The 55,167-nt window shown below is 72.1% G+C and carries 51 protein-coding genes and 1 tRNA gene; 29 read left to right on the top strand and 23 right to left on the bottom strand.

Annotated elements, in window-relative coordinates:
- Positions 1-185 precede the first annotated feature (185 nt).
- A complete protein-coding gene (locus tag ACLF3M_RS15865; protein ID WP_430657920.1) occupies positions 186-587 on the top strand; it encodes a cytochrome c-type biogenesis protein in 402 nt (133 codons plus the stop codon).
- On the top strand, positions 587-1,381 hold the full coding sequence (gene ccmI / locus ACLF3M_RS15860) for a c-type cytochrome biogenesis protein CcmI (protein WP_430657919.1): 795 nt from the start codon (positions 587-589) through the stop codon (positions 1,379-1,381). The genes ACLF3M_RS15865 and ccmI overlap by 1 nt, the downstream gene beginning before the upstream one ends.
- A gap of 90 nt (positions 1,382-1,471) precedes the next feature.
- Here the strand turns inward: ccmI and ACLF3M_RS15855 are convergent, their stop codons facing one another.
- The 10 genes from ACLF3M_RS15855 to ACLF3M_RS15810 form a co-directional block, all read right to left on the bottom strand.
- On the bottom strand, positions 1,472-2,641 hold the full coding sequence (locus ACLF3M_RS15855) for a glycosyltransferase (RefSeq protein ID WP_430657918.1): 1,170 nt from the start codon (positions 2,639-2,641) through the stop codon (positions 1,472-1,474).
- The gene (locus ACLF3M_RS15850; RefSeq protein WP_430657917.1) at positions 2,638-3,927 is read right to left on the bottom strand and encodes a glycosyltransferase family 4 protein; all 1,290 of its coding nucleotides are present in this window, start codon (positions 3,925-3,927) and stop codon (positions 2,638-2,640) included. The genes ACLF3M_RS15855 and ACLF3M_RS15850 overlap by 4 nt, the downstream gene beginning before the upstream one ends.
- The gene (locus ACLF3M_RS15845; RefSeq protein WP_430657916.1) at positions 3,914-5,086 is read right to left on the bottom strand and encodes a DegT/DnrJ/EryC1/StrS family aminotransferase; all 1,173 of its coding nucleotides are present in this window, start codon (positions 5,084-5,086) and stop codon (positions 3,914-3,916) included. Before ACLF3M_RS15845 ends, ACLF3M_RS15850 begins: the two co-directional genes overlap by 14 nt.
- Positions 5,087-5,211: 125 nt before the next feature.
- Positions 5,212-5,808, bottom strand: a complete 597-nt coding sequence (locus ACLF3M_RS15840) for a sugar transferase (protein WP_430657915.1) — start codon at positions 5,806-5,808, stop codon at positions 5,212-5,214.
- Positions 5,789-7,000 carry an O-antigen ligase domain-containing protein gene (locus tag ACLF3M_RS15835; protein ID WP_430657914.1) on the bottom strand — a complete coding sequence of 404 codons (1,212 nt, stop codon included), beginning with the start codon at positions 6,998-7,000 and terminating at the stop codon, positions 5,789-5,791. Before ACLF3M_RS15835 ends, ACLF3M_RS15840 begins: the two co-directional genes overlap by 20 nt.
- Positions 6,997-7,860 carry a hypothetical protein gene (locus ACLF3M_RS15830; protein ID WP_430657913.1) on the bottom strand — a complete coding sequence of 288 codons (864 nt, stop codon included), beginning with the start codon at positions 7,858-7,860 and terminating at the stop codon, positions 6,997-6,999. Before ACLF3M_RS15830 ends, ACLF3M_RS15835 begins: the two co-directional genes overlap by 4 nt.
- Positions 7,842-9,644 carry a heparinase II/III domain-containing protein gene (locus ACLF3M_RS15825; RefSeq protein WP_430657912.1) on the bottom strand — a complete coding sequence of 601 codons (1,803 nt, stop codon included), beginning with the start codon at positions 9,642-9,644 and terminating at the stop codon, positions 7,842-7,844. The genes ACLF3M_RS15830 and ACLF3M_RS15825 overlap by 19 nt, the downstream gene beginning before the upstream one ends.
- An 87-nt stretch (positions 9,645-9,731) precedes the next feature.
- Positions 9,732-11,495 (bottom strand): glucans biosynthesis glucosyltransferase MdoH, encoded by a 1,764-nt coding sequence (gene mdoH / locus ACLF3M_RS15820; protein ID WP_430657911.1) that lies wholly within the window; start codon positions 11,493-11,495, stop codon positions 9,732-9,734.
- Positions 11,458-12,258: a hypothetical protein gene (locus tag ACLF3M_RS15815; RefSeq protein WP_430657910.1), complete on the bottom strand. Its 801-nt coding sequence runs from the start codon at positions 12,256-12,258 to the stop codon at positions 11,458-11,460. Before ACLF3M_RS15815 ends, mdoH begins: the two co-directional genes overlap by 38 nt.
- A complete protein-coding gene (locus ACLF3M_RS15810) occupies positions 12,255-12,665 on the bottom strand; it encodes an ABA4-like family protein (protein WP_430658059.1) in 411 nt (136 codons plus the stop codon). The genes ACLF3M_RS15815 and ACLF3M_RS15810 overlap by 4 nt, the downstream gene beginning before the upstream one ends.
- A 102-nt stretch (positions 12,666-12,767) precedes the next feature.
- Here ACLF3M_RS15810 and ACLF3M_RS15805 point away from each other — a divergent pair, with 102 nt between their 5' ends.
- Positions 12,768-13,382: a TetR/AcrR family transcriptional regulator gene (locus ACLF3M_RS15805; protein WP_430657909.1), complete on the top strand. Its 615-nt coding sequence runs from the start codon at positions 12,768-12,770 to the stop codon at positions 13,380-13,382.
- Positions 13,383-13,454: 72 nt separating this feature from the next.
- Here ACLF3M_RS15805 and ACLF3M_RS15800 read toward each other — a convergent pair whose 3' ends face one another.
- From ACLF3M_RS15800 to ACLF3M_RS15785, 4 genes are all read right to left on the bottom strand, one after another.
- Positions 13,455-14,072 carry a hypothetical protein gene (locus tag ACLF3M_RS15800; RefSeq protein ID WP_430657908.1) on the bottom strand — a complete coding sequence of 206 codons (618 nt, stop codon included), beginning with the start codon at positions 14,070-14,072 and terminating at the stop codon, positions 13,455-13,457.
- A gap of 150 nt (positions 14,073-14,222) precedes the next feature.
- The gene (locus tag ACLF3M_RS15795; protein ID WP_430657907.1) at positions 14,223-15,722 is read right to left on the bottom strand and encodes a tripartite tricarboxylate transporter permease; all 1,500 of its coding nucleotides are present in this window, start codon (positions 15,720-15,722) and stop codon (positions 14,223-14,225) included.
- A 157-nt stretch (positions 15,723-15,879) separates the two neighbouring features.
- Positions 15,880-16,380 carry a tripartite tricarboxylate transporter TctB family protein gene (locus tag ACLF3M_RS15790; RefSeq protein WP_430657906.1) on the bottom strand — a complete coding sequence of 167 codons (501 nt, stop codon included), beginning with the start codon at positions 16,378-16,380 and terminating at the stop codon, positions 15,880-15,882.
- Between the two features lie 33 nt (positions 16,381-16,413).
- Entirely contained in the window at positions 16,414-17,388 is a 975-nt protein-coding gene (locus tag ACLF3M_RS15785) for a tripartite tricarboxylate transporter substrate binding protein (protein WP_430657905.1), read from the bottom strand.
- Between the two features lie 182 nt (positions 17,389-17,570).
- On the opposite strand from ACLF3M_RS15785, the gene ACLF3M_RS15780 reads away from it, so the two are divergent.
- Both ACLF3M_RS15780 and ACLF3M_RS15775 read left to right on the top strand, forming a co-directional pair.
- Entirely contained in the window at positions 17,571-18,809 is a 1,239-nt protein-coding gene (locus tag ACLF3M_RS15780) for a hypothetical protein (RefSeq protein ID WP_430657904.1), read from the top strand.
- Entirely contained in the window at positions 18,806-19,633 is an 828-nt protein-coding gene (locus ACLF3M_RS15775) for a hypothetical protein (protein ID WP_430657903.1), read from the top strand. Before ACLF3M_RS15780 ends, ACLF3M_RS15775 begins: the two co-directional genes overlap by 4 nt.
- Before the next feature lie 6 nt (positions 19,634-19,639).
- Here the strand turns inward: ACLF3M_RS15775 and gtdA are convergent, their stop codons facing one another.
- Entirely contained in the window at positions 19,640-20,707 is a 1,068-nt protein-coding gene (gene gtdA / locus ACLF3M_RS15770; RefSeq protein WP_430657902.1) for a gentisate 1,2-dioxygenase, read from the bottom strand.
- A gap of 120 nt (positions 20,708-20,827) precedes the next feature.
- On the opposite strand from gtdA, the gene ACLF3M_RS15765 reads away from it, so the two are divergent.
- Positions 20,828-20,904: transfer RNA gene (locus ACLF3M_RS15765), tRNA-Arg, on the top strand.
- A 492-nt stretch (positions 20,905-21,396) separates the two neighbouring features.
- Here the strand turns inward: ACLF3M_RS15765 and ACLF3M_RS15760 are convergent.
- From ACLF3M_RS15760 to ACLF3M_RS15750, 3 genes are read right to left on the bottom strand one after another with little or no spacing between them, the layout of a single operon-like run.
- Positions 21,397-22,365, bottom strand: coding sequence for a Bug family tripartite tricarboxylate transporter substrate binding protein (locus ACLF3M_RS15760; protein ID WP_430657901.1), 969 nt, complete (start codon positions 22,363-22,365; stop codon positions 21,397-21,399).
- A 13-nt stretch (positions 22,366-22,378) separates the two neighbouring features.
- On the bottom strand, positions 22,379-23,188 hold the full coding sequence (locus ACLF3M_RS15755) for an alpha/beta fold hydrolase (RefSeq protein ID WP_430657900.1): 810 nt from the start codon (positions 23,186-23,188) through the stop codon (positions 22,379-22,381).
- Positions 23,185-24,156, bottom strand: a complete 972-nt coding sequence (locus ACLF3M_RS15750) for a Bug family tripartite tricarboxylate transporter substrate binding protein (protein ID WP_430657899.1) — start codon at positions 24,154-24,156, stop codon at positions 23,185-23,187. Before ACLF3M_RS15750 ends, ACLF3M_RS15755 begins: the two co-directional genes overlap by 4 nt.
- A gap of 219 nt (positions 24,157-24,375) precedes the next feature.
- On the opposite strand from ACLF3M_RS15750, the gene ACLF3M_RS15745 reads away from it, so the two are divergent.
- Positions 24,376-25,353, top strand: coding sequence for a Bug family tripartite tricarboxylate transporter substrate binding protein (locus ACLF3M_RS15745; RefSeq protein WP_430657898.1), 978 nt, complete (start codon positions 24,376-24,378; stop codon positions 25,351-25,353).
- A complete protein-coding gene (locus ACLF3M_RS15740) occupies positions 25,337-26,251 on the top strand; it encodes an NAD-dependent epimerase/dehydratase family protein (RefSeq protein WP_430657897.1) in 915 nt (304 codons plus the stop codon). Before ACLF3M_RS15745 ends, ACLF3M_RS15740 begins: the two co-directional genes overlap by 17 nt.
- A gap of 123 nt (positions 26,252-26,374) precedes the next feature.
- Here ACLF3M_RS15740 and ACLF3M_RS15735 read toward each other — a convergent pair whose 3' ends face one another.
- Positions 26,375-27,142 (bottom strand): phosphoadenylyl-sulfate reductase, encoded by a 768-nt coding sequence (locus ACLF3M_RS15735; RefSeq protein ID WP_430657896.1) that lies wholly within the window; start codon positions 27,140-27,142, stop codon positions 26,375-26,377.
- A 181-nt stretch (positions 27,143-27,323) separates the two neighbouring features.
- The gene (locus ACLF3M_RS15730) at positions 27,324-28,730 is read right to left on the bottom strand and encodes an FAD/NAD(P)-binding protein (protein ID WP_430657895.1); all 1,407 of its coding nucleotides are present in this window, start codon (positions 28,728-28,730) and stop codon (positions 27,324-27,326) included.
- A 312-nt stretch (positions 28,731-29,042) separates the two neighbouring features.
- Here ACLF3M_RS15730 and ACLF3M_RS15725 point away from each other — a divergent pair, with 312 nt between their 5' ends.
- Positions 29,043-30,008 (top strand): Bug family tripartite tricarboxylate transporter substrate binding protein, encoded by a 966-nt coding sequence (locus ACLF3M_RS15725; protein ID WP_430657894.1) that lies wholly within the window; start codon positions 29,043-29,045, stop codon positions 30,006-30,008.
- Between the two features lie 459 nt (positions 30,009-30,467).
- A complete protein-coding gene (locus ACLF3M_RS15720) occupies positions 30,468-30,653 on the top strand; it encodes a hypothetical protein (RefSeq protein ID WP_430657893.1) in 186 nt (61 codons plus the stop codon).
- A 96-nt stretch (positions 30,654-30,749) separates the two neighbouring features.
- Here ACLF3M_RS15720 and ACLF3M_RS15715 read toward each other — a convergent pair whose 3' ends face one another.
- On the bottom strand, positions 30,750-34,424 hold the full coding sequence (locus tag ACLF3M_RS15715; RefSeq protein ID WP_430657892.1) for a response regulator: 3,675 nt from the start codon (positions 34,422-34,424) through the stop codon (positions 30,750-30,752).
- 502 nt (positions 34,425-34,926) lie between these two features.
- On the opposite strand from ACLF3M_RS15715, the gene ACLF3M_RS15710 reads away from it, so the two are divergent.
- The 12 genes from ACLF3M_RS15710 (at position 34,927) to ACLF3M_RS15655 (ending at position 47,752) form a co-directional block, all read left to right on the top strand.
- Positions 34,927-36,102, top strand: a complete 1,176-nt coding sequence (locus ACLF3M_RS15710) for a zinc-dependent alcohol dehydrogenase (RefSeq protein WP_430657891.1) — start codon at positions 34,927-34,929, stop codon at positions 36,100-36,102.
- Positions 36,103-36,118: 16 nt separating this feature from the next.
- Positions 36,119-36,715, top strand: a complete 597-nt coding sequence (locus ACLF3M_RS15705; RefSeq protein WP_430657890.1) for a hypothetical protein — start codon at positions 36,119-36,121, stop codon at positions 36,713-36,715.
- Between the two features lie 292 nt (positions 36,716-37,007).
- Complete coding sequence (locus ACLF3M_RS15700; protein ID WP_430657889.1) at positions 37,008-37,559, top strand: type 1 glutamine amidotransferase domain-containing protein; 552 nt, start codon at positions 37,008-37,010, stop codon at positions 37,557-37,559.
- 85 nt (positions 37,560-37,644) lie between these two features.
- Complete coding sequence (locus tag ACLF3M_RS15695; RefSeq protein ID WP_430657888.1) at positions 37,645-38,736, top strand: hypothetical protein; 1,092 nt, start codon at positions 37,645-37,647, stop codon at positions 38,734-38,736.
- A gap of 457 nt (positions 38,737-39,193) precedes the next feature.
- Entirely contained in the window at positions 39,194-41,269 is a 2,076-nt protein-coding gene (locus ACLF3M_RS15690; RefSeq protein ID WP_430657887.1) for a type VI secretion system Vgr family protein, read from the top strand.
- Positions 41,232-41,684 (top strand): DUF6484 domain-containing protein, encoded by a 453-nt coding sequence (locus ACLF3M_RS15685; protein ID WP_430657886.1) that lies wholly within the window; start codon positions 41,232-41,234, stop codon positions 41,682-41,684. The genes ACLF3M_RS15690 and ACLF3M_RS15685 overlap by 38 nt, the downstream gene beginning before the upstream one ends.
- 6 nt (positions 41,685-41,690) lie before the next feature.
- The gene (locus ACLF3M_RS15680; RefSeq protein ID WP_430657885.1) at positions 41,691-42,797 is read left to right on the top strand and encodes a DUF2169 family type VI secretion system accessory protein; all 1,107 of its coding nucleotides are present in this window, start codon (positions 41,691-41,693) and stop codon (positions 42,795-42,797) included.
- Positions 42,794-43,894, top strand: a complete 1,101-nt coding sequence (locus tag ACLF3M_RS15675) for a hypothetical protein (RefSeq protein ID WP_430657884.1) — start codon at positions 42,794-42,796, stop codon at positions 43,892-43,894. The genes ACLF3M_RS15680 and ACLF3M_RS15675 overlap by 4 nt, the downstream gene beginning before the upstream one ends.
- On the top strand, positions 43,894-45,138 hold the full coding sequence (locus tag ACLF3M_RS15670; protein ID WP_430657883.1) for a PAAR-like domain-containing protein: 1,245 nt from the start codon (positions 43,894-43,896) through the stop codon (positions 45,136-45,138). The genes ACLF3M_RS15675 and ACLF3M_RS15670 overlap by 1 nt, the downstream gene beginning before the upstream one ends.
- A 9-nt stretch (positions 45,139-45,147) precedes the next feature.
- Entirely contained in the window at positions 45,148-46,056 is a 909-nt protein-coding gene (locus ACLF3M_RS15665; protein ID WP_430657882.1) for a hypothetical protein, read from the top strand.
- A 67-nt stretch (positions 46,057-46,123) separates the two neighbouring features.
- Entirely contained in the window at positions 46,124-47,368 is a 1,245-nt protein-coding gene (locus tag ACLF3M_RS15660; RefSeq protein WP_430657881.1) for a TIGR02270 family protein, read from the top strand.
- Between the two features lie 147 nt (positions 47,369-47,515).
- The gene (locus tag ACLF3M_RS15655; protein WP_430657880.1) at positions 47,516-47,752 is read left to right on the top strand and encodes a hypothetical protein; all 237 of its coding nucleotides are present in this window, start codon (positions 47,516-47,518) and stop codon (positions 47,750-47,752) included.
- A 6-nt stretch (positions 47,753-47,758) separates the two neighbouring features.
- Here the strand turns inward: ACLF3M_RS15655 and ACLF3M_RS15650 are convergent, their stop codons facing one another.
- Complete coding sequence (locus ACLF3M_RS15650) at positions 47,759-47,953, bottom strand: FCD domain-containing protein (RefSeq protein ID WP_430658058.1); 195 nt, start codon at positions 47,951-47,953, stop codon at positions 47,759-47,761.
- Between the two features lie 32 nt (positions 47,954-47,985).
- Here ACLF3M_RS15650 and ACLF3M_RS15645 point away from each other — a divergent pair, with 32 nt between their 5' ends.
- The 3 genes from ACLF3M_RS15645 to ACLF3M_RS15635 are packed head-to-tail and all read left to right on the top strand — an operon-like array spanning position 47,986 to position 50,367.
- Positions 47,986-48,408, top strand: coding sequence for a carbohydrate ABC transporter permease (locus ACLF3M_RS15645; protein ID WP_430657879.1), 423 nt, complete (start codon positions 47,986-47,988; stop codon positions 48,406-48,408).
- A complete protein-coding gene (locus tag ACLF3M_RS15640) occupies positions 48,405-49,265 on the top strand; it encodes a carbohydrate ABC transporter permease (RefSeq protein ID WP_430657878.1) in 861 nt (286 codons plus the stop codon). Before ACLF3M_RS15645 ends, ACLF3M_RS15640 begins: the two co-directional genes overlap by 4 nt.
- A 19-nt stretch (positions 49,266-49,284) precedes the next feature.
- The gene (locus ACLF3M_RS15635) at positions 49,285-50,367 is read left to right on the top strand and encodes an ABC transporter ATP-binding protein (RefSeq protein ID WP_430658057.1); all 1,083 of its coding nucleotides are present in this window, start codon (positions 49,285-49,287) and stop codon (positions 50,365-50,367) included.
- Between the two features lie 162 nt (positions 50,368-50,529).
- Here the strand turns inward: ACLF3M_RS15635 and ACLF3M_RS15630 are convergent, their stop codons facing one another.
- On the bottom strand, positions 50,530-50,991 hold the full coding sequence (locus tag ACLF3M_RS15630; RefSeq protein ID WP_430657877.1) for a MarR family winged helix-turn-helix transcriptional regulator: 462 nt from the start codon (positions 50,989-50,991) through the stop codon (positions 50,530-50,532).
- A 285-nt stretch (positions 50,992-51,276) separates the two neighbouring features.
- On the opposite strand from ACLF3M_RS15630, the gene ACLF3M_RS15625 reads away from it, so the two are divergent.
- The 4 genes from ACLF3M_RS15625 to ACLF3M_RS15610 are packed head-to-tail and all read left to right on the top strand — an operon-like array spanning position 51,277 to position 55,067.
- A complete protein-coding gene (locus ACLF3M_RS15625; protein ID WP_430657876.1) occupies positions 51,277-51,795 on the top strand; it encodes an aldehyde dehydrogenase family protein in 519 nt (172 codons plus the stop codon).
- Between the two features lie 31 nt (positions 51,796-51,826).
- Entirely contained in the window at positions 51,827-52,795 is a 969-nt protein-coding gene (locus ACLF3M_RS15620; protein WP_430657875.1) for a Bug family tripartite tricarboxylate transporter substrate binding protein, read from the top strand.
- A gap of 5 nt (positions 52,796-52,800) precedes the next feature.
- Positions 52,801-54,015, top strand: coding sequence for a 3-hydroxybenzoate 6-monooxygenase (locus ACLF3M_RS15615; protein ID WP_430657874.1), 1,215 nt, complete (start codon positions 52,801-52,803; stop codon positions 54,013-54,015).
- Positions 54,012-55,067, top strand: a complete 1,056-nt coding sequence (locus ACLF3M_RS15610; protein ID WP_430657873.1) for a cupin domain-containing protein — start codon at positions 54,012-54,014, stop codon at positions 55,065-55,067. Before ACLF3M_RS15615 ends, ACLF3M_RS15610 begins: the two co-directional genes overlap by 4 nt.
- The last annotated feature ends 100 nt before the right edge of the window (positions 55,068-55,167 follow it).

Genomic DNA, 55,167 nt, shown 5'->3' with positions numbered 1-55,167 from the left:
GGGTGGTTGCCCCCTCCCAACCCTCCCCCGCAACAGCGGGGGAGGGCTTAGCGGGCCGCTGCTCTTCCCCCTCCCCCGCTGTCGCGGGGGAGGGATGGGAAGGGGGCCGGTCGCTGCGTCGTCTCGCCCTCGCGCTCCCCCTGCTCCTCCCCTTCCACGCCCTCGCCGTCTCCAACCCCGCCGACATGCTGCCCGACCCCGCGCAGGAGGAACGCGCCCGCGCGCTGGGGCGCGAGATCCGCTGTATGGTCTGCCAGAACCAGTCCATCGAGGACAGCGAGGCCTCCCTCGCCCGCGACCTCCGCCTCATCGTTCGGGAGCGCATCGCGGCCGGCGACAGCGACGCCGGCGTCATCGAGTTCCTGCACGCGCGCTACGGCGACTTCGTGCTGCTCAAGCCGCCCTTCGCCTGGTCGACCGCGGCGCTCTGGGCGACGCCGCTGATCGCGGTCCTCGGCGGGCTCGGCCTGATCGTCGGGCTGCGCCGCCGCGCCGCCGCGACGCCGCCGCCGGCACCGCTGACGGAAGATGAACGCAAGCGACTCGCCGCGCTCGGCCTGCCGCCGCAGGACGGATCGCGCGCGTGATGCTGTGGCTGCTCGTGGGCGCGGTGGCGCTCGTCGCGATGCTGCCGCTCGCCGTCGCGGTGCTGAGGCCCGCACGCGCGCGCGGCCGCGCGGAGGCCGACCTGGCGCTGTACCGCGCCCAGCTCGCCGAGCTCGACCGCGAACGCGAGGCCGGGCGGCTCGATGCGGCCGCGCATGCTGCCGCGACGCTCGAGGTGCAGCGCCGCATCCTCGCCGCGCCGAAGGACGACGCGGCGGGCGCCGGCAAGGGCAGCGCCGCGCTGGTCGCGGCCGCGCTCTTCGTCGTCCCCGCCGCGGCGATCGGGCTCTATCTCATGCGCGGCGTGCCCGACATGCCGAGCGCGCCCTACGATCTGCGCCGCCAGCAGGCCGAGGCCGAGGAACAGCTCCTGACGCAGCTTCGCGCACGTCTCGCCACCGTGCCGCCGGGCACCGAGGCGGCGCGGCAGGGCTATGTCCTGCTCGGCAATGCCGAGCGCAACCGTGGCCGGCCGGACGCCGCGGTCGAGGCCTGGAACCGTGCGCTGGCGATCCGCTTCGAGCCGCAGGTCGCCGCCGATGTCGCGGAGGCGCTGATGGAGCAGGACAAGGACGCCGAGGCGATCCCGCTGCTGTCGCGTGCGCTGGCCATGCAGCCGCAGGACATCCGCCTGCGCTTCGTGACCGGCGTCGCGGAGGAGCGCGCGGGACGGCCGGCCAATGCGAGGCGCCTCTGGCAATCCATCGTGGACGACGCCCCGCCCGACGCGCCCTGGCGCGCGATGATGGAACGCCGCATCCAAAGGCTCCCCTGATTCGGAACCCTCTCTACCCGCAGGTGGGAGAGGGCAGAGTGAGGAAGGCGAGCAAGGTGAAGAGCGCGCTTGGCACCCTGCGCGTCCCCCTCACCCAACCCTCTCCCCCGTGGCGGGGGAGAGGGCTCGTTCCCTTGGCGGCCATGCGCGCGCCCCCGGCACCAGCCGTTCATACAGCGCGACAAGCCGCGCCGCCTCGCCCGCCCAGCCGAACCGCGTCAGCGCTGCGTCCCGTCCGCGCGCGCCTATCGCCGCGCGCAGCGCGGAATCCTGCAGGGCCAGCGCCGCCGCCGCGACGCGCGACGCATCCGCCGTCGGCACCGCGATCCCGCAGCCGGCTTCCGCGACCACCGCCGCCACTTCCACGGCAAAATCCGGCGAGATCACCGGCAGCCCGCAGAGCATCGCGTCGAACAGCTTGTGCGGCAGCGCGAGCCGATGGTTCTCCACGCCGGGTTGGAACAGCACCAGCGCGACGTCGCAGCCCGCGACGAGGCGCAGCGCCTCTTCCCGCTGAAGCCAGCCATGCTTCTCCACGCGCGTCGCGACGCCGAGATCGGCGGCGAGTGCGTCGAAGGCGGCCTCGCTGCCATCGGTGAAGCGGCCGACCAGCACGAGCCGCGTCTCCTCCGGCAGCAGCGCCAGCGCGCGCAGCATCGTTGCGGCACCGCGCGCCTCGCCCAGCGCGCCGAGATGCACCAGGCGCAGCGGGCCCGGCGTGTGACGGCGCGGCGCGATACCGGGATCGGCCGCGTAGTTCCGCACCTTGATGCAGCGCGCCGGCCCGCCGAAGGGCGCGTCGAGCCCGTCCTTCGCGACCACCACGGCCTGGGTGCCGAGGGACAGCAGCCGGCAGGCCAGCGACAGCGCGCCCCGCGCGACGGGGCGCAACCCGCGCGGCAGGCGCGGATCGAGCCGCGAGGGGTAATGCTCGTGCACGTCGAGCACGACGCGCGCGCCGCAACGCAGTGCGGCGATCCGCGCGGCGAGCCAGCTGTCGGGCTCATGCGCATGGATCACCGCGGGCCGCAGCGCCGCCGCTTTGCGCGCCAGGCGCGGGATGGCCGCGATGCGCGCGCGCCAGCCGCGCGGCGCCGCGCCGGTCCCGCGCAGCTCGACGCCATGCAGGAGCCGCGGCGCGGCCGGCCCCGGCGACAGATGCACGACGCCATGTCCCGCCGCCGCCAGTGCCGCGCCCTCCTTCGCGACGATGCGGACGTCGTCGGCGGGATGCGCGGCGGAGAGCATCAGGATCGTCATGCCGCCGCGACTCCTTCGGTCGCGGCCGCCGCCGCCACCACGACCGCAGCGAAGTCGCACGCGATGCGGCGCGCATCCAGCCGCTCCTCCGCCACCCAGCGCGCGGCGTGCGACATGGCGGTGCGCGTCCAGGGATCATGCGCCAGCCGCCGCAGCGCGCCGGCGAGTGCGGCCGCATCGCCCGGCGGCACGGCGATGCCGCAGCGCCCGTCCTCCAGCAGGCGCGCGGCGCGGCCCGGCACGTTGGTGACCATGGGCAACCCTGCCGCCAGCCCCTCCGCGAGCTTGTTCGGTGCCGACATCTCGGCGAAGGCGGCGACCGGCGCGAGGCAGAGCAGCCCGGCATCGGCGCCGGCCAGCAGCCCTGCGAGCCGCGGCTTCGGCAGGGGATCGAGGAAGGAGACCGGCAGCCGCTCGGCCGCCGCGCGCGCGACCAGGGCGGGCTTGCACGCGCCCTCCCCCACCAGCAGCAGCCGCACGCCCGCGCCGCGCAGCATCGCGGCGGCGTCGAGCAGCTGGTCCAGGCCGTTGGCCTCGCCATGCGCGCCGGCATAGACGACGAGCAGCTCGCCGGGCGCGGCGCAGGGCGGGCGCCAGGCCTCGACATGCGGGCCGAACAGCGCGAGGTCGGCGCCCTGCGGCAGCACATGGACGCCGGCTGGATCGGCGCCACGCCGCAGCGCGGTGACAGCCATGCCCTCGGTCAGCGCGACGACGGAGGCGGCCTCTCGGCAGGCGGCGTTCGCCAGGTGCTCCATCGCGGCGAGGATGGGGCGCGGCAGGCGATCGCCGGCGAGCGCCCGCGGCAGCTCGGGCCAGGGGTCGCGGATCTCGAAGAGGAACGGCGTGCCGCGCAGCCGCTTCGCCGCCAGCGCCGGGATGGCCACGGTCAGCGGCGTGGAGGAAGCGACGACCAGGTCCCAGCGATGTCCGAGCGCGAGCCGCGCCGCGCGCGCGGCGTAGCGCAGGAAGGTCAGGCTGCGTCGCGCCAGGCGCTGCGCGTTGCCGCAGGGGATGTCGAACTCGACGACCTCGAAGCCGTCCATCGCGCCGCGCCGTGCGCCGCGGCGGAAGGGTCCCGTCAGCCCGGTCGCCGCGCCCTGGTAGCGTCCGCAGGCCAGCAGCACGTCGTGCCCGGCCTCGGCCAGCGCGCGGGCGTTCAGGAAGGACCGCGTGGCGGTGCTGCCCTCGGGGCGGGAGAAGTGCTGGTGGAGGTAGAGGATCCGGAGCGGCCGCCGGCTGAGCAGCGGGGCGAGGGGTTCCGGCTCGCGCTCAGCGCCGGGCACAGCCCCGCACCACCTCGATGACGCGGGCCTGGTCGGACGGCGTCATGCTGCTACCCGAGGGCAGGCAGAGGCCGCGCTCGAAGAGCTCCGCCGCGCGGGCGCCGCCGGCGCGGGGCGCGTCGCGGAAGGCCGGCTGCAGGTGCAGCGGCTTCCAGGCCGGGCGGCTTTCCATGCCCGCATCGTCCAGCGCGCGGCGGACCTGTTCGCGGTCGGCGCCGAAGACGGCGGGCTCGATCTGCGCGACGGTGAGCCAGCGGTTGGATCGGCTCCAATCGGGCTCGGCCAGGAAGGACAAACCCGGCAGGTCGCCCAGCGCCGCGGCATAGGTGGCGAAGATTTCGCGCCGCCGCTCGACCCGGGCTTCCAGGGCCGGCAGCTGCGCGAGGCCGACGGCGGCGAGGACGGAGGAGAGGCCATAGGCGTAGCCCGTGGTCTCGTGCTCGTAATGCGCGGCGGGTTCGCGTGCCTGGGCGGCCAGCGCACGGGCGCGGCCGAGCAGGCCGGGGTCGTCGGAAGCGAGCGCGCCGCCGCCGCCGGTGGTGACGATCTTGTTCCCGTTGAAGGAGAACGCGGCGAGCCGCGCGCCGCGTCCCGCATGCACCCCGCCGCGCATGGTGGAGCCCATGGCGGCGGCGCTGTCGGACAGCACGGCGACGCCCCAGCGCTCGCAGGCCGCGACGATCGCGTCCATCTCCGCGGGCTGGCCATACAGATCCACCGGCACCACGACGCGCGGCAGGCGGCCGCGGCGGGCGGCGCGGGCGAGGGTTTCGGACAAAAGCCCGGGGTCGAGGGTGAAGCCCGGCCCGGTCGCGTCGAGCAGCCGCGGGACCGCGCCCATCTGCACCGCCGGCGCGATGGTCGCGACGAAGGTCGCGGTCGGTGCCCAGACCTCGTCGCCGGGCTGCACGTCCAGTACCCGGTAGCCCAGATGCAGCGCGGCCGTGCCGGACGCGGTGGCGAGCGCGGTCAGGAAGCCCGTGGAGTCCGCGACGGCGGCTTCGAACGCCGCCGGAGCGGGGCCGGCTGGCGCAAGCCAGCCGGCCTCCAGCGTGAGGCGAAGACTCTCGATCTCCCGTCCGGTGAGAGCGGGGGGCGAGAGGTGCAGCCATTCGGTTGGGCGACCCGGAAAGGGCAGCACGGCGCCGCGGCGGGTCATCTCCGGGGGATAGAGACGGACTGACACGTCGCAGCGACTTTCCCTCAAGCCCGCACAGCATGGTTGAGAAGCGTTGCCGAATGCCCGTGAAAGCAGCGTCAAACAGCGTGAAAACGGAAATCTTCCTACGTATCCGGTCCACCACGGAACGGCGGCATCGTCGCATGCCCGGCCGCCGCCGCCCCGCTTCCCCTGGCCCAGACGCCGAGCGTCCCCATCACCAGAAGCGCATCGCCCGCCAGCGTCGGCGGCGCGCCGGCATAGCGCGCATCAAGCTCCAGCCGCGCGGCCCAGGAGATCGCGTTGCGCCCCGCCGCCACGCCCGGCCCCGCGATGCCCGGCCGCACCGCCAGCCGCAGCGCCTGGCGCGGCGAGTAGAGCGGCACGTAGTGAAGCGGGAGCGGCCGCGGCCCGACCAGCGACATCTCGCCGCGCAGCACGTTCAGCAGTTGCGGCAACTCGTCCAGCCCCGAACGACGCAGCGCGCGGCCGAAGCTATCGAGACGTTCCTCGTCGCTGCCGGGCCCCTCGCGCATCGAGCGGAACTTCAGCAGCCGGAAGGGCACGCCGCCCTGCCCCGCGCGGTCCTGGCGGAAGATCACGGGCAGGCCGAGCCGGGCCGCGACGGCGAGCGCAATCACCGCCATCACCGGCGCCAGCAGCGCCAGCAGCACCGCCCCCGCGACGAGGTCGAGCGCCCGCTTACCCCCGCGCGCGTACATCGCGCGCCCCGACGCCGAGGCTGAGCGCCAGGCCCAGCGCGAACCAGGCCATGCGGTTGCCGAGGTCGCTCGACACCATCGCCGTCACCGCGACCGGCAGCACCATCGCCGCGATGCGCGCCGCGCGCCCGGCCTCCGTCCGCCGCAGCAGCGCCATGGCCGCGACGAGCCCGCCGCCGAAGGCGAGCAGCCAGAGCAGCAGGCCCGGCAGCCCGGCCTCGGCCAGCACCTCCAGCGCATGGTTGTGGGGATAGAGGCCGCGCCGCTCGCCATGCCCGGCGGCGATGGTGAAGCCGCCGGTACCCAGGCCCAGCGGCAGCGCCTCCCCGCCCCAATGCAGCGCGGCCGACCAGAGCGAGAGCCGCGCATCGAGCCCCTCCACGCCGCCGGTCAGGCGCTCCAGCGTGCGCAGCCCCGCCGCGCGGCCGGGATCGAGCATCAGCAGCGCCACCGATGCGATCCCCGCCAGCGCCGCGGCGCCGAGCCAGGCCAGCGCCGCGCCGGGCCGCCCGCCCCGCCACAGCCGGAGCGCCGGCGCCACCGCGACGCCGAGGCCGAGCGTCGCCAGCGCCGTGCGCCCGCCCGGCAGCAGCGCCGCCGCGGCCAGCGCCGCGACCAGCCCGAGCCAGCACAGAGCGAGGAGGAGATGCCGGCTCTCGCTCGCGCGGACCGCGGCGAGCGCGGCGGCGATGGCGATGGCGAGGCCGGCGACCTGGTAGTTCGTCTTCGCGGAGTCCTGGACAACGATCTCCCGCAGCAGCCCGCCCGATCGCGCGGCCAGCACGATGCCCGCGGCGAGCAGCATCCCCGCGAGCAGCGACCCGCCGGTCAGCCCGCGCCGCGCCGCGGGATCCGCGCCCAGCAGCATGCCCGCGGCCAGCATCGCCGGCCCGGCCAGCACGACGTCCACCAGCTTCTCCGGTGCCACCTCGCGCGAGGGCGACCAGGCCGTCGCGACGACGAGCCAGAGCGGCAGCAGCAGCGCGCCGGCGAGCGGCCAGGCGATCGCGGGATCGACGTTCCAGCGCCGCGTCGCGAGCAGCAGCCCCAGCAGCGGCGGCAGCGCGGCGACGGTCGCGACGGTCAGGTCCAGCGGCAGCGCGCCGAGCCCCGGCGCGGTCTTCAGCCCCCCCGCGACCTGCATCGCTGCGGCGAGGACCCCGGCCAGCAGCGCGAGCGGCGCGACGATCACTCCGCGGGCTCCGGCACCAGCCGGCGGGCGGGGCGCCGCGCCTCGCCCAGCAGGACGGCGGCCGTGCCGATGCCGAGCGCGGCCATCGGCGCGGCGATGGCCAGCAGCAGGATCAGCAGCGGCCGGTTCGGCAATGACGGGCGCAGGCCGACCGAGGGGCCGGAGACCAGCCGCGCCGCCACCACGTCGTCCGCCGCCGCGATCACCCCCGCGCGCTGGCTCTGCGCCAGAAGATCGTAAAGCGCCTGACGGATCGCGGCGTCGGTCTGGCGGTTCAGCCGCGCCTCCAGCGCGCGGACGCGCCTTCGCGCCAGCTCCTCGAGGTCGCCGCGCACCTTGCCCTCGGCGAAGGCGTGCAGGCGCCGCAGATAGGCCAGCGCCGCGTCGCGGTCGCGATGCGCCAGCGCGATGGTCCAGGTCACCTGGTTCGGGGTCTGCGTGATGGAGAGGCTCCGCTCGAGCCAGGCGCGGAGGTCGTCGAGATCGGCCTCGATGCGCAGGCCGAGCGCCTGGCGGATCTCGCCCATCGGCCAGGCCGTGCGCCAGGCCGTGAGCTCTGCGAGGATCGGCGTCTCCGCGGCCAGCAACTCCGCCGCCTGGCTCGATCGCATCGCGCCGATGTAGATCGCGAAATTGCCGGTCGCGCGGAAATCGAGCAGCCCGCCGAGCGGCATGGCGTGTGACAGCAGCGAGGAGGTCGCGATGCCCGTCGTCTCGGCCGGCGCGACCACGGCGTCGGCGACGTAGCTCGTCGGCCAGGCCATCACCGTCGTGACGCCGGCGGCGAAGAGCGCCATGGCGGCGAGCGACACGCCGCGCCAGCGTGCGAGAATCCCCGCGATCAGCTCGCCGAGCGGCATGCGACCCCCTTGCCCAATCGGATCCACGTCGTCAGCCGCGTCACGGGCGCCGCGGCCTCCACCCGCAGCACCGGGGCGGGGCGGATCGTGCCGTAGAGATCGCTCTCATGGCCCGCGACGAGCGCGATCGAGAGCGGCGCATCGGATTCGAAGGCGATGGTAGCGGGCCCCTCCGCGCCGTCCGCGGTCAAGCGCCAGGTCGCGGGGCAGAGGCGCCAGTGCCAGGCGACGCGGCGGAACGGGCCGGCCAGGCGATCCTCCACCGTCCAGTCGCGGCCGGCGACGCGGATCTCGCGCGCGGTCTCGCGGCTGGCGGCGTCGCGCATCGCCGCGCCGTCCGGCAGGGCGCGCATCGCGGGCCACCGCGCGAGCAGGAAGCGGCCGGCGCGAGGCATCGGATCCTCGGTGTCGAAGACGGGCGCGTTGTGCGCGGCGGCGCCGCCCAGCGCATCCCACCACCACGACGCGGGCGGCGCATAGCTGCCGGTGCCGCCGTCGCGCAGGATCCAGGTTGCGCCGTCGCGCAGCGAGACGTGCAGGAGGTCGGACTGTCCGGGGCGGAAGCGCAGCCCGCCGGCGCGCATCACCGCGGCGGCGTCCGCCTCGTGCCAGCCCATCGTTCCTTCGGACCGCCAGCGCGGCGGCCGCGGCATGCCGAGGCGTGGCTGCGCCAGGCCGAGCCAGGTGCAGCCGGGATCGTCGGGCGCATCCGCGCGGCAGCCCGCGAAGAGCCGCGCCGCGCGTTCGACACTGCCGCGCGCGTCGCGCGGACCGCACAGCGAGAGGTCGGCGAAGGCGCTGTCGTCCTCGAGCCCGAGGCGCGGCGCGCCGCCCGCGGGATCGCAGACGCGGTGCAGCCAGCCCGCGAGCAGCGCCGCGCGCCGGCCGAGCGGCGCGGGGAAGGGCGGCGCCCCGGCGCGGCGGCGCAGCCACTCCGCGATCGCCAGCACGTCGAGCGCGAGGCGCGCATAGCCCGGCGAGACCTGCGCGAAGCCGCCATCCGCGGCGACCAGCCGCGCGACGCAGGCGGCGAGCGACGCGGCATGCGGCGTGGCATCGCGGCCGAGCAGCAGCGCGCAGGCGAAGGCGCCGGCGGCTTCCGAGATCGGGTGGTTGTTGTCCTGCGCCATCGCATAGAGCGGCGTCGCGGCGATGCGCCTCGCGCAGCGGTCGAGCAGCGCGCGCGCGCCCGGGGGCGGGTCGCGATCGGCGTCGAGCAGGGCGAGCGCGAGGGCGACGTGCAGCGCGCGCAGCGCCGCTTCCTGCCCGCAGGCCCAGGCGACGCCGCGATAGGGCGGGTTCTGCACGCACCAGAGCGTGGCCAGCGCATCGGCGCGGGCGAGATGCGGCCCGTCGGGATCGAGCCGCGCGGCCTGGGCGAGCAGCGGCAGGGCGGCGAGGCGGCTGGCTTCCCAGGCCGGGCGCGCGCCGGCGCCGCGATGCAGGTCGAGGGACAGCGCCGGCGCGGCGGGGTCGAAGCCGCGATGCCAGTCGGGATGCTGCGGCAGGGACGCGGCGGCGCCGAGGATCCGGTCGGCCTCGGCCGCGGTCAGCGTCGGGGCGGGCGGGGCGGTGGCGGGCAGGAAGCGCCCGGCCGGGACCGGCCGGTCGGCAAGCCGCAGCGCCGCGACGCCGAGGCGGCGCAGGGCGGCGTCGCCGAGGCGCAGCGCGACCGGGCGCGGGCCGAGGCGCCGCGCCGCATCGGCGGCCAGGGCGATCCCGCGCAGCCCGGCCGCGCCGGCCGGCCGGCCCGGCCATGGCCGGCTTCGGACCTGATCGGACATGATGGGAAGGAGGATGAGGCAAGCCCTGGCGTTGCCGGCATTAATATTCGCGCATTGGTTGGGCGGCGTGCGGTTTTCACACTGCTTTCACGCTGATTCACGCTGGGCGGCCCGCTCCTCCAATTCCTCGGGCGTCGCGGCGATGCGCCGATCGCGCAGCCAGGCCGAGAGGGCGGGGTCGGCGCTGAGCACGCAGAGCGGGATCGCCAGCACCATGCCGGCCGTGAAGGGCAGGGCGACCAGCAGCGCGGCCGGCGAGACCGTGGCGAAGATCAGCGTCAGCGCGACGCCGATCAGCGTGTGCGGCCAGAGCAGCCGCGCCGCGTCCTGCCAGGCGATGCCGCGCGCGGCGCGGTTCTGGGGCGCCCATCCCGCGCGCCGCCCGAAGGGCAGCGTGACCAGGAACATCGCCTTGTTCAGCGTCGACAGCGGCTCGAAGAGTTGCATGAATGCGAACTCCGCCGCCGCGCCCTTCGCGAAGGCGGCGCGGCCGCCGTAGCGCGCGGCGACCGGAGCCTGGATCAGCGCCTGCGCATAGCCCGACAGCTTGGGCGCGAAGTAGCAGAGCCAATGCGCGAAGACCGCGATCGCCAGCGCCCCCATCGGCGTCGCCGCGCCGCCGCCCGTGGCCGCGTTGACCGCAGCGAGGACCAGCACCGCCGCATGGAGCGGCGCGCCGAGGAACAGCAGGATCGCCTGCAGCAGCTGCAGCCGGCCCATCGGGGTGAAGTTGGGCAGCTTCAGCAGCTGCCAGTACTGCATGTTGCCCGCCCCCCAGCGCTCGTCGCGGATGAGGAATTCCGGCATGGCGGGGGGGTTGGATTCGAGGCTGCCGTCCTCCTCCGGCAGGCAGCGCACGCGCCAGCCCGCGGCCTGCAGGCGCACGCTCTCCACCATGTCGTGGGAGAGGATGCGGCTCCCGTCGGCAAGAGGCTCGAGCCGCGCGTGGTCGCGGAAGGGCGCGCAGCGGATGATCGCGTTGTGCCCCCAATAGGGCCCGGCATCGAGCTGCCACCAGGCCTGGCCGGTCGCCCAGCTCCGCATGCCCGCGCGCATGCCGAACTGGAACAGGCGCGGGAAGGCCGCGGCGGCGGGGCGCCCGACGATGAGCTGCTGCACGATCGCGAGCCGCGGTTCGGCTTCCATGATCGCGACCAGCCGCAGCACGGCGCTCGGCGTCATCACGCTGTCGGCGTCGAGCGTGATGAAGAAGGCGGCCTCGCCGGCGTGGCGGTCGAGGAAGTCCATCAAGTTGCCGGCCTTGAAGCCCTCGTTCCGTTCGCGGCGGCGGTAATGGACATGCGGATGCCGCGCCGCGAAGGCGGCGATGGCGGCTGCCTCGGCGGCGGCATGGGCGGGGTCCTGCGTGTCCGACAGCAGCCAGAGGCGGAAGCGGTCGGCCGCGCCGGCTTCCGCCAGCCCGTCCAGCAGGCGGCCGAGCGGGGGCAGCACGGAAGCCATGTCCTCGTTGCGGATGCAGACGGCGAGCGCGGTGACGGATTGCGGCGGGCCAGGCCGCGCCCGGCGCAGCGCGGGCAGCACGAAGCCCGGCGGGTCGTCGCTGTCGAGGAGGATCGCCAGGCCGGTGATGGAATTCGCCGCCGAAAGCGCGGCCCAGGGCACGGTCGGCAGGACGCAGAGCAGGATCAGCCACTCCGCGGTGTTGACGCCGCCAGGCGCGAGCGCGCGCCAAGTCAGCCAGACCAGCAGCGCGGCGATGGCGAGGACGAGCGCGGCGAAGAGGCTGCGGCGGCGAACGACGTTCTCGGTCACGTCAGATGGATGGCGGGGGATCGTGGCGGGCGTGCGGCGGTCAGGGCGACACCGGCACCCCGGCGAGGGCGAGCGCATAGGCGCCGAGGCTCAGCGCCGTCCATCCCGCCGCGCCGAGCCAGACCATCCCCGTACCGGCGCCGAGCAACGCGATCGCCGGCAGGGCCTGCATGGCATGGATGCCGAGGAAATGCGCGACCCGAAGGTCGCCGCCGTCGCGCGACCAGAAGAAGGGCGGGAAATTCGCGGCATCGCTCAGCACGCCGCCTACATGCGGCGTCTGGTGTGCCGAGATGCTCGCGCCGGTGAAGCCGCCGATCGCGCCGCCCACGATCAGGCCGAGCCCGACCGCATGCCGCCAAGCTCGCGGCCTTGCCAAATCGCCATGCCGCAGGACCAGCGCGCCGAGCAGCGCGGCCAACGCCACCAGCAGCACCGCCGCCAGCCCCATCAGCCCGTACATCACGCCGCCGAGCGGATCGGTGGCGAAGTGGCTGGGCTGGCCGAGCAGGGCGCGCAGCGTGATCCAGCCCTGTTCGAACAAGCCCGCGCCGAGCGTGCCCCACAGCACCGCGCGCGCGGCCCAGCCGTCGCGCACCGCCGGCGCCAGCACGCCCCAGGCCCAGGCCAGCGTCCAGAACCACGCGACGAAGGACGCCGCGAACTTCGCCGGCTTCACCCACACGGAGACGCCGTTGACGCTGCGCGGGTCGAAGGCCATCGCGACCAGGCAAGCCAGCAGCAGCCACAGCATCGCCCAGCCCGCGCGGGCCAGAAGGGGTTGGCGCGCGGCGAGCTCTGCCAGGATGGGGGTGGCGGGCCGCAGGACATGCGCGCTCATGCGCGGGCCTCCTTCGCCATGGCGGCCCGCAGGCCGAGGAAGGTCAACAGCCCGATCGGGCCGGCGAGGAAGGTCAGCGGCAGGCAGAGCCGCACGAGCCAGGGATGGAGGCCGTCGGCCGCGCCGCGCCGGCAGATCCAGGCGCCGATGAACAGGTCGAAGGCGAGGTAGTGGACCCAGCCCGCGAGCAGCACGCCCTCCGAGCGGAACAGGGCGGCGACGCCGGCAAGGGAGGAGAAGCCGCCCTCCGCCCCCGGCGCGTGGGCCGCGAGCAGCACGGCATAGAGCGCGGCGAGGAGACCCGGGATGGCGATGCCGGCCAGGCGCCAGGTCACCAACGGCGCGCGGGGCGCGACCAGCAGCGCGAGCCAGCCAGCCATGGCGAGCATGTTGGCGGCGGAGAAGATGGTTTCGGCGGGCAGGGGAGCCTCCTGAACTTGCCAGTGGTCAGTTTATGCCGCTTCGAACTGACCGTTGTCAAGTTCAGTCCTCGGCGTCAGGATGCGATCATGTCCGTGACCCCGAAGGCGGAGGGCCGCCACCATCACGGCGCGCTCCGACAGGCACTGCTGGACGCGGTGGCCGAGATCGTGCGCGAACGCGGCCCGGACGCGGTGACGCTGCGTGAATGCGCGCGGCGCGCCGGCGTGTCGCATTCCGCCGCCACGCCGCATTTCGGCGACAAGCGCGGCCTGCTCACCGCGTGCGCGGTCGAGGGCGAGGCACGACTTCAGGCGGCGATGCGGGCGGAGTTGTCGGCGCTGCCGCCGGGCGCGGATGCCGCCGCGCGGCTGGGCGCGACGGGGCGCGGCTACATCGCCTTCGCGCGCGGCAATCCCGCGCATTTCCGGCTGATGTTCCGCGCCGAGCTGATCGACCGCGGCGACGCCGCCTGGCGCGCCGCGACGGCCGCATCCTTCGCGGTGCTGTCCGACGCGATGGAGGCGCTGGTGCCCGGGCTGGATGCGCGCGCGCGCCGGGCGCGGCTCGCGCTTGCCTGGGCGGCCGTGCACGGCTTCTGCGCCTTGCGCGTCGAAGGCGGGGGGGGCGCGATCTTCACGCCGGCGGTTGCCGACGACCTGATCGCGCTGGTCGTCGCGGCCTGCGCCGTGCCGGCGCGCTGAACGCGACGCCGCCGGTGCAAGGCCTGGCGAGGCGGGCGGCGGGTCGCCCCACCGCCCGCTTCAGGCGTCGCCTCAGTTGCTCTGCGGCGTCGGCGTGACGGAGAGCGCCAGCGCCTCCTCGAAGGCGATGTCGATGTTGTCGCCGACGCGCACGTTGCGCAGCAGCGCCTGCATCTCCGGCCGCTTCACCACGACCGTGCGCGGGCGGTTGTTCGGGCCGACGAAGCTGACGGTGTTGGTCGCCTGGTCCACCGCCGTGACGCGCACGCGCACGCGGGTGAGCTCGCCCACCGCGCCGGCCGGGCGCTCGCCCGGGGCGGCGCGGACGCCGGCGATCTCCCGGGTGGGCGCGCTGCCGCGGCCCGTGGCCGGCGCGATGGCCGCGGCGACGGCGACGAGGTAGCGGACCGTCACCCGGTCGCCGGAGCGGATCTGGTTGAAGTTCTGCACCTCGCGGCCGACGCGCATCGTGACCAGCGCGCCGGACTGGGCGCCGTCCTGGCCGCGCAGCAGGATCTCGCGCTTGGTGCGGTCCACCGTCTCCACGATGGCTCGCAGCGTGATCTCCTCGGACACGGCGGCGGCCTGCGGCGGCGGCGGCGCGGGCGGGGCCGGCGGGGGGGTGGTCTCGCAGGCCGCGAGCGGCAGCAGGCCGAGCGGCAGGATCAGGGTGGCGCGGCGGGTGAGCATAGCTTTTTCCTTCCTCGCGGGCGCCGCCACGGCCGGGCTGGCCGCGGGCAACGACCCTTACGCGGGCGTCATTTCGCCCATTCGGTGCCCCGCTGCCAACCCGTTTCGCAGCGTCCGTTTTCGACGGCCGACCTGCGGAATGAACCGGGATCAGCCCGCCATCCGCCGCACCCAGGCGCCATAGAGCCGCGGCCCCGCCAGCGCCAGCAGCGCGACGGCCATGATGCAGGCCGAGATCGGCCGCGTGACGAAGGTCGTCCAGTCGCCCTGGCTGATGGTCAGCGCCTGGCGCAGCGCCTGTTCGGCCATCGGGCCCAGGATCATGCCGATGACCACCGGTGCGACGGGGAAGTCGAAGCGGCGCATGAACATCGCGATGATCCCGATGCCGTAGAGCAGCACGAGGTCGATGACGGAGTTGCTGATGCCGTAGGTCCCGATCGTCGCGAAGACCAGGATCCCGGCATAGAGCTGCGGCTGCGGGATCTTCAGGATCCGCGCCCAGAGCCCGACCAGCGGCAGGTTCAGCACCACCAGCATGACGTTGGCGATGAAGAGGCTCGCGATCAGCGTCCAGACGAGCTCGGCCTGGCTCGTGAACAGCAGCGGCCCGGGCTGGATGCCGTAGGACTGGAAGGCGCTCAGCATGATCGCCGCCGTCGCGCTGGTCGGCAGGCCGAGCGTCAGCATCGGGACCAGGATGCCCGCGGCGGCCGCGTTGTTCGCGGCTTCCGGGCCGGCCACGCCCTCGATCGCGCCGGTGGTGCCGAATTCCTTCTGCGCCTCCGGTGAGGCGAGCTTCCTCTCGGCGTAGTAGCTCAGCATGGTCGGCATCTCGGTGCCGCCCGCCGGCATCACGCCGAAGGGGAAGCCGAGCCCCGCGCCGCGGATCCAGGGCCAGAAGCTGCGCTTCCAGTCCGACTTCGACATCATGATCGAGCCGACCGGCAGCACCTCCTGCTTGCCCTCGGCGTAGCGCCAGGCGAGGTAGAGCGTCTCGCCGACCGCGAAGAGCGCGACGGCGACGAGCACGACGTTGACGCCGTCCAGCAATTCGGGGACGCCGAAGGTCAGCCGCGGCTGGCCGGTCTGCAGGTCGATGCCGACCAGGCCGAGCAGCAGGCCGAAGAACAGGCTCGTCAGGCCGCGCAGCGCGCTGCCGCCGAGCACGGCGGAGACCGTGACGAAGCACAGGATCATCAGCGAGAAATACTCGGCCGGCCCCAGCGTCAGCGCGAGGTCCACCACCACCGGCCCGAGGAAGGCGATGCCGAGCGTGCCGACGGTGCCGGCGACGAAGCTGCCGATCGCCGATGTCGCGAGCGCCGGCCCCGCGCGCCCGCTGCGCGCCATCTTCGCCCCTTCCAGCGCGGTGATGATGGAGCCGCTCTCACCCGGCGTGTTCAGCAGGATCGAGGTGGTCGAGCCGCCATACATCGCGCCGTAAAAGACACCGCAGAACAGGATGAAGGCGCCGGTGGCCGGGACGGTGAAGGTGATCGGCAGCAGCAGGGCGATGGTCAGCGCCGGCCCGATCCCCGGCAGCACGCCGATTGCGGTGCCGAGGAAGCAGCCCAGCAGCGCCCAGCCCAGATTGGCAAGGCTCAGCGCGTTGCCGAACCCCATCGCGAGCCCCGAGATCGCGTCCATTATGGGGCCCTCAGGCGGCGGGCGTCGTGCCGAAGGCACGCATTCCGCGTGACGCCTCCGGCGGCTTGCCTTTCGCGCCTACGCGCTGTCGCGCGCTTGTCTTGGGTCGCCCTGCGCGCGGGGCCGCCTTCGCGGCCCTGGTCTTCGTGTCGGCGGGTCATTCCGGGCTCCCGAAGACCAGCGCCTCGATCACGCCCGCGCCGATGTTCACCCCCAGCAGCTTCACGAACAGCGCATAGGCGCCGAGCGAGACGACGAAGGCGATCGCGAGGTTGCGAAGGTGCGAGCGCGAGCCGAAGGCCGCGCAGACGAGCGCGAACTGCACCGTCGCGGCCACGGTGAACCCGAAGGGCACGATCAGGGCGATGTTGGCCAGCAGGCTCGCCAGCAGCAGGCCGATGGCGCGCCAGTTCACCGGCGGCGCGCCCTGCAATTCCTCGATGTCGTGCGACCAGCCGCCGCGCAGCGCGACCACGGTCAGCGCGACGCCCAGCACCACCAGGCCCGCGGCCACCAGGAAGGGGATCGCCTTCGGACCGACCTGCGCATAGAGCGGCGAGGCCGGGATGACCGCGGCCTGCCAGGCCGTCAGCAATCCCGTCAGCAGCACGAAGATCGCCACGGCGATGTCCGCGCCGCGATGCGGGTTCTCACGCATGCCCTGCGCCCCCTTCCCCGGTGGGCTGCCGGCCTAGCTGGCCAGTCCGATGTCCTTCAGCACCTGCTCCGTCTCCGCCTGGTCGCGGCGCAGGAATTCCTCGAAGGCCGTGCCGGTCAGGAAGGCGTCGTCCCAGCCCTGCCGCTCCAGGATCTCGCGCCATTGGGACGAGGCGTGCAGCGCCGTCATCCAATCCGTCAGCGCCTGGCGCTGGTTGGCGTTGATGCCCGGCGCGCCGAAGACGCCGCGCCAGTTGCCGATGACGATGTCCATGCCGCTCTGCTTCAGCGTCGGCACGCCCTCCAGGCTGCGCGTCTCGCCGGTCGTGGCCAGCGCGCGCATGCGGCCGGCCTTGATCTGCTCGGAGAATTCCGACACGCCGGAGATGCCCGCGCGGACCTGCGCGCCGAGGATCGCGGCCTGGGCCGGACCGCCACCGGCGAAGGCGACATAGGATGCCTCCCGCGCGTTCTTGCCCAGCGCCTTCAGGATCAGGCCGAGGGTGATGTGGTCGATGCCGCCCGCGCTGCCGCCGCCGACCGAGACCGCGCCGGGATTCGCGCGCAGCGCGTTCAGGAAGTCCTGCAGGTTCTGGAACGGCGAGCTGGCGGGGACGACGATGACCCCGGGCTCCGTCGTCATGCGCGCGACCGGCGTGACGTCCTTCAGCCCGACGGGCGTGCGGTTGGTGATCAGCGATCCCACCATCACCGCGCCCGCGACCATGATCGCGTCGCCGCGGCCGCGCCGCTGGCCGACGAAACGCGGCAGCCCGACCGCGCCGCCGGCGCCGCCCACATTCTCGAACTGGAAGCTGCCGACCAGGCCCGCCGCGCGGGACGCCTGCTCGATGGCGCGGCCGAGCCCGTCCCAGCCGCCGCCCGGGCCGGCGGGGACGAAGACGAACATGCTGGGGAAGCGCTGCTGCGCGACGGCGGGGCGGAACAGGGCGGCGGAGGCCGCGAGCCCGGCGGAGGCCGCGATCGTGGTGCGGCGGCGGATGGTCATGGTTGTCCTCCCTCGAGGCCGGCAACGCGCAACGCCGCAAGGCTAGGACAGCCTCGCCGGTGGCGCAAACCAGCGGCGCAACGACGCCGCGTCCGGCCGCGAAACGGATGCGGCGCCGGTCGGCTTGCCGAGGCGCGCCGCGCGGCCGCATGGTGGCGCGCCGGAACCTGGGACTGTGCGACATGACCAGCCTCCGGGCCATGGTGGCCCGCTGCGCGATGCTTGGCCTTCTGACGGGCGTCGGCCTCGGCGCGCCCGCGCTCGCCCAGCCGCAGCCGCCGCCGAACCGGGAGGTGACGGTCCAGAACGAGACGGACCTGTTCCTGCAGGAGCTCTACCTCGCGCCGCCCAATGCTGCCGATCGCGGACCCGACCGCCTGGGCAACGACACCGTCGCGCCGGGCGCCACCTATCGAGCGCGGCTCGGCCGGACGCGGGACTGCGTCTTCAACGTCACCGCCGTCTTCCAGGGCGGCACCGAGGAACAGCGGCCGCGGGTGGATGTCTGCCGCGCGCCGCGCCTGGTCTTCGGCGATCCCGCCCTGCCGACGCTCGACGCCGCGGTCGCCAATGCCAGCCAGGTCGCGCTGCGCGAACTCTATGCCCGCCCGGCCGGGGAGGCCGCGGACCGCCAACCCGAGCGCCAGGCTGAGCGCCCGTGGGGGCCCGACCGCCTCGGCGCCGGGACGATCCAGCCGAACGGGCGCTTCGCGCTGCGGCTGCGCGCGCGCGAGTGCCGCTTCGACCTGCGCGCCGTCTACGACGACGATCGCGAGGAGGTGAAGCGCGGCCTCGACCTCTGCCAGGCGCGCGCCGTCGCTTTCGACCGCAGCGGCATCCCCCGGCCGCCGACGCGGCGCCTGGTGCTGGCGAACCGGCACCTCGCCGCCGTGCAGCAGGCCTACCTCTCCGCCAGCACCGATGCCGACTGGGGTCCCGACCGCCTGGGCGCGGCGATCCTGGAACAGGGCGGGGAGGCGACGGTCGAGATGCAGGGCGAGTGCGAGGCGGACCTGCGCATCGTCTTCCCCTCCGGCGCGGCGGAGGAACGGCGCGCAGTGAACATCTGCGACGAGCCGCGCATCGTGCTGCGTCCGGGCTGGGTGGTGGCCGCGCGGCTGGACCCGGGCGACGATCCCGGCCCCGACCTGCCCGCGCCGTCCGGCGTCTCGCCGAACAGCCTGCGGCTGCGCAATGCCGGCCAGTTGCCGGTGGTGGAGATCTACACGGGCCGGCGCGGCGGCGATCGCGGCGAGGACCGGCTGGGCGCCGACACGCTGCCGATCGGCGCGACGATCGACATCGAGCCCACCGAACCCGAGGCCTGCGCCGCCGACCTGGTCGCGGTCTTCCGCGACGGGCGCGAGGTTCTGCGAGAAGGCGTGGACCTCTGCACGGGGGCGGAGATCGAGGTGCGATGAGAAGCCTGGGCTTCGCGCTGGCGCTGCTGCTCGCCGGTCCTGCCGCCGCGCAGGGCGTGCCGGAGGCGCTGCGTGGCGCCTGGTTCGCCGGCGACTGTGCCGATCCCGCCGCGATGCTGGTGCTGACCGGCCGCGCCGCGGCGCGGGTGGATGCCGAGGCGCCGGCGCGGCTGTACCGCTTCGCGACGCTGGGGTCCGCGGCGGGCTATGCGCTCGGCACCGGCACGGGGCCGGAGGCGCCGCGGCTGATGTTCCGCGCCGCGGCCGAGGGGCTCGAGACCATCGAGCCCGAGGCCAAGACCCGCGATGACCGGCTGCCGGGCGACGCCGCGCCCCAGGCCTGGCGCCGCTGCGACTCGCCGCCCGCGGCGCTCGCCGCGTTGCACGGGGAGGGCATCGCCTTCCTTGCCGCGCTCGAGAACCTCGAGGCTGCCTGCGGGACCGGGACGCCCGGCGCCTGCGCCGAGGCGATCCTGCGCCAGGGCGATGTCAGCGGCGATGCGCGGCTGTCGCCGGCGGAGCTGGCGCGCCTGGCGCGCGGCGCGGCCTGGCTGCTCGCGGTGCAGGAAGGCGCGACGCAGGAGGTGCTGGCGACGGCCGTCGGCGCCGGCGCGCTGGGCGGCATCCTGGCCGCGCGCACGCTGGTGGAGAGCCTGGACTATGACGGCGACGGGCGCCTGTCCGCGGCGGAGTTGCTGCAGGACCGCGGCCCCGGCTTCGCCCGCGCCGCCGGCACGCCGGAAGGCCGGCCGCTGCGGATGGAAGGCCTCAGCGAAGGCGCGGGGATGCTGCGGAGCTTGATGGACGGGCTGCTGAACCGGTAGGCGCAGCTATTCGCGCGTCTCCCGCCAGAGCCCGAGCTTGCGCTGCGCCGCCGCGTCGGAATAGCCGAAGAGCACGAGTTCCGTCGCGGCTTCCAGTTCCAGCGCCGCCCAGGACGGCACGACGAAGATGTCGCGCGGCGCGAGCGCGAGCTGGCGGCCGCCGATGCGCGCCGTGCCGCTGCCTTCCACCACGACGAAGACGGTGGCGTCGGTCGACCGCCGCGCGCGGGTCGCGAAGCCGCGCGGCAGCAGCCGCACATGCGCCGCGATGGTCGGCATGACGTCGCCGCCATCGGCGGGGTTGATGAACTCCAGCGCGTGGCCGAGATGCGCGTCCGGGTCGCCGGCGCGCGCCATCACCGCCAGGCTCTCCCGCCACTCCGCGTAGGGATAGTGGAACAGTGGCAGCCGGCCCGGACGTCTTGCCGCGGCGGTGCCGCCGAAGGGGCGAAGGTTGCGCCCGTAGCGCGCGGCGGTGTCGCCGGGCGGCGCGGTCTCGGGGTGCGCCATGGCGCCGTCGGGCAGGCGTTCCGCGAAGGACGCGGCGTAGAACCGCACCGTCGGGATATCGAGCCCGTCCAGCCAGATCATCGGCCGGCCGGAATCGTTTCCGTGGTCATGCCACTGCCAGTTCGGCGTCAGGATGAGGTCGAAGGGCCGCATCACCGCCTTCTCCCCATCGACCGCGGTGAAAGCGCCGTCGCCTTCCATCACGAAACGCAGCGCGCATTGTGTGTGGCGGTGGCAGGGCGCGACCTCGCCCGGCAGGATCAGTTGCAGCCCCGCATAGAGGCTGCTGGTAACAGAGGAGGTGCCGGGCAGGCCCGGATTCTCCAGGATCAGCACGCGGCGCTCCGCCTGCTCGGCCGAGATCAGGTCGCCGGCCCGCAGCAGATGGGCGCGGGCGTCCTCGTAATGCCAGAGATGCGGCTGGACGGCGGAGGTCGGGGTCGGCGTGACAAGGGCGGCGAGCACCTCCCACAGGGGAAAGAGGTGCTGCGGCTCCATTTCCTTGTAGAGGGCCTGGAGCAGGGTCCTGGCTTCGTTCGAGCCGGGGGCGGGGCCATCGGTCATCGGGCGTTTCCGGGTGCGCGTGGGCGGCGGAGCTTAGCCCGGGCCGCGGCGGGGCGTGAATGCCCAGGGCTGCCTCGGGGCTTCCGTCGGGCTGGGGGTTCCGGTAGAGAGGGCGGGCACGGACCCGTAGCTCAGCTGGATAGAGCGTTGCCCTCCGAAGGCAAAGGTCGCACGTTCGAATCGTGTCGGGTCCGCCAATCTATTCAGACGCTTGTGGATTGGACGGGGTGCGTCGGGACCGCCACATCCGCGAACATCCCGCTACGGCGTCCTGGCATCGCGCTCTACCCGATACCGGCGGGCCCGAGCGGTGGCCGCCAAGGCGAGGCACTCTGTAGATCCGGCAGGCACTCCACGCCTTCTGGACACTGCTTGGCACCGCGCACGGACATTCTCTCCGCGGCGCCGCGTGCGAACGGCGCTGTCTTCCAGATGCAGCACCAGTCGCGGAACGGGTTGCTGCAGGTGCTGTCCGGCTACGTGCGGCCGGCGCAGGGATGCGGCGGCAACGAACGCCCTGCGTATGAGGCACGGCTCTCCCTCGGGTCCCGACAACGACGTGCCCGGGCGCGCGCGCCGACGAGCGGTAGCGCATTCGGCACCGCGGCTACGTGAAAGTCCGACCCGAAGCGGTCATTGGGTGGCCGACTCTTAGCCCATTCGCAAGCGTCGCCTCGCCGCCGCGTCAATCATTCCATGCGGATGCCCGCTTCTCGCACCACGGTCGCCCATTTCGTGAGTTCCGCGTCGATGAAGGCCGCATAGCCCGCGGGATCGAGCGTGCCGGGCTCCACCTCCAGCGCGCGCAGCCGCTCTGCCACTGCCGGCTCGGCCAGGACGGCGCGGATCTCGGCGTTCAGCATCGCGACCACCCCGGCCGGCGTGCTCGCCGGCGCCGAGACGCCCTGCCAGGAAGATGCCGAGAAGCCCGGCAAGCCCTGCTCGTCGAAGGTTGGGATGTCCGGGAAGCCCGGCGCGCGGGCCAGGCTCGTGACGCCGAGCGGGCGCAGCGTGCCGCCGCGGATGTGGCCGGTCGCGGTCGGCAAATTGTCCACGAAGGCGTGCACCGTGCCGGCCAGCAGGTCGTTCAGCGCCGGGCCGGTGCCGCGGTAGGGCACGTGCAGCACCTCGACCCCCGCGCTGCGCTTCAGCAACTCCATCGTCAGGTGGGAGGAACTGCCCGCGCCCGGCGAGGCGTAGCTGAGGCCGCCTGGGCGTGTCTTCGCCAGCGCGATGAACTCCGGCAGCGTGCGCGCCGGCAGCGCTGGGTTGACCAGCAGCACGTTCGGGATGGTGCCGATCAGCGCGACATGCGCGAAGTCGCGCCGCGGGTCGTAGCCGATGTCCGGCACCAGCGCCGGCGCGATGCCGTGCGAGGCGATGTTGGACATCAGGATGGTGTGACCGTCGGGCTCCGCCCGCGCCACCGCGCGCGAGCCGACCGTCGCCGTCCCGCCCGGCCGGTTCTCCACCACCACGGGCTGGCTCAGTCGCACCGCGAGCCGTTCCGCAACGAGGCGCGCCAGCAGGTCCGTTGTGCCGCCGGGCGGGAAGGGCACGACATAGGTCACCTGCCGCCGCGGCCAGGAAGGCGCCTGCGCACGGGCAACGACCGGGGCCAGCGCGAGGGCAGCGGCGAGGCGGCGTCGGGCGAGCATGGCAGCGTTCTCCTCAGGCCGGGAACAGGGCGCGGTGCCAGTCGATCACAGGCGCCACGCCCGACTCGGCCCAGGGGCCGGTCATCAGGCAATGCGGCGCGTCCGGCAGCACGACGTGCGCGCCGCCGAGGAAGCGCGCGATCGCCTGGTCCTGCCCGGGCGGATGGCGTTCCGGATCGTCGCGACCGGCCTCGACGACGAGGGCGCGCACCCCGGCGAGGCGCGACGCATCGATCGGGATCGACAGCGCGTAACGCTCGTTCAGCGCGCGAGGTGCTTCCGGCGACAGCGCGGCGACGTAGTCGGCCAGCCCCTCCGGTCGCTCGCCGCCGAGATAGCGCGCCGCGACCACCGCGGCCGGGGGCGGCCTGAGCATCGCGCCTTCTGCCACGAGCGGCACGCGCTGCGCGCCTGGCAGGTTGCCCGGCGGAGAGGGCGCGACCAGCATCAGCCCCGCCGCATCGCCCAGCCGCTCCGCGGCCCGCATTGCGATCAGCGCGCCGAGGCTGTGGCCGAGCAGCACGGCCCGGCCGCCGAGCGCGGCGACGGCCTCCACCGCATCGGCGGCGTAGTCGTCCACGCCGGTCGCGGGATCGGCGCCGTGCTCCAGCGTGCCCTTGCCGCGCGGCTCAAGCGCGGCGGCTGCGATGCCCGCCGCGCCGAGGATCGAGAGCCACGGCGCGAAGCACCAGGCGCCGTGATAGCCGCCGGGAATGCAGAGGATCGGCACCCCCGCGCCCGGCCCGACGAAGACCGCGCCGCGCGACAGCGCGACGCGGAGCGTGCCGGGCGGAATGCGGCCCGGCGGCGGCGCCAGGCTCACTCCGGGTGGATCCCGGCGATGCGCACCCAATCCTGCCAGCGCGCGCGGTCGGCGACGAGGAAGCGGTCCATCTCGGCGGCCGGCATGAAGCCCGGCGTCAGGCCCTGCCGTACCAGCGCCGCGGCCACCGCCTGGTCCGCGACGGCGTCGCGCAGCAGCGTGCCCAGGCGATCGACGATCGGCGCGGGCGTGCCGGCTGGCGCGGTCAGGCCGAACCAGCCCTCCACGACGAAATCGGGGATGCTCTCCGCGACTGTCGGCAGGTCCGGATTCTGCACGGTGCGCCGCGCCGAGGAGACGGCGATCGGCGCCACGCGGCCGGATTGCAGCGCCGGCGCGGCCGACAGCGCATCGAGGAAGGCGAACTGGATCTGCCCGCTGATGAGGTCCGGCACGATCTGCGTGATGTTGCGATAGGAGGCGCCGGTGACGTCGATCTCCGCCCGCGCCTTCAGCAGCGCCGAGGGCACCTGCGAGGAGGAGGAGTAATAGCCGTAGAAGACCCGCCCCGGGTTGGCCTTGGCGTGCGCAACGAGCGCCGGGATCGACTTGAATGGCGCGTCGGCGGAGACGACCGCGATGGTGGGGTAGGTGCCGATCAGCCCGACATGCGCGAAGTCGCGCACGGGGTCGTAGGGCAGGCGGCGGAACAGGAACTCGTTCGCCGCATGGGTGGAGTTGGTGGAGACGAGGAAGGTGTAGCCGTCGGGCGCGGCCTGCTTCGCGGCCTCGGTGCCGAGCACGCCGCCCGCGCCGGCGCGGTTGTCGATGACGACGGGCTGGTGCAGCGACGGCTCGAAGGCGCGGCCGAGGGTGCGGCCGATGAAGTCGGCGGCGCCGCCGGCCGCCGAGGGGATGATGATCCGCACGGGACGCGCCGGCCAGTCGGGTTGCGCCTGGACCGCCACGGGTAGCGATGCTGCCGCCGCGCCGATCAGGGCGCGCCGCGTCGTGGCGGTGAATCTCATCCTCGTTTCCTCCTTGCCCCGGACAGCTTCGCCGATGGCGCGGCGCTTTGCACCTGGCGCGTCGCGATCGCGCGTTCCTTGCTGCCGCGGCGCGCGGAACGAGAGTTTCGTTCCGCGTCCGGTGCCGCACGGGGAAAGCCATTCCAGCGTCACGCCTGCCTTGCGCGCAACGCAGGCGTGACGCAGCCTGATCGCGTGCATCCGGGAGGACAACGGGACATGCTTCGCCGCCGCCAGGCGCTCGCGCTCGCCCTCGCCATGCCCGCGGCTGCCGGCGCGCAGCAGGCCGGTCCCTGGGTGCCGCCGCGCCCCGTGACCATCGTCGTGCCCTATCCCGCGGGCGGCCCGACCGACCTGCTCGCGCGGCTCGTCGCGCAGGACATCGCGCGCGACCTCGGCCAGCCCGTGGTCGTGGAGAACGTCTCGGGCGGCGCCGGCGCGATCGGCACCAGGCGGGTCGCCCAGGGCCCCGCCGACGGCACGGTGCTGGTGCTCGGCAACAACCAGACGCATGCGACCAACGTCTCGCTCATCGCGCAGGGCGGCGGGTACGATCCGATCCGGGACTTCACGCCGATCGCGGGGCTGGCCGACCTCCAGCACATCCTGGTCGTGCGCAACGAGCTGCCGGCGCGCGACGTGCCGGAATTCCTGGCCTTGCTGCGCGCGCAGCCCGGCAGGCTGTCCTGCGCCTCGACCGGGCAGGGCTCGGCGGCGCATCTGACGCTCGAGCTCTTCCGCGCGCGCACCGGGCTCGACATGACGCATGTCGCCTATCGCGGCTCGGCGCCGCTGCTGCAGGACATGCTAGGCGGCCATGTCGACGTGTCCTTCGCCACCACGCCGACGGTGCTGGACCAGGTGCGGGCCGGCCGGCTGCGCGCGCTCGCGGTCGCCTCGCCCAACCGCTCGCCGCACCTGCCGCAACTGCCGACGCTGGCGGAGGCCGGCGTGCCGGGCGTGGAGGCCGATGCCTGGCTTGCGCTCTTTGCACCAGCCGCCGTGCCGGCGCCGGCGCTCGCTCGCTATCGCACGCTGGTCGCGCAGACCATGGACAAGCCGGAGGCGATCGCGGAGACGACGCGGCTCGGCATGGCGCCGAACCTGCGCGCGGCGGAGCCCTTCGCCGTCTTCCTGGCCGAGGACGTGCGGCGCTGGGCGGAGGTGATCCGGACCGCGAATGTCCGCGCGGAGTAGCGGCGCGCGCATCCTCGTCACCGGCGGCGCGGGCTTCCTCGGCGGCCGCATCGCCGCGGCGCTCGCGGAGATGCCGGACGTGGCGGAGGTGACGGTGCTGGACCGCGTGCCGGCCGATGGCCCGTTCCGCTGCTTCGTTGGCGACCTCGCGGCGATCGCGGATGTCCTGCCGCAGGGCTTCGTGCCCGATACGGTGGTGCACGGCGCGGCGATCACGAGCCTGGCCAGCGATGCCGACCCGAAAGCGGCCTGGGCGATCAATGTCGAGGGCACGCGCGCCGTGATCGCGTGGTGCCGCGGCCTGCCGCGTCCGCCGCGTCTGGTGCTGCTCTCCTCGGTCGCGGTGCTCGCCGGCGGCGTCGCGGAGCCGGACGAGACGGCCGCGCTGGCCCCGGCGGGCACCTATGGCACGACGAAGGCTGTCGCGGAGTTGCTGGTTGCGGAGGCGACGCGACGCGGCGAGGTGGACGGTGTTGCGCTTCGCCTGCCGATCTCGATCGTCCGCACGATCCGGAGCGGCGCGCCGGGGGCAGGCTATCTCTCCGACCTCGTGCGGCATGCACGGGCGGGCCGGCGCTTCGTGGCGCCACTCGCGGCGGAGCGTCAGTTGCCGGTCGCCTCCGTGCGCGCCTCGGTGGCGCTGGCCTGCCGCGCGGCGCTGGCGGGATCGCTGCCCGCCCGGCTGATCCACCTTCCGTCGCTGGCGGTGTCGGGCGAGGCGACGCTTGCGGCGCTCGAGGCGGAGGGCGTCGCGGCGCGGCGGATCGTGGCCTTCGCGCCGGACCCGGCCGTCGAGCGCCTCGTCGCGGGCTGGCCGCGGCGGCTCGTCAGCGCTCACGCAAGCTTCGCGGCCGGCCTGGCGGATTACGACCTGGGATCGCTGCTGGCGACGACCTAGACCCGCATTGCCCTGACTGTGGTCAGGGCAATGCGGGTCCAGCTTTCCCCGGCCCGGCGATTCACGCTCTTCGGATGCCCGCCTGCGGCGTGCACACTCGGAGCAATCGCGGGCCAGGCGGGATCAGCGTCGCACGACGTGACGGACGACGGACGTGCCCGTGACCTCGCCGAGGCTGCGGGGATGCATGCCGCACTCCGTCTTCGCCTGGCCGCGCCAGCGGCCGGCGCGCTGGTCCTCGCCGGGTGCGACGCGGTCGGTGCAATGGCGGCAGCCGACCGAGGGATAGCCCTGCTCGGCCAGCGGATGCGCCGGCAACTCATTCACGACGCGGTAGGCCTCGATGGTGGAGGCATCCCAGTCCGCGATCGGGTTGAGCCGCAGCCTCCCGTCCGAGGCGGACTCCACCCAGGGCAGGCGCCGGCGTTCGGCGGTCTGGTAGCGCTTCCGGCCGGTGACGATCATCGCGAAGCCCTCCAGCGCGCGCGCCTGCGGCGCCGCCTTCCGCAAGGCGCAGCAGGCCTCGGCGTCGCGGGCCCACAAGATGCCGTCGGGATCGCGGTCGGCGAGTTCGGATGCGTCGGGGCGGACGCTGCGGACATCCAGCAGTCCGAGATCGCGGACCAGCGCGTCGCGGTGGCGCAGCGTCTCCACGAACAGCTTGCCCGTGTCGAGGAAGATCACGGGGATGCGCGGGTCCACGCCGGCGACGAGATGCAGCAGCACGGCGGATTGCGTGCCGAAGGACGACACGGCGGCGATGCGGCCAGGGAAGAGCGCAGCGGCCTCCCGCAGCCTGGACGCGGCATCCAGGCTGCCGAAGCGGGCATTCATCTCCTGCGCTACCTGCCGCAAGGAAGGCGAGGCCGCGACCGGCAACTCCCAGGGCATGCACTGGCCTCCGGCTCGCCCGCCCGTGGAGCGGCGGTGCGAAACGACCTATGCGCCGGCGTCACCAGAATGGCGAGAGGGCATGACAAAATTTCCTATATTGTTCGCCGAATAGAGTGTCTGATAGAATTCGTTTCCATTGAAGGGGCAGCTGGGAAATCGGATCCCGAGTGTGACCCGGTCAGGCGGCGTCGCGCGCGGGCAGCGCGGCGAGGACGCCGGCGATGTGGTCGGCCAGCGTCTCGCACTGGCGGCGGATGTCGGGCGCTGCCGTCATCTCCCAGAACGCCGCCTTGGTGACCGGCCCGATCGCGAACAGCCGCCTCGAGATCGCGCCGTTTCGGTCGCGCAGCGCGCAGGTCGCCGTGACGTCCAGCCCGAGCCGCAGCGGATCGGCGCGGCCGAGCCCGCTGTCGAGCAGCCCGCGCACCAGTGGGTCGGCGATGCGGTCGTAGTCGCAGCCCGGCCCGGCGCAGTTCACCAGCCGTGCCGCGCGCAGCGTCCGGATCGCGCCGTCGCGCCGCGCGCGGAAGGTCAGTTCCACCGTATCCCCGCGATCGGCGACGTCGCGGATGCGCCCGGCCTGCACGACGAACTGGCCCGCGGCACGCGCAGCCTCGATCCGCACCGCGACGGGACCCGCCATGCGATGGCGATGCACGTCCCACCAGGGGCGGAGATGGCGCAGAAAGCGCGCCTTCTCCGCCGGCGCCATCGCCTGCCAAAGGTCCTGGGTGAAGGGCCGGAGCGAGTCGATCAGCGGCTGCCAGGGAAGCCCCTGGGCGACGCGCCGCCGCGCTTCCTTCCGCACCAGGCGCGTCAGCGCCGATAGGCTCGTCGGGAGCGCGCCGGCCGGCGGCGGCACCGGCACGCCCGGCGCATGGGCGTGCGGCAGCAGGCCGCGGCGCGACAGCGCGTGAATCGGCCCGCGATGCCCGGCATCCAGCAGCGAGACCACCGCATCCACCGTCGTCAGCCCGGTGCCCAGCAGCAGCACGGTCGCGTCGGGGTCGAGGCCACCGAGCGCCTCCGGCGCCCAAGGGTCTGGGCGATACCAAAGACTGCCCAGCGCGGCGGGATCGATGCCGGGCGGCAATTCCGGCGGGAAGTTGCCAATGGCAAGCACGACGAGGTCTGCGACGACCGCGCGCCCTCGATCGAGCGACAGGCGCAGCCCCTCCGGCGTCTCCGCAAGGCCGACCACGTCGCCGCGCACGAGGTCGAGGCGATGGCGCTCGTGCGGCCGTGCGATCTCCGCATTCAGGAGATGGCGGACGTAGTCACCATAGAGCCCGCGCGACACGAAGGCTCCTGCGGCGGGCTCCGCGATCGTGGCGTCGGACGCCGCGCGCAGGCGCAGCCAGTCCAGGAAGTCGTCGGGCCGGTCGCGGAAGGCGCTCATCCGGCCAGCCGGCACGTTGAGGAGATGGCCGGCATTGCCGGTGGCATAGGCCTGGCCGCGGCCGAAGCTGCGGTTTCGCTCGAGCAGCGTCACGCGCGTCCCCGGCGGACATTTTCGCAGCAGGTGCAGCGCCAGCAGCGTGCCGCTGAAGCCGGCGCCGATCACGGCGATGCTCTGAGGATGCAACGCGGGCCTCCGTGGCGACGACGGTCGCGGCCGGACCATAGCACGATGATGAGGCGTCCTTTCCACCAAATCCCGGACGGACGCGTCACCGGGTGCGGCGCCACGGACGGCATGCGGCCCGCGCATGGCGCCGGGAAAGCCTTCCCGCGAGCGATCCAAGGAGCAGCAAACCCTTGCAGTAGCTGCGTCTTGAGGAGCAAGCGGCGCGGTGACGATGCGAACAACGCAATGCAATCGCAAAATACAAACAATGGACTCGTCATGGATCGTGGAATTGGCTACGCCTGATGACGCCACGATACCGGAGACCGCATGACACGCCGCCGCAGCCTTCTCGCCGCCGCCGCGTTGCCGTTCGCCCGTCCCGCCTTCGCGCAGGGCTTCCCGGGGCGCACCATCCGCGCCGTCGTCCCCTTTCCGCCCGGCGGTGGCGTCGATGCCTTCGCCCGCGCCTTCGTCCCCGCGCTGCAGGCGACGCTGGGCCAGTCCGTGGTGATCGAGAACATCGGCGGCGCTTCGTCGCGGCTGGGCACCCAGGCCGTGCTGCGCGCGCCGGCCGATGGCCACACCATCCTCATCACCAACGACACCCTGGCCGCCGTGGAGGCGCTGCCCGTGACGGGTAGCGGGCCCTTACTGCCGGGGCTGGCGCCCATTCTGCTGGGCGCCAGCGCGCCGCAGGTGCTGGTGACGCATCCAAGGTCCGGCATCGCGACGGCCGCCGACTATGCGGCGCGTCTGCGCGCCCAACGGCCGACCAATATCGGCGTGCCGGGCCTCGGCTCCTCGCAGCATTTCGCGAGCGAGTTGCTGGCGCAGGCGCTGGGCGGCCGGCCGGAGCATGTCGGCTATCGGGGCGGCGGACCGCTGCTGATCGACCTTGTCGCCGGTACGCTGGATGGCGGCGTGGTCACGCTCGGCGCGGCGATCGAGCAGATCCGCGAAGGGCGCCTGGTCGCGCTCGGCGTCACGGGCCTCGCGCGCAGCGCCGCGTTGCCTGCCGTGCCGGCCTTTGCCGAGGCCGTCGCGCCGGGCTTCGAGGCTGAGACCTGGGTCGGCGTGCTGGCGCCAGCAGCGACGCCGGCGCCGGCGCGCGCGGTCCTTGTCGAGGCTTCCACCGTGGCGCTGCGCGATGCCGGCGTGCAGCAGCGCCTCGCGGCGCTCGGCTTCGACATGCCGGGCCTGGGGCCCGAGGGCTTCGGCCCGAAACTTGCCGACACCGCGGCGCGGTTCGCCGCCGTGGCGCGCGCCGTCGGCCTGCGCGCGGAGGAGGCGTGATGCGCGACGGGTTCTTCCAACTGCTCGCCCGGAGCGGGCTGCTCCTGCTCGGCACTGGCGTGCTGCTGGTGGTCATGGGCCTCGGCCGCGTCGGTGGCGTGCCATGATCCTCGCCTCTCTGTTGTCCGTCTTCGTGGCGCTGGCCGAATGGCCGGCAGACGAGCAGCTCCTGCTCGACAGCATGGTGGTGCTGTGACGGACGGCGATCTCCGCCCCGCCGCTGGCGGAGGGCCGGCTTCCCGGCCACTCGATGCGGCACTGGCGTATCCCTACCCTGTTGCACTCGGCCGGGGCTGCGCGCCCCGGCCATTCTTCCCCGCGGAACCGTGTCGCCGCGCCTGACCGTCGCAATGCAAGTCAGGAGAACCGCGTCATGCTCCAGTCCCGTCCTATCGACCCTACCATCCGCTCCGCGGCCTCGGCGCGCTGTCGTTTGGCATCGACCTCTTCTCCAAGGTAATGATGGCCTTCTCCACCGTGCTCTTTGTCTTCATGCTGAACGTGCATGAGGGCCTGAAGAGGGTGATGCGGGACCTGGTGGACCTGTTCCGCACCATGCGCGCGCGGCGCGGCTTCATGTTGCCGGGCATAGACACAACCAGCGTCGGCCGCCGGCAAGGCGTGGTCTCGAACTGCACAACCTGACTACCGCCGGAGAGGGCGGAATCCGGAGCTTTCATGCCGCGAGAAGGGCGGAAGGTCCCTCCATGGACCGGGTAGGCTGCACCGTGCCGGCCCAGGCTATATGCTCGGCCGAAGCCCGGCTGCCGCGGCCAGCAGCACGAGGTCGGCGAGGGTGCGAGCGCCGAGGCTCTCCATGACGTGGGCGCGGTGGATCTCCACCGTGCGCGGGCTGAGCCCGATCTCCCGCGCAATCGTCTTGTTCGTCCCGCCGGCCAGCAGCCCTTGGAGGACCTCGCGCTCGCGGCCCGACAGCGCCGCGATGCGCGTCCGCGCATGCTCCGCCGCGTGGTCCCCCGCGGCGGCTTCGACCGAGCCGGCCAGCGCCGATGCGACCGCCGCCAGCATCGCGTCGTCGGCGTAGGGCACCTCGAGCCAGTCGACAGCGCCGGCCTTCATCGCCCGCACCGCGGTGCCGACGTCGCCCCGGCTCTCGCCCAGGGCGACCACCGGCAGGCCGATCCGGCGCGCCTTCAGCTCACCGACGACCAGCGGCGCCCAGCCGGCGGTGAAGTCGAGCACGACGCATCCCGGCAGGAGGGCCGGCGCCGCGTCCAGGAAGGCGCGTGCGGCATCGAAGGGCTGCACCTCATAGCCCGCGCGGCCCAGAAGCAGCGAGAGGCGCTGGCGCGAAGCCCTTTCCGCACCGACGAGGCAGACGCGGGTGCCGCCATGCGCAGTGACGTCCTGTGCTATCCCGCCGAGCTTCCTGATCCGGCCCTGCTCGTCGCGCATCGGGAAGAGCGTGTCCCGGATCCGGCGCACGTCGCCGCAAGGACGCAGGATGCGGTATCGCGCGACGGCGGCTTCGCCTCGGCGCACCCGATCCATCGCCGCGAGCACCTGGGCGCGGTCATCCCCGTGGATGCTCTCGGTCCAGAGCTCCAGGCCCTGCGGCATCGTGCCACGCAGCCGGCCCCACACCGCCTCGAAGGCGCGGCTCAGATACTCGATGCGCGCCCCCTCGAGGTCGGCAACCCAGAGCACGCTGGCCGAATGCTCGGCGAACTCCCGGAACCGCGCCTCGCTCTCCCGCAGCGCCGCCTCGGCCCGTTTGCGTTCGGTCACCTCGAGCGCGGCGCCGACGAAGGAGACGGGACGGCCTTCCTCGAAGAAGGTTCGGCCATGCGTGGACACCCACCGTTCCACGCCGTCGCCGATCCCGACGACGCGGTAGTCGAGGTGGTAGACGCCGTTACCGGCGGGGTCCGTGCAGGCCGCGATGGCGGCCTCGACCATGGTGCGGTCGTCGGGGTGGATGCCGGCCAGGAAGACGTCCACGTTCACCGGGGCGTCCGGTGGCAGGCCCCAGATCGCCCGGAGGCGGTCGTCCCATTCGAGGGCGCCGGTCACGGGATCCCAGGAGTACGGCGATAGACCCACCAGGTCGACGGCGGCCTGCAGTCGCGCCTCGCTCCGCTGCACCTGCGCCGCGGCCCCCCGCCGCAGCCGCGCGAGCTCCAGGTGCGAAGCCACGCGTGCCAGCAGCTCGCGGGCGGCGAATGGCTTCACGAGGTAATCGTCCGCCCCGGTCCCCAGGCCTTCGATGCGTGCTTCCTCGCCGGCGCGCGCGGAGAGCAGGATGACCGGCACCTCCGCGAAGCCTGGCTCCCGCCGCAGTGCCGCGGCCAGCTCGAGCCCGCCGAGTTCCGGCATCATCACGTCAGCCAACACGAGGCCGGGCCTGCGGCGCCGCGCGGCCGCGAGCGCCGCCCCGCCGTTGGCCACCGCCTCCACGGCCCAACCCTTCGCGGACAGGAGGCGGGAGAGGTAGTCGCGCATGTCGGCATTGTCTTCGGCCAACAGGATCGTCTCCTGCTCCGTCGCCGGCGCGGTGCCGACCGCCTGCGCCTGGCCGCGGTGGCGCAGCGCCGGCTCCGCCTTTTCCGCGTGCACCTCGTTTGGCAGCCACCGCAGCGCCTCCTCGACGTAAGCCGCCGCGCGGTCCGCGGTGCAGGACAGGGCGCGCGGGCCGCCGACGCGTTCCGCCGGCAGGTGCGCCGTGCCGAAGGGCAGCGTAACGGCGAAGGTCGTGCCCCGGCCGGGCTCGCTCGTCGCCCCAATTGTCCCGCCGTGCAGGTGGACGAGTTCCTGCACCACCGCCAGGCCGATGCCGCTGCCCTCGTGCGAACGGCTCCTCTGGCCCTCGACGCGGTGGAACCGCTCGAAGACGCGTGGCAGATCGGCCGCCGCGATGCCGGTGCCGGTGTCGCTGACCCGCAGCTCGGCCCCGCCGCCCGGGGTGGCGGCCAGGCGCACCGCGATGCCGCCCTCGAAGGTGAACTTGAACGCGTTGGAGAGGAGGTTGAGGACGATCTTCTCCCACATGTCCCGGTCCACCCAGACCGGCTCCGGTAGCGGCTCGCATGCGACGTCGAGGCGCAGGCCGGCGTGGCCGCAGGCGGAGCGGAAGCTGGAGGCCAGCTCCGCGGTAAGGCGGGCGAGGTTGGTCGGCTCGTAGTTGGCCTGGGCGCGGCCTGCCTCGATGCGCGAAAAATCGAGCAACGCGTTGACCAGCCGGAGCAGCCGCAGGCTGTTGCGATGCGCCATCTCGGCCAGCGCCCGGTCGCCCGGAGGAGACTCGGGCCTGGCGAGGAGTTCCTCGAGCGCGCCCAGCATCAGGGTGCGTGGCGTTCGGAATTCATGGCTGACGTTCGAGAAGAACGCCGTCTTGGCCCGGTCAACCTCGGCCAGCGCCTCGGCACGACGGCGCTCGGCCTCGTACGCGTCCGCGTTGGCGATGGCCGCGGTGATCTGGCCCGCCACCAGGCCGAGGAATTGCCGGTAGCCCTCGTCGAACAGGCGAAACGGGTTCAGGCCCACGACGAGGACACCGGCCCGGCCGGTCGCACCCGCCACCGAGATCGGGAGCATGGCCGCCGACACCGGCGGCCGATTCCAGGCGCTGCCCGTCGGCGGGCCGCCCGCGAAGCGCGCCGCCAGGTCGGGGACGACGCGCATCTCTGGATGGCGCAGCACCTCGGCGAAGGGCCAGGGCCACAGACCGTCGAGGGGTGCGGAGGCCGGGGCCGCCGCGTGGCCGGGCTCGATCCCCGCGGCGCCGACGAGCGACAGACTTCGCCCGTCCGGCTCCGCCATGTAGATCATCGCGAAGGGGAGATCCCGCGGATTGGTGGCGAGCACGGCGGCGCCCCGCTCGCAGACCTGCCGCCAGCTGCGCGCGTCGGCCGTGCCGGCGGCCAGGTCCCGCAGCGAGGTGAGCTGGCGCTCGCCGATGACGCGCTGCGTGTCGTCGGTGTTGGCGCAGATGATGCCGCCAGCGCCCCCCTCGTCCTTGGGCACGGGACTGTAGGAGAAGGTGTAGTAGGTCTCCTCGGGGTAGCCGTTGCGTTCCATGATGAGGAGTTGCTCTTCGACGTAGGTGCCCTCGTCTCCCCTCATCGCCGTGGCCAGCATCGGGCCGATCTCGCCCCAGATCTCCCGCCACACCTCCGCGGTCGGCCGGCCGAGCGCCCAGGGATGCTTGCCGCCGATGATGGTCTTGTACGCGTCGTTGTAGAGGTAGGTCAGCTCTTCGCCCCAGCCGATCCAGATCGGCTGGCGGGAGGTCAGCATGATCCGAACCGCGGTCTTCAGGCTCCGGGGCCAGGTCTCGGGCGGGCCGAGCGGCGTCGACGCCCAGTCCTTTGCTCGCACCAGCGCCGCGAGCTCGCCACCGCCCGCGAGAAAGGCCGGATCGCCGTGCATCGGGCGCGCCGCCCCGGTGTCGTTCACGACGCCACGCCCAGGCCGCCGATCGGTGGACGAAACTGCCCCGCCGCGCGGCGCTGCCCGTGCCATTTCGTCCGAGGTCGTCTTTCGGCCATGAGAACCTAGGGTCCAACCAACGCACGATCCCGGGCCCCATGAAGCAGCGCCCAGGCCCGGTCATCGGCTGCCAAGTGGGGCGTGCTCGCCCGCTGAAATGCCTTCGCAAGACTGAATGCAACAGCGGGCAGCACGTTCCTGGTCGCCCGACATTTCGACATTCGCCGCGCGCAATCTTCCGGCGTGCTGACGCTCGCCCCCAACTTGGCATTCGCAGGTGCGAAGCGCCGGGGCGGGAAGTCCGGTTTCTAGACCCGCCGCATGGTCCGGACAGGGACGTCCCTTAGGGTACTTCCGTACGGAACGCAGGCGGGGCGCAGGCGTGTCCTGCAGGCGCGCCGATGATGGCCCGCATGTCCGACGCGAGGCGAGCCGCCCCGCACAGAGCCATCAAGGGGAAGGATCTTCAATGAAAGCCCTGGTCTGGCACGGAAAGGAAGACATCCGCTGCGATTCCGTCACCGACCCGCGGATCGAGGAGCCGCGTGACGCCATCGTGCGGGTGACGAGCTGCGCGATCTGCGGCTCCGACCTGCATCTCTTCCACAACTTCATCCCCGCCATGCTGCCCGGCGACATCATGGGCCATGAGATGATGGGCGAGGTCGTCGAGGTCGGCCACGGCGTGGACGGCCGGCTGAAGAAGGGCGAGCGCATCGTCATCCCCTTCACCATCATCTGCGGCGAATGCGAGCAGTGCCGCCGCGGCAACTTCTCGGTCTGCGAGACGACCAACCGCAAGAAGCACCTCGCTGAGAAGGTGTTCGGGCATCCGACCGCCGGCCTGTTCGGCTACACCCACCTCACCGGCGGCTACCCCGGCGGGCAGGCCCAGTATGTCCGCGTGCCCTTCGCTGACGCGACCCACATCAAGGTGCCGGATGGCCTGACGGACGAGCAGGTGCTGTTCCTCGGCGACATCCTTCCGACGGGCTGGCAGGCCGCCGTCCAGTGCGACATCCAGCCCGAGGACACGGTGGCGATCTGGGGCTGCGGGCCGGTCGGGCAGATGGCGATCCGCAGCGCCATCCTGCTGGGCGCGAAGCAGGTCGTCGCGATCGACCACCTGCCCGAGCGGCTCGGCATGGCCGAGGCGGCCGGCGCCATCACCATCGACTTCGACGAGGAAAGCGTCGTCGAGCGGCTGAACGAGCTGACCGGCGGCAAGGGGCCGGAGAAGTGCATCGACGCGATCGGCATGGAGAGCCACGTCACGCCCTGGCAGCCCGACACGGTCCTCGATCGCGCCAAGCAGTTGCTGATGCTGGAAAGCGACCGGCCGCACGTGTTGCGCGAGATGATCTATGTGTGCCGGCCGGCCGGCGTGATCTCCGTCCCCGGCGTCTATGGCGGGCTGATCGACAAGTTCCCGATGGGTCTCGCGATGAACAAGGGCCTGACCTTCCGCATGGGCCAGACCCACGTGAACCGCTGGACCGACGACCTGCTGCGCCGGATCGAGGAAGGCCAGATCGATCCCTCCTTCGTCGTCACCCACACCGCGCGGCTCGAGGACGGGCCGGAGATGTACAAGGTGTTCCGCGACAAGCAGGACAACTGCGTCAAGGTTGTGTTGAAGCCCTGAGCCGGAGACGAAAACCATGGGCTATCTCTCGAACATCGCCCGGTCCGAGGGCGATCCGAAGATCCTCCGCTCGGGCCCGAGCTCGCGCGGCAACGCGGACGAATTGGCCCGCGCGCTCGGCTGGTTCAGCATCGGCCTCGGCCTCGCCGAGCTGTTCGCGCCACGCCAGTTCACCCGGGCGCTCGGCATGGAGGGCAGCGAGACGCTGGTGCGCAGCTACGGCCTGCGCGAGATCGGCCATGGCATCCTGTCGCTGTCGCCGGACAAGACGACCGGGCTCTGGAGCCGTGTGGGCGGGGACGCGCTCGACATCCTCACCCTTGCGACCGCCTATCGCCCCGACAATCCGAAGCGCGACAATGTCGGGCTCGCCCTCGCCGCGGTCGCCGGCATCACGCTGCTCGACGTGGTTGGGGCGCAGGCCGTGACCAGCCGGCATCGGCGGACGGGTGGCGACCGGCAGCGCTACCGCGACCGCAGCGGCTTCCCGCAGGGAGCGCGGAACGCGCGTGGCGCCGCGCGCAAGGATTTCCGCACACCGCCGGACATGCAGGCGGCGCCGGCGCTCGCAGCCGTGTCCCGCGTCGGCGACGACGCCACCTCGACGGCCTGATCGGCGGCCGGCGGCCCGGATCGCCGCCGCCTTCGCCGGGCGGCTGCTGTTCAGTACCCCGGGTCGCCGCCGCTCCATCTGCATTTCAAACGCCAGGAGCCGGCTGATGGGAGTGACGCTGCGTTCCGGCCAGCAGCACGGCCAGCGCTACGTGGAGAGCTGCGTCCGGGCCGTGTTCATGCCCTGACGACATCCAGGAACAGCCTTCCGGACGCAGGCTTCAGGCAAGTCGATTCCACCGGACTCAATCCCGCACGGAGACACGAACATGGCATCTGGCAAACTCGACGGAGTGAAGGTCGCGATCCTCGTCACCGACGGCTTCGAGCAGGTCGAGATGACCGAGCCGCGCAAGGCGCTCGACGAGGCCGGAGCGCGGACCAGCATCGTCTCGCTCAAGGACGACAAGGTGCGCGGCTGGAAATTCACGGAATGGGGCGACGAGTTCCCCGTCGACGTCCCCCTTGCCCGGGCGCGCCCGGAGGATTTTGACGCCATCCTGCTGCCGGGCGGCGTGATCAACCCGGATAAGCTCCGCATGGACGAGAACGCGGTCCTGTTCGCCCAGGCTTTCCTCGACGGCGGCAAGCCGGTGGCGACGATCTGCCACGGGCCCTGGACCCTGATCGAGACCGGCAAGATGCGCGGGCGTCGCCTCGCCTCCTGGCCTTCGCTCCAGACCGACATCGAGAATGCCGGCGCGGAGTGGGTGGACCAGGAAGCGGTGGTGGACGGCAACCTGGTCTCTAGCCGCAAGCCCGACGATATCCCTGCCTTCAATCGCGAGATGATCGGTCTGTTTGGTCGTGCGCGTGGCGGCCAGGCTGGGCAGCGGGCGACGTGACGGAATGGTCGCGGGTATCCCACCTCTCTGCGTGACCGCAGCGGAAGACGTCTGAATGCCAAGCTGGGTCGAGCAGGCGCTGGGCATGTTCCTCGTCCTGCTCGTGCTCGCCGACGTTTTCCTGACTGTCCTCTATGCGCGTGCAGGCACCGGGATCTTCAGCACTCGCCTGGCGCGCGCGATCTGGGCCGCGTTCCATGCCGCGACGGGATCGCCGGCACCGCGGGGCAGCGCCGCTCTCGCCTTCTGCGGTCCCGCGATCCTGGTGTTACTGGTCGCGGCCTGGGCGCTTGCGCTCACCCTGGGCGCGGCGCTCGTCATGCACCCGCTTCTCGGCACCGCCATCACCGCGCAGAGCGGCGAGACGCCGACTGACTTCGTGGCGGCGATGTATGCGGGCGGCAGCAGCATGGCCATCGTCGGCTCCAGCGACTTCACACCCCGGACGAGCGGGGCGCGGATCCTCTATCTCTTCAACTCGCTGGTCGGCATGTCCGTGGTGTCGCTCACCCTGACCTACATCATGCAGGTCTACACCGCGCTGCAGCGGCGAAACGCGCTCGGCTTGAAGCTGCATCTTCTCAGCGGCGAAACCGGCGACGCGGCCGAACTCGTGGCCCGCCTCGGGCCGCGCGGCCAATTCAACGGCGGCTACTCCGACCTGGCGGAGGTCGGCTCCGGCATGGCCGAGGCCAATGAGGCGCACCACTTCTACCCCGTGCTGTTCTATTTCCGCTTTCACCAGCCCTATTATTCCGTTTCCCGGTCGGCGCTCTTGGCGCTGGATGCCGTGACGCTGATGCGGAGTGCGCTGGACGACCAACGCCATGGCTGGCTGAAGGAGTCGGCGGCGATCGAGCAGCTCTGGCGAGCCTCCCTCGTCCTGGTCACGACGCTGGAGGAAACCTTCCCACTCGGCGACATGCGCGAGGAGGTGCGGTTGTCGGCCGAGGAAGCGCGCGACCGGTGGCGTCGGCGCTACCGGTCCGGCGCGCAGCGCCTGCGCCAGGCGGCTATCGAGGTGACGACGGATGAGAAGGCGGGGGCAGAAGCGTATGTCGCGCTACGCAGCCGCTGGGATCCCCTGATAGCGAGGCTTGCGCCGGCGATGGCTTACCGCATGAACGAGATTGATCCGGCCGGCGGTCACCCGTCCAGCAGGCCGGCGCGAACCTAGACACCGTGGCCCCCGTATGTCGAGCTCATCGGGCCGCGTCGTGCTCAGCGCGTCGGGGTCGCCGAATGCCGCCGGCAAAAGCGCCTGTGTGCCGTTGAAAAAGCGGGCGCGCGGCGCGCCGCCGTCATCGAACATGCCGCGCCTCCGATGCGCGCTCCGGAGTAGCCGAGGTCATTGGCGAGGCTGACGAAGCAATGCCGTAGGACATGCGGCGTCACGTCCCGCGGCGGCTTCCCCGCCTTGGCGATGCGCTTAAGCCGGTCATCGTCGCCTTCCCGCGAGAGGGTGCGACGACCAGCGCATCCGCCTCGCCCGGTCCCGGTGCCCGCAACACACCCTTGCTGCGACCCGGGCCCCGGCGCCGACCCCCTCTCACAACCTTGGCGTCGCACTTGAAAACTCGGCAATATTCCTGAGACGGTAGCCGGCGGTCGCCGCGCATGAGGAACTGCTCGAGATGGTGGCCTATACGCAGGACGGTCGGATCGCCGCGATCGAGACCGAACTCGGCAAGGACGTGCTTCTCCTGACTAGCCTTCGTGGCGCGGAGGCCATTTCCGTGCCCTTCGCCTTCGAGGCAGAGGTGGTCTCCGCACGGACCGACCTTGATCCCGAGACCATGGTCGGCATGAAGGTGCTGATCCGCATCGGCCACGACCTCGAGGCGCGGCGCTTGCTGCACGGCATCGTGGAATCCTTCTCGATCGGCGATGCCGCCACGGCCGGCCTCTGCAACTACCACCTCTACATCGTTCCCTGGCTCCAACTGCTGTCCCACAGCGCGGATTGCCGCATTTTCCAGGACAAGACGGTGCCCGACATCATTCGCGCCGTCTTCCACGACCATGGGTTCGAGGATTTCACCCTGCGCCTGCACGACAGCTACCCCAAGCGCGAATACTGCGTTCAGTACCGCGAATCGACGCTGGCGTTCGTTTCCCGCCTCATGGAGGAGGAGGGGCTGTTTTACTACTTTGAGCACGAGGAGCAGTTGCACCGCCTTGTCATCTCGGACGCCAATATCGCGTTCAAGAAGCTGGCCTCGCCCGACATCAACTGCTTCCCCGGGATGGACCGCAAGGAGAACGCCGTCTGGGGCTGGCGGCAGGACTATTCGATGCGGACCGGCAAGCGCACGCTGCGCGACTTCAACTTCGAGGCGCCAGGGACCGAGCTCGAGACCGAGGAGGCGACGGCGCTGTCCGGCATCAAGCCGGCGCAGAAGGCCGAGATCTACGACTACCCCGGACAGTTCATGGACCTTTCTCGCGGAAAGGCACTGGTGACGCTGACCATGGAAGCGGAGGAGACCGGCTTCCACCGCGTTGCCGGTCACTCCGCGCTGCCGAGCCTAGTCCCTGGCTTCAGGCTGAAGGTGGCGAGTCACCCCATGCAGTCGGAGATCGGGAAGGAATACGTGCTGCGGCGCGTGAACCACAGCGTCACCGTCGGAAGCTATGCAAGTGGCGGCGGCGAGGATTCCTACGACAACGAGTTCGAGTGCTTCAGCGCCTCGGTGGCGTTCCGTGCGCCGCGCAAGACGCCGCGCCCGATCGTATACGGCCCGCAGACCGCCATCGTGGTCGGCCCGGCCGGCGAGGAGATCTTCACGGACAAGTACGGCCGCATCAAGCTGCAGTTCCACTGGGACCGGCTGGGCAAGAAGGACGACAAGAGCTCCTGCTGGGTGCGCGTCAGCCAATCCTGGGCCGGCAAGGGCTATGGCTTCATCCAGATCCCGCGCATCGGCCAGGAAGTCGTGGTGGACTTCATCGAGGGCGACCCCGACCGGCCGCTGGTGACCGGCCGCGTCTACAACGCCGACCAGATGCCGCCCCACGGCCTTCCCGCCGGTATGGTCAAATCGGGCTTCAAGAGCAATTCGACGAAGGGCGGCGGCGGGTCGAACGAACTCACGCTCGACGACACCAAGGGCAAGGAACAGATCTATCTTCACGCGCAGTACGACCTGGACGGCGTCATCGAGCACAACGAGACGCGCCACGTGAAGAACAACCGCGACACCACCATCGACGCCAACGAGACGCAAATGGTGGGCGGGAACGAGACACAGACTGTCCAAAAGAACCAGACCATCACGATCGTCGGCAACCGCACCGAGACGGTGAACGAGAGCGAGACGGTCACGGTGGCGAAGCTGCGCACGACCCTGATCGGGATCAACGATGCGCTGACCGTAGGGGCAGCGCGGGAGCATTCCGTCGGCGCTGCGGAGACGGTCACCGTCGGGGCGTCGCGCAGCGTCAATGTCGGCAGCAGCCAGTCCGTCTCGGTCGGCCGCGATCAGTCGGTTTCCGTCGGAGGCAACCAGACGACAAGCGTGGCCAAGGACGAGACCCACAAGGTTGGCAAGAAGCTGACGATCGAGGCCGGCGACCAGATCGTCTTGAAGACGGGATCGGCGACGATCACAATGAAGAAGAACGGTGACATCATCATCCAGGGCAAGCAGATCACCATCAAAGGATCCGGCGATGTCGTCATTAAGGGGCAGAAAATCCTCGAGAACTGAATCCGTTGCGACGGCAGGCAAGGAAGTTGCCCTCGGTCGGGTCTGCGGCCTCGACGAGGCTGGCGGCCTGCTCGTGGACTACGAAGGCAATCCCGCCGGCGCACCACTGCCGGCGCTGTCCACCACAACGTACGACGCCGGGGCGGCCGGCCGCGAGGTCGCGCTGATCTTCATCGACGGCGATCCCTTGCGCCCGCTCGCCCTCGGGCTCGTGCGGCCGGGCGCACGGCCGGCGCCGACCGCGGCCGAACCGGAGGAACTCGTGCTGACGGCGAAGCGCGACGTCACGCTGCGTTGCGGCCGCGCGAGCATCACCCTGACCCGCGCGGGAAAGGTGCTGGTCCGCGGCACCTACCTCTCGCTGCGCTCCTCCGGCATGCAGCGCATCACTGGCGCGTCCGTGCAGATCAACTGACGCGCCGTGCGCCTGGTCAACGCCTCCGGCATGACGGCGGGCTACACGCTCGGGCGCGACAAGGACGGGCGCGAGCGCGTGGTCGTCGTGGTGAAGGGCACCTTCGCCCTGCCGGCGCGAAGCGGCGCCACGCCGCAGCTTGCCGCGGCGCAGCTGCCGCTGATCGATGCCGACCTCTTTTCCGGGGAGCCTGGCCGCTCGGCCACCCTGGTCGAAAGCGACTGGGCGCCGATGAAGCCGCGCTGCGACGTGCTGCTGAACGGCTCGGCCTATGCGCCAGGCGGCCGCGCCGTGCCGCGCGTCGTGGTCGGCCTGCAGGTCGGCGCGATGCGGAAGGCCTTCGTCGTGCACGGGCCGCGAAGCTGGGACGCGTCGGGCGGCCGGATCCGCCCGGGCGAGGCGGCTGCGTTCGAGCGCCAGCCCATCTCCTACGACATCGCCTTCGGCGGCACCGACAACCGGGCGAGCGACCCGGCCCATCACGCCGCCTATGCCGACAATCCCGTCGGGCGCGGCTGGTTCCACATCCTGCAACTGCTCGACGGCGTGCCGATGTCGCAGACCGACGAGGCGAACGACCCCGTCCAGCGCCCGGACGGCCGCTACCGCCCGATGGCCTTCGGGCCGATCGGACGCGGCGTGCCGGCGCGCCTGCGCCATGCCGGCACCTACGACCAGCACTGGCAGGACAACGTCTTTCCCTTCCTGCCCGATGACTTCGACCCGCTGTATTTCCAGTCCGCGCCGGAGGACCAGCGAATCGACTTCCCGCGCGGCGGCGAGCAGGTCGTGATGGTCAACCTTACCCCCGACGGGCGCCGCGAGTTCCCGCTGCCCGCGCGCGACATCCCCATCATCTTCATTCGCCGCCGCGGCGCACGCGTGGAGATGCGTGGCACGCCCGACACCATCCTGTTCGAGCCCGATGCCGGCGGCTTCACCATGTCCTGGCGCGCGAGCCTGCCGCTGATCCGCGACATCTTCGAGCTGGAGCAGATCGTCGTCGGCCACATGTCGCCGGGCTGGTGGCGGGCGATGGAGACGGGCAAGACCTACTACCCCTCGGTCGGCCAGGCGGTTCGGCAGCGCCCCCGCGAGGAGGCGGAGGCTTGACGGCCGCTCCATCGCTGTCGGTGCTCGCTTCGGGGCTGGTCTGCGGCGTCGGCCTGACGGCGGCGGAAAGCTGCACGGCGATTCGCTGCAACATCAACAACTTCCAGGAGACCCGCTTCATCGGGCGCGGCGGCGACTGGATCGTGGGCAGCGAGGTCACGCTCGAGGAGCCATGGCGCGGGCTGGCGAAGCTCGCCCGGATGGCCGCGCGCGCGGTCACCGAATGCCTGGCTGCCACCGCCCCCCTCCCGCCGGATCGGGTTCCCGTCCTGCTCGCCGTGGCTGAGCCGGAGCGCCCCGGCCGCCCGGAAGGGCTCGACCGGCTGATCTTCGAACTGATGGAGCAGGTGCTCGGCCACAAGCTCCACCCGCATTCCCGCATCCTGCCGCAGGGCCGCATCGGCGGCGCGGTCGCGCTGCTCGGTGCAAGGCGCATGCTGGTCGAGGGATCGCATCCCCGGATCGTGGTGGCGGGCGTCGACAGCCTGCTGAGCGGTCCCGCGCTGATGGCGTGGCAGGACGCGGACCGGCTGCTGACCCGCGACAATTCCAACGGCTTCATCCCTGGCGAGGCGGCCGGCGCTGTCCTGCTCGCCCCGCACACCGAGGACGCTGCGGCCGACCTGCTGATCCGGGGTTTCGGGTTCGCGAAGGAACCCGCACCGCTCGGCAGCGGAAAGCCGCTGCGGGCGGAGGGGCTGGTGCAGGCGATCCGCGCCGCGCTGGCCGAGGCCGACCTGCCCCTGCATGCCTGCGACGCGCGAATCACCGACGCAAGCGGCGAGCAGTACCGCTTCAAGGAGGCCGCGCTGGCGCTCACCCGGCTGCTGCGCGAGCGCAAGCCACGCTTCGATCTCTGGCACCTCGCCGACTGCACCGGGGAGGTCGGCGCGGCGACCGTGCCGGCGATGCTCGCCTACCTGCTCGCGGGCGCGCGCGGGGACTATCTTCCGGGCCCGGCCCTCCTCGGCCATCTCGGCGACGATGGCGAGCGCCGGGCGGCCTTCATCGCGCAGGCCATGGTGCCGCAGGCGTTGGCGCTGGAAGCGCAGGCGCAGTCGCGCTTCGAGGCCAAGCGCCGGGGGATGGTGGCCTGATGGCGAACCAGGTCTATGCGAACGGCCGGGAGGTCGCCTGCAAGGCCGCCGCGGGCAAGGCCGTTGCCGCCTTCCCCGATGTCTGCATGACCCCGCCGGAGAACCCCGCGACGCCTCCTGGCGTGCCCGTGCCATACCCCAATACCGGGATGGCGAGCGATACGACGGAGGGCAGCACCACGGTCCAGATCAGCGGCAAGGAAGTGCTGCTTAAGGACAAGTCCTACTTCAAGAAGAGTTCGGGCGACGAAGCCGGCTCGGCCGCGAAGAAGGGCGTGGTCACCAGCGTCAATCGCGGCAAGGTCTACTTCACGGCCTGGTCGATGGACGTGAAGATCGAAGGGTTGAACGTCGTCCGTCACCTCGACATGACGACGCACAATCATGCCTCCATGCCGTCCAACACCGGGCCCTGGCCCTATCTCGACGAGATGGCGGTGGATGACGTCCAGGCCTGCAAGGACGACATCGAAAAGGAAAAGAAGGCGTGCGAGGGCATCGAGGATCCCTGCGCCCTCCTCGGCAAGTCCAAGCCCAAGCAGGAGAAACGGGGCGCAGAGGCCGCGTCGCTCGCCGACAAGTCGGCAGCCGACGACTGTCTGGCTGCCCGGCGCTGCTTTCTGCAGCCGTACAAGCCGAAGGTGTCCACGACGCAGAGCCCCTGCTGTCATCCGCAGACACCGCATCACCTGATCGAGGCGTCAGCGCTCTTTGAGACAGGTCGTGGCAAGGCCGGCGACAAGCCCCTCAAGGGTGTGAACACCGGCTCCGTAGCATACAACGATGGCGACGCCCCCTGCGTCTGCGCCGAGGGTACCTTCCAGCGCAACGGCACGCACGGACTAATACACACGATCCAGAGCGCGGAGGCTGCCAAGCTGCCGATGGGCAACCTGGCACTGCAGGGTGGCGGGCACACGGCCGAGGCATTCCACAAGACGACGTACAAGGACGCCCGGAAGAACTCCGCCGCGGCGATGAAGAAGGTATTTCCGGAGTCGGGTTGCAGCGAGGCCTGCCTGGAGAAGCAACTCGACAACTACCACAAGCAATGCGGTCTGGACGACAACACCGAGATAAAGGCGGTGACCGAAGGAGACCACGCCGCGGAAGACGTAGCCTACGCCGAGCAGGAGGTGCGGCGTCGAACGGGTGAGGTGCTGAAGGACCGCTGGGACAACATGGACCCGTCCGATTACGCTGAGGCGCTTTCAGGCTTCCGGCCGCCAGGCCCATTTGGGTAGGATCGGACGATGCCGCAGAAGTTCAGTCCCATCGCCAATTTCGTCGCCGGGATGCCGCGAGCGCCAGCCTTCGGCTATCTCGTCTTCGCGCTGGACGACCTGAGCGAGCGCCAGATCCCGCACTCGGTACTGGCATTCTGGGTCAAGGGAAAGTTTGGCGAAGCAGGGCAGACCGGCTGGCACACCGCTGGCATCGCCGTGCTGACGCAGCCGCGTGAATGCGCGGTTGCGGTTGGCGGCGGTGGACAGTCCGTCGCCTTTGGCCCACCCAACTACAAGGTGGATGAGAGGATCGGCGCGCCTGGCGACGGACCGGCAAATCGCGGCCCGCTCCGTGGTGTGCGGACGATCGCCGACCGCGTCTACGCAGTCGGCATGGACCGGCAGGCCTACATCCGTGTCGGAGAGCGTGACTGGCGCCCCATGCAGCAGGGCTTGACCGGCACGCCGCCGGGCCAGACTAGCGGCTTCGAGGCGGTGGACGGCTATTCCGCCGAGGAGATCTACGCGGTCGGCTGGGACGGCGAGATCTGGCAATGGGACGGATCAAGCTGGACCCGCCAGGAGTCGCCGACCAACCTCATCCTGACCGACGTGTGCTGCGCGGGCGACGGACAGGTCTATGCCTGCGGCCGTCAGGGCCTGTTGCTGCGCGGCCGCGGTCCCACCTGGACCATCGTCGAGCAGGACGTGATCGACGAGGACATCTGGAGCCTCGCCTGGTTCGGCGAGGCGCTCTACCTCGCGACCTTCGAGGCGGTTTACGTCATGCGCGGCGACACCATCGAAATGGTGGATTTCGGCGAAGGCAAGGCGCTCTCCACCTATCGCCTCGGCGTGGGCCCGGCATCGCTTTGGTCGGTGGGCGCCAAGGACGTCATGTCCTTCGACGGGACGTCGTGGACACGCATAGACTAACGGGTTGCCCGATGGTGCAGCCAGGCCAGCGCCGGCCGACAGCCGTGACGCAAACCGCATATCTTCCATGACCACCACCCTCGAGCCCGTCACCGAGACGCTCCTCGACAACGTCGCCTCCCTTTGGGTGCAGCGCCGCGCCATGGTCGCTGCCCCCCATGTCCGCCTCGCCGACCTCGTCAGGCTCGACGAGCGGCTCGAGGCCTCGCTCGAGGCCGGGCTTGCCCGCGGCCTTCCCTTCGCCCGGCGCGTCGCGCAGGACCAGGTCGACCAGCCCGAACTCGCCTTCGCGGCCTGCTGGCTCGCCGTGGTGCATGGCCGCCCCTCCTATCTCGGCTCGATCGCCGCCGACGATCCGGCCTCGGCCATCGCCGCCCTCGCCTTCGCTCACCCAGACCCCGCGCGCCGCGCGATCGGCGCACTCCACGTCTCGGGCGAAGCCGTGCTCCGCGCCGTCGCCATCGCCGCGCTCGGCGCGCGGCGCGCCGACCCGGGGGAGGCACTGGACCGCGCGCTCGCCGATCCCGCTGTGCCGGTGCGCGCATCGGCCTCCCGCGTCGCGGGCCAACTCGGCCGGGTCGACCTGCGACCGCGCGTCATCGCCGCGATGGCGGAGGACGATCCCGAATGCCGCTTCCAGGCCGCCTGGGCCGCGGCGCGCCTCGGCGCGAGCGAGCCGCTCGGCGTGCTGGCCACGATCGCCCGCGCCGAAGGCCCGCGCGCCGACGCCGCGCTCGCGATGCTGCTCCGCCGCCTGCCGCTGGCCGAGGCCAATGCCTGGTTGGCCGAATTCGCACGCCGCCTGCCCGCGCGCCGCCGCAGCCTGATCCGCGCCGCCGGCGTCGTCGGCGACCCCCGCTACATCCCCTGGCTTCTCGATCGCATGCAGGCGCCGGAGGAGGCGCGGCTGGCCGGCGAGGCGCTCTGCCTGATCACCGGCCTCGACCTCGCCTATCTCGATCTCGACGGCGACCGGCCCGAGGGCTTCCAGTCCGGCCCGAACGACGACCCCGAGGACGAGAACGTCGCCCTCGACGAGGATGGCGACCTGCCCTGGCCCGATGCGCGGAAGCTCCCCGACTGGTGGGGGCGGCACCAGGGCCACTTTCCCGCCGGCACCGCCTTCTTCCTCGGCCGGCCGAAGGAGCACGCCGATTGGCTCGGCGCGCTCAGCGACGCGTTCCAGCGCCAGCGCCTGGCCGCCGCGATCGAGCTCGCGCTGCGCCGCCCCTCCGCCGCCCTGTTCGAGGCCCGAGCGCGCGGCCGCGCGCAACGCCAGCAACTCGCCGGGGCGGCCGGGCGGAAGGGCTGATGCCCCCAGCCGCTCAGCACGTCTCGAGCACCGCAGATGCTTGCATGTCTGTGCGAAAGCCGTCCCGCACAACCCGAGGTGCCCCCTCTCCGTGTCCTGCCATCGTGGCAGACAACGCCGCGTCGGCGCATATCGTGGCGTGCGGGTGTGGCGGCGGAGCATGGCTTCCGGTCCTCGCATCCTGACACCGGCGCGCTGGAGCACATCCTCGACGTGGAGGCGGACCGCCGGGAGACGCCGACCTGCCCCTGCTTCGGCGGCCCGCACCTCGCCGACCTCTACGTCACGTCCATCGGCGAGAACCGGGCAGGACCCTGCGGCGGCCTCTTCGTCGTCAGGAACCTCGGGGTGCGTGGATTGCCGGAGCCCCGCTTCGCGGGCTGACCGCGCCTATCTGCGCGCCGCGCCCTGCCGCTGCGATCCCTGGATCGTCTCGACGAGGTGCTGCCCGGCGCGGAGCACGTGCTCCATCACGCGCTTCGCCGCGAGTTCCTCGTCGCCCGCGCGGACGGCGGCGATGATGCCCCAATGCTCCCGGCTGATGGCCTGGCAGCGGGCGCGGGACCTCGGGAAGCGGTCGGCCAGGGCACCGATGAGGTTCGTATAACACCGGGACGGTGCTGGCCGCCCTCATCGCGGTGAACGTCTGGAAGGAGTTCCCCTTCGCGATGATCATGATGCTGGCCGGCCTGCAGACGGTGCCGGACCAGCTCCACCGCGCCGCGATGGTGGACGGCGCCGGGCCGTGGCAGCGCTTCTGGCACGTCACTGTCCCGCACCTCAGGAGCGTCACGGTCGTGACGGTGCTGCTGCTGCTCGTCGCCAACCTCAACAGCTTCACGATCCCCTTCATCATGACCGGTGGCGGTCCCGCCGGTGCGTCCGAGATCTGGATCACGCATATCTACCAGATCGCCTTCGGCCGCATCCGCTTCGGCTTGGCTTCGGCCTATTCGGTCATCCTGTTCATGGTCATGATGACGCTGGGCTGGTTCTACGTGCGCGCGCTCACCGGCCAGCGGGAGCGCGGGCAGGGATGATCCGGACGGGCCAGCGCCGATGGGACGGCTGGCGCCTGGGAGGGCGCGTGCTGCTCGCCTTCCTGCTGGTGGCGACGCTGATGCCGATGGCGTGGATGCTCAGCACGTCGGTGAAGTCGCAGTTCGCCGCGACGCAGTACCCGCCGGAATGGTGGCCGCGGAACCCCACCCTGCAGGAATACACGGCGCTGCTGTCGCCGGAGAGCGCGGTCGGCCGGGAATTCCTCCGCTACATGGCCAACAGCCTCTGGGTGTCCAGCGCGACCACCTTGCTCGGCGTGGCGGTCGCCGTGCCCGCCGCCTATGCCTTCTCCCGCTTCCGCTTCCCCGGCCGCAACGCGCTCTTCTTCGCCGTGCTGGTGCGCAACATGTTCCCGACCGTCGTGTTCCTCATGCCGCTCTTCATCATGATGCGCTGGCTCGGCCTGGTGGACACGCACTGGTCCCTGATCCTCACCTACCTGACCTTCGGCCTGCCGCTGTCGATCTGGCTGCTCAAGGGCTTCTACGACAACATCCCCGTCCAGCTCGAACAGGCCGCGCGCATCGACGGCGCGACGCGGTTCCAGGCCTTCCTGCTGATCGTCATGCCGCTCTCCTCGCCCGGCATCATCGCGACCGCGATCTATTCCTTCATCCTGGCGTGGAACGAGTACGTCTATGCCCTGACCTTCCTGAACGACAAGACCGCGCTGACGCTTCCGGTGGGCCTGCAGCGTTTCTTCAGCGAGCACGCGACGAACTGGCCCGGCCTGATGGCCGCGACCTTCATCATGAGCATCCCGGTCATCGTTCTCTTCCTCGTCCTGCAGAAGTACTTCGTGCGCGCCCTCACCGAAGGCGCGGTGAAATCGTGAGGGCAGCGCCTTGGCCGAGGTGAGACTCCGCAACATCGTCAAGAGCTACGGCGCGCATCTTGCCGTGGACGACCTCAGCCTCACGGTCGCGGATGGCGAGTTCGTCGCGCTCGTCGGCCCGTCGGGCTGCGGCAAGACGACGACGCTCAACCTCGTCGCGGGCCTGATGGAGCTGACATCGGGCGAGATGTGGATCGGCGACCGGCAGGTGAATGACCTCGATCCCAAGGATCGCGACATCGCCATGGTCTTCCAGAACTACGCGCTCTATCCCAACAAGACGGTCAGGATGAACCTCGCCTTCCCGCTGCAGATGCGGCGCATGCCCCGGCCGGAGATCGAGCGGCGGATCGCCGAGGCGGCGCGCGTGCTCGACATCGGGCATCTGCTCGAACGCCGTCCGCGCGAGCTCTCCGGCGGGCAGCAGCAGCGCGTGGCCCTTGGCCGTGCCCTCGTCCGGAACCCCAGCGTCTTCCTGATGGACGAGCCGCTGTCGAACCTCGATGCCAAGCTGCGGGTGCAGATGCGGGCCGAGCTGAAGCGCTTCCATCAGGATCTCAAGGCCACGATCATCTACGTCACGCACGACCAGCTCGAGGCGGTGACGATGGCGGACCGCATGGCGGTGATGAATGGCGGCAGGCTGCAGCAATACGATGCGCCCGACCGCATCTTCGCCGCGCCGGTCAACACCTTCGTCGCGGGCTTCGTCGCCAGTCCCGCGATGAACCTCGTCCCGGCCGAGGTCGCGGAGAACGGCGCCGTGCTCACCGGTGCGGCGGGCTGGCGGCTTCCGCTGCGGGACGCCGACGCGGACCGGGCACGGCGCGCCCCGTCACGCGATGTCGTGCTCGGCGTGCGGCACAGTGCGATCACGCTCCACGACGGCCCAGGGGAAGGACGCCTGCCGGGCCGCATCTACACCGTCGAGCCGACCGGCGACGTCACGTTCGTCCATGTTCAGGTCGGCGACGCCACGCTGGTCGCCAGCACGCCGCCGGGGCGTCGCCTGCAGCCCGACGAAGCGATCTGGCTGGAGCTCGACGGGACGCGGCTGCACCTGTTCGAGAGCGCCGGCGGCCGGGCCCTGCCGGGGGTCTGAAGGCCATGGCCGCCGCGCGTGGCGCGACGTTCAGCACGCCGCGACGGCGCAGCTGCGCCTGGTCCGGCCTTGCCTGTCCTGTGGTCCGTTCCTCCGCGCTCAGCCGCCGGCCTGGGCTGCCAGTTGGGCGAACGCAGCGCCGTGGGAGGCGGCGCTCCCCTTCTAATCCTCGGCGCCGGCGAGCATGGGGGCGCGTGAGAGCGTGTTGTTCATCTGCACGATGCGCTCGAGCGAGCGCATGAAGCGCGCCCGCTCCGCGGGCGGCAGCGGCCCGAGGATGCGCTGCTGCGCGCGCTCGACGCCCGGCGCCATCGCCTTCAAGCGCGCCGCGGCCTCCTCCGTCACGCGCAGCAGCTTGACGCGGCGGTCGTTGCCGGCGCCGCGGCGCACAATCAGCCCCTTGCGCTCCAGGATGTCCAGCACACGGCCGAGCGTCGAGCGGTCGAAGGCGATCAGCGCCGAGAGCCTGGTCGCGTCGACATCCGGGTTCTCGCGGATGGCGACCAGCGCCGCGAACTGCACGGGCGTGACGTCGAAGCCCGCGGTCTCCTCCATGAAGACCGCGACGGCGATCTGCTGGGCGCGCCGGATGAGGTGGCCAGGCCGCGCATAGATCTCGTCCATCGACACCCGAGTCGGTCTCCCCAAGAGCGGCCCTGCCCGGAACATCATCCGCCGTAGCGGGAGGTCAACCCTGGATGGCTGCCGAGACCACCGGCCTGCCCAGGAACGCCGGGATCGCGCTGCGGTGTTCCGGCCCTGATTGACAGCATGCTGACGGTCGGTGTACTGAGCATCTGACCCAGGGAGGACGCCCATGCCCGACACCCGTGTCGCGAGCCCTGTGCTTCGGCTGATCGCCTTCCCCGACATGGACCCGACAAGGTTGCGGCCGGCGTCGTGGCGGGAATGAACGTCACCTGGAAGGGGCAATCCTGCGGCTCCACCAGCCGCGCCTTCCTGCATGAGAGCATCCACGACGCCGTGCTGGCGTGCGTGAAGGAACGCTGCGAGGCTCTGAAGCCCGGGTTGCCCACTGGCATGGCGACCGATGTCGGCGCAATCGTCAGCAAGGCGCAGCATGATCGCATCCTGCGCTACACCGACGCCGCAAGGCGGAAGACGCGCGCCTGGTCTGCGGCGGCAAGAGCCCCAGGGATCCCCGCCGACGAGGCGGCGATGCTGCGCCAGGTGGATGCGGTGGAATACGGCCTCACCTGCTCGATCTGGACCCGCGACCTGGCCGCGGCCCATCGTATTACGGCCGCTGTCGACGCCGGCTACATCTGGGTGAACAGCACGTCGCGGCATTTCCTCGGCGCGCCTTTCGGCGGCTACAAGCAGTCCGGCATCGGGCGCGAGGAAGGGATCGAGGAGCTGATCGCCTACACCCAGGAGAAGAACATCCACATCACGCTCGAGCCGTGAGGTGCGCGGCCGGGCTCAGGGAGGACGCGCAATGAAGCGCAGGTCATTGGTCGCCGCGGCGGGCGCGGCGCTGCTCGGACGGGACGCCGTGGCGCAGGGGAGCACGCGTCCGGTCCGACTAATCGTGCCGGGGGCGCCGGGTGGCGCGATCGACGTGCTCGGGCGCCTCTACGGCCAGCGCCTTGGCGTGCGGCTCTCCCAGACCTGGGTGATCGAGAACCGCGCTGGCGGGAACAACACGATCGGCGCGGCGGAGGTCGCGCGCAGCGCGCCGGACGGCACGACCTTCCTGACCAATGCCGATATCCATCTCATGGCCAAGCGCGTGGTGCGCAACCTGCCCTACGACCCCATCACGGATTTCACGCCTGTCGGCCGCATGGCGACCGCCCCGCTGCTGATCGTCGGCCAGCCCGAGGCTTCGCGCGCGCAGACCCTGCAGCAACTCGCCGAGGCGATGCGCAGGGAACCCGGCCGCTATGCCTTTGCGACGTCCGGCGGCGGCTCGATGGCGCATCTGGCGGCGGAGGGCGTGAAGCGCCGCTTCGGCGCGCCGGATGTCCTGGTCGCCAACTACCGCGGCACCGCGCCGGCGCTGAACGACGTCGTGGCCGGCAGCGTCGCCCTGATGGTCGCGCCGCTGCTCTCGGCGCAGCCGCTGGTGCAGGCCGGGCGGCTGCGCGCCTTCGCCGTGACCTCGGCGACGCGCAGCGCCGCCGCGCCGGACGTGCCGACGGTGGACGAGGCCGGCTTCCCCGGCCTCCACTTCACGCTGTGGTATGCGCTATGGGGCCCGAGGGGCCTGCCCGCGCCGCTGGCCGACAGCATCGCCGCCAACATCCGCGCCATCGGCCAGGAGACGGAGATCGCGCAGCGCCTGGCCGGCATGGGCGTCGATCCCTTCACCGAGGATACGCCCGCCACCTTCGCGGCCTTCCTGGCGGAGGAGAACCTGCGCAACGGCCGCATCGCGGACGAAGCGGGTATCGAGCCGGAGTGACGAGCATGCGTCCCATCATCGTGGCCGGCGGCGGCATCGGCGGGCTCGCCACCGCGCTCGGCCTGGCCAACAGCGGCTTCGACGTCCAGGTGCTGGAAAAGGCGCCCGTCCTCGGCGAGGTCGGCGCCGGGATCCAGCTCGGCCCCAACGCCTTCCACGCCTTCGACGCGCTCGGCATCGGCGACACCGCGCGCGCCATGGCGGTCTATGTGGACCGGCTGCGCCTGATGGACGCGCTGAGCGCCGAGGAGATCTGCCACATCGACCTCGGCGACCGCTTCCGCGCGCGCTTCGGCAACCCCTATGCCGTGATCCATCGCGGCGACCTGCACGGCGTGTTCCTGAAGGCCTGCCGCGCGCATCCCCGCGTCGCGCTGCGCACCAGCGCGGAGGTCGTGCGTTACGAGCAGGACGGCAGCGGCGTCACCGCCTTCCTGCCGGACGGCGAAGCCGTGCAGGGCACCGCTCTGATCGGAGCCGACGGGCTCTGGTCGAACATCCGCAAGCAGGTGGTGGGCGACGGCGCCCCGCGCGTTTCCGGCCACACCACCTATCGCAGCGTGATCCCGACCGAGCAGATGCCCGAGGACCTCCGCTGGAATGCGGCGACGCTCTGGGCCGGGCCGAAGTGCCACATCGTCCACTACCCCCTGCAGGGCTGGAAGACCTTCAACCTTGTCGTCACCTACCACAACGACGCGCCGGAGCCCGCGGCGGGCAAGCCCGCCTCCGAGGAGGAGGTGATGAAGGGCTTCCGCCACGTGCACCCCAAGGCGCAATCCATCATCCGGCACGGCCGCGACTGGAAGCTCTGGGTGCTCTGCGACCGCGAACCCGTCGAGGGCTGGGTGGACGGGCGCGTCGCGCTGCTCGGCGATGCCGCGCATCCCATGCTGCAATACATGGCGCAGGGCGCCTGCATGGCGATGGAGGACGGCGTCTGCCTCGCCCACATGATGGAGCGGCACGACGGCGCGATCGAGGCGGCGCTCGGCGCCTACAACGCAGCCCGCATGCTGCGCACCGCGCGCGTGCAGCTGCAGTCCCGCGCCATGGGCGAGCATGTCTATCACCCCGCCGGCGCGCATGCCGCGCTGCGCAACGCCGTGATGGCCGCGAAGTCGCAGGACGAATGGTACGACACGCTGGCCTGGCTCTATGGCGGCACGGGGCTCGAAGGCGCCGCCGCCGCCCCCGCGCGAGAGAGGAGGATCGCATGACCGACGCCCCGGCCCTCGGCACGCTCGAGGAACTGCCCGCGGATTACCGCGCCGCGATGGAAGCGCGGAACCTGGTGCCGCTCTGGCCCAGCATGCGCGCCTTCCTGCCGCATGGCGCGCCGCGCCCGCAGACGCGTCCGACGCTCTGGCGCTACGCCGATGTGCGGCCGCTGCTGCTGCGCGCGGGCGAGCTGACGCCGATCGAGAAGGCGGAGCGCCGCGTGCTGGTCTTCTCCAATCCCGGTCACGGCCTGGACGGGCTGCACTGCACCGGCACGATCTATGTCGGCATGCAGCTCATCCTACCCGGCGAGAACGCGCCGAGCCACCGCCACACGCCGGCCGCCGTGCGGCTGGTGGTCGAGGGCGAGGGCGGCTTCACCATCGTCAACGGCGAACGCCTGCCGATGGAGCGCGGGGACCTGATCCTCACCCCCGCGCTGCAATGGCACGAGCACATCCACGCCGGCACCGGCCCGGTCGTCTGGATGGACGCGCTCGACCTGCCGCTGCTGGTCGGCATCGAGGCGTCCTATGCGCTGGAAGGCCAGAAGCAGACGACGCGCAACGCGCCGGATGCGTCGGCTACGCGGTACCGCCGCGCGGGTCTCGTTCCGTACTCGAGCCTCGGAGCGCGGCCCGGCCCGTACCCGCTGCTGCGCTGGCCCTGGGGCGAGGTCCGCGCCGCGCTGGAGGCCCTGGCCTCCGACACCGATGCGGGCACGCCCGTGCATCTCGGCTATGTCAGCCCGGAGACCGGGGAGGAGTGCCTGCCGACGCTCGGCTTCTCCGCACTGATGCTGCGGCCTGGCGAGCAGGTGACGCTGCCGCGCGACAGCGCCTCCGCGGTCTTCCACGTCGTCAGCGGATCACTGCAGGCCGATGTCGCCGGCACGACCCTGGACGCGGAGGACGCGGATGTGATCGCCGCGCCCGTGCACGCCCGCGTCACGCTCGCGAACCGCTCCGCGACGAATCCTGCCTTCCTGTTCCGTGTGGACGACGCGCCGCTGCAGCGCAAGATCGGCATCTACGAGAGGTTCGCGGCATGAGCGGCGACGCCCTGGTCTTTCCCGCACCGGCTTGGCCGACGCTGCCGCTCGACGACGGGCGACAGGTTCCGGTCGGCCGCATCGTTTGCGTCGGCCGCAA

The organism is Falsiroseomonas sp. HW251 (assembly GCF_050563545.1).
Classification (GTDB): Bacteria; Pseudomonadota; Alphaproteobacteria; order Acetobacterales; family Acetobacteraceae; genus Falsiroseomonas.
This window is presented reverse-complemented; position numbering and strand designations above follow the sequence as displayed.

Excerpts from the sequence above, each read along its gene's own strand:
- mdoH (WP_430657911.1), bottom strand. The coding sequence starts at position 11,495 with ATGCGCTCGCCCTCGCCGGGGTGCCGGTGTCGCCCTGACCGCCGCACG.
- ACLF3M_RS15690 (WP_430657887.1), top strand. The coding sequence starts at position 39,194 with ATGGTGGCCTATACGCAGGACGGTCGGATCGCCGCGATCGAGACCGAA.
- ACLF3M_RS15695 (WP_430657888.1), top strand. The coding sequence starts at position 37,645 with ATGTTCCTCGTCCTGCTCGTGCTCGCCGACGTTTTCCTGACTGTCCTC.
- ACLF3M_RS15855 (WP_430657918.1), bottom strand. The coding sequence starts at position 2,641 with ATGACGATCCTGATGCTCTCCGCCGCGCATCCCGCCGACGACGTCCGC.
- gtdA (WP_430657902.1), bottom strand. The coding sequence starts at position 20,707 with ATGACCGATGGCCCCGCCCCCGGCTCGAACGAAGCCAGGACCCTGCTC.
- ACLF3M_RS15805 (WP_430657909.1), top strand. The coding sequence starts at position 12,768 with ATGTCCGTGACCCCGAAGGCGGAGGGCCGCCACCATCACGGCGCGCTC.
- ACLF3M_RS15845 (WP_430657916.1), bottom strand. The coding sequence starts at position 5,086 with ATGACCCGCCGCGGCGCCGTGCTGCCCTTTCCGGGTCGCCCAACCGAA.
- ACLF3M_RS15610 (WP_430657873.1), top strand. The coding sequence starts at position 54,012 with ATGACCGACGCCCCGGCCCTCGGCACGCTCGAGGAACTGCCCGCGGAT.
- ACLF3M_RS15840 (WP_430657915.1), bottom strand. The coding sequence starts at position 5,808 with ATGTACGCGCGCGGGGGTAAGCGGGCGCTCGACCTCGTCGCGGGGGCG.
- ACLF3M_RS15865 (WP_430657920.1), top strand. The coding sequence starts at position 186 with ATGCTGCCCGACCCCGCGCAGGAGGAACGCGCCCGCGCGCTGGGGCGC.
- ACLF3M_RS15785 (WP_430657905.1), bottom strand. The coding sequence starts at position 17,388 with ATGACCATCCGCCGCCGCACCACGATCGCGGCCTCCGCCGGGCTCGCG.
- ACLF3M_RS15800 (WP_430657908.1), bottom strand. The coding sequence starts at position 14,072 with ATGCTCACCCGCCGCGCCACCCTGATCCTGCCGCTCGGCCTGCTGCCG.
- ACLF3M_RS15735 (WP_430657896.1), bottom strand. The coding sequence starts at position 27,142 with ATGCCCTGGGAGTTGCCGGTCGCGGCCTCGCCTTCCTTGCGGCAGGTA.
- ACLF3M_RS15815 (WP_430657910.1), bottom strand. The coding sequence starts at position 12,258 with ATGAGCGCGCATGTCCTGCGGCCCGCCACCCCCATCCTGGCAGAGCTC.
- ACLF3M_RS15760 (WP_430657901.1), bottom strand. The coding sequence starts at position 22,365 with ATGCTCGCCCGACGCCGCCTCGCCGCTGCCCTCGCGCTGGCCCCGGTC.
- ACLF3M_RS15830 (WP_430657913.1), bottom strand. The coding sequence starts at position 7,860 with ATGCCGCTCGGCGAGCTGATCGCGGGGATTCTCGCACGCTGGCGCGGC.
- ACLF3M_RS15725 (WP_430657894.1), top strand. The coding sequence starts at position 29,043 with ATGACACGCCGCCGCAGCCTTCTCGCCGCCGCCGCGTTGCCGTTCGCC.
- ACLF3M_RS15665 (WP_430657882.1), top strand. The coding sequence starts at position 45,148 with ATGCCGCAGAAGTTCAGTCCCATCGCCAATTTCGTCGCCGGGATGCCG.
- ACLF3M_RS15710 (WP_430657891.1), top strand. The coding sequence starts at position 34,927 with ATGAAAGCCCTGGTCTGGCACGGAAAGGAAGACATCCGCTGCGATTCC.
- ACLF3M_RS15615 (WP_430657874.1), top strand. The coding sequence starts at position 52,801 with ATGCGTCCCATCATCGTGGCCGGCGGCGGCATCGGCGGGCTCGCCACC.
- ACLF3M_RS15625 (WP_430657876.1), top strand. The coding sequence starts at position 51,277 with ATGAACGTCACCTGGAAGGGGCAATCCTGCGGCTCCACCAGCCGCGCC.
- ACLF3M_RS15750 (WP_430657899.1), bottom strand. The coding sequence starts at position 24,156 with ATGAGATTCACCGCCACGACGCGGCGCGCCCTGATCGGCGCGGCGGCA.
- ACLF3M_RS15670 (WP_430657883.1), top strand. The coding sequence starts at position 43,894 with ATGGCGAACCAGGTCTATGCGAACGGCCGGGAGGTCGCCTGCAAGGCC.
- ACLF3M_RS15740 (WP_430657897.1), top strand. The coding sequence starts at position 25,337 with ATGTCCGCGCGGAGTAGCGGCGCGCGCATCCTCGTCACCGGCGGCGCG.
- ACLF3M_RS15630 (WP_430657877.1), bottom strand. The coding sequence starts at position 50,991 with ATGGACGAGATCTATGCGCGGCCTGGCCACCTCATCCGGCGCGCCCAG.
- ACLF3M_RS15775 (WP_430657903.1), top strand. The coding sequence starts at position 18,806 with ATGAGAAGCCTGGGCTTCGCGCTGGCGCTGCTGCTCGCCGGTCCTGCC.
- ccmI (WP_430657919.1), top strand. The coding sequence starts at position 587 with ATGCTGTGGCTGCTCGTGGGCGCGGTGGCGCTCGTCGCGATGCTGCCG.
- ACLF3M_RS15825 (WP_430657912.1), bottom strand. The coding sequence starts at position 9,644 with ATGTCCGATCAGGTCCGAAGCCGGCCATGGCCGGGCCGGCCGGCCGGC.
- ACLF3M_RS15640 (WP_430657878.1), top strand. The coding sequence starts at position 48,405 with ATGATCCGGACGGGCCAGCGCCGATGGGACGGCTGGCGCCTGGGAGGG.
- ACLF3M_RS15790 (WP_430657906.1), bottom strand. The coding sequence starts at position 16,380 with ATGCGTGAGAACCCGCATCGCGGCGCGGACATCGCCGTGGCGATCTTC.
- ACLF3M_RS15685 (WP_430657886.1), top strand. The coding sequence starts at position 41,232 with ATGTCGTCATTAAGGGGCAGAAAATCCTCGAGAACTGAATCCGTTGCG.
- ACLF3M_RS15705 (WP_430657890.1), top strand. The coding sequence starts at position 36,119 with ATGGGCTATCTCTCGAACATCGCCCGGTCCGAGGGCGATCCGAAGATC.
- ACLF3M_RS15780 (WP_430657904.1), top strand. The coding sequence starts at position 17,571 with ATGACCAGCCTCCGGGCCATGGTGGCCCGCTGCGCGATGCTTGGCCTT.
- ACLF3M_RS15660 (WP_430657881.1), top strand. The coding sequence starts at position 46,124 with ATGACCACCACCCTCGAGCCCGTCACCGAGACGCTCCTCGACAACGTC.
- ACLF3M_RS15745 (WP_430657898.1), top strand. The coding sequence starts at position 24,376 with ATGCTTCGCCGCCGCCAGGCGCTCGCGCTCGCCCTCGCCATGCCCGCG.
- ACLF3M_RS15795 (WP_430657907.1), bottom strand. The coding sequence starts at position 15,722 with ATGGACGCGATCTCGGGGCTCGCGATGGGGTTCGGCAACGCGCTGAGC.
- ACLF3M_RS15720 (WP_430657893.1), top strand. The coding sequence starts at position 30,468 with ATGATGGCCTTCTCCACCGTGCTCTTTGTCTTCATGCTGAACGTGCAT.
- ACLF3M_RS15620 (WP_430657875.1), top strand. The coding sequence starts at position 51,827 with ATGAAGCGCAGGTCATTGGTCGCCGCGGCGGGCGCGGCGCTGCTCGGA.